40 protein-coding genes and 1 riboswitch (1 of these 41 cut by a window edge) are annotated in these 42247 nt (G+C 72.3%); of the genes, 27 read left to right on the top strand and 13 right to left on the bottom strand.

What is annotated here, in order from left to right; genetic code table 11:
• Positions 1 to 153: 153 nt before the first annotated feature.
• The 10 genes from clsA to LE181_RS11120 all read left to right on the top strand — a co-directional run bounded on the left by clsA (position 154) and on the right by LE181_RS11120 (position 10480).
• Positions 154 to 744, top strand: coding sequence for a cardiolipin synthase ClsA (gene clsA / locus LE181_RS11170; RefSeq protein ID WP_225661072.1), 591 nt, complete (start codon positions 154 to 156; stop codon positions 742 to 744).
• Positions 745 to 817: 73 nt separating this feature from the next.
• On the top strand, positions 818 to 3313 hold the full coding sequence (locus tag LE181_RS11165; RefSeq protein ID WP_225661071.1) for a mannose-1-phosphate guanyltransferase: 2496 nt from the start codon (positions 818 to 820) through the stop codon (positions 3311 to 3313).
• 169 nt (positions 3314 to 3482) lie between these two features.
• The gene (locus LE181_RS11160) at positions 3483 to 4364 is read left to right on the top strand and encodes a DUF881 domain-containing protein (RefSeq protein WP_225661070.1); all 882 of its coding nucleotides are present in this window, start codon (positions 3483 to 3485) and stop codon (positions 4362 to 4364) included.
• Positions 4361 to 4693 (top strand): small basic family protein, encoded by a 333-nt coding sequence (locus tag LE181_RS11155; protein ID WP_071964751.1) that lies wholly within the window; start codon positions 4361 to 4363, stop codon positions 4691 to 4693. Before LE181_RS11160 ends, LE181_RS11155 begins: the two co-directional genes overlap by 4 nt.
• Positions 4694 to 4698: 5 nt before the next feature.
• Entirely contained in the window at positions 4699 to 5754 is a 1056-nt protein-coding gene (locus tag LE181_RS11150) for a DUF881 domain-containing protein (RefSeq protein ID WP_225661069.1), read from the top strand.
• 130 nt (positions 5755 to 5884) lie between these two features.
• Complete coding sequence (locus LE181_RS32635) at positions 5885 to 6733, top strand: FHA domain-containing protein (RefSeq protein WP_372458314.1); 849 nt, start codon at positions 5885 to 5887, stop codon at positions 6731 to 6733.
• 42 nt (positions 6734 to 6775) lie between these two features.
• The gene (gene ftsR, locus LE181_RS11135; RefSeq protein WP_225661068.1) at positions 6776 to 7564 is read left to right on the top strand and encodes a transcriptional regulator FtsR; all 789 of its coding nucleotides are present in this window, start codon (positions 6776 to 6778) and stop codon (positions 7562 to 7564) included.
• Positions 7565 to 7615: 51 nt separating this feature from the next.
• A complete protein-coding gene (locus LE181_RS11130; RefSeq protein WP_099198755.1) occupies positions 7616 to 8089 on the top strand; it encodes a bifunctional nuclease family protein in 474 nt (157 codons plus the stop codon).
• Positions 8090 to 8299: 210 nt separating this feature from the next.
• Positions 8300 to 8947, top strand: a complete 648-nt coding sequence (locus LE181_RS11125) for a MerR family transcriptional regulator (RefSeq protein ID WP_225661067.1) — start codon at positions 8300 to 8302, stop codon at positions 8945 to 8947.
• Between the two features lie 90 nt (positions 8948 to 9037).
• On the top strand, positions 9038 to 10480 hold the full coding sequence (locus LE181_RS11120) for a DNA polymerase IV (RefSeq protein ID WP_225661066.1): 1443 nt from the start codon (positions 9038 to 9040) through the stop codon (positions 10478 to 10480).
• Here the strand turns inward: LE181_RS11120 and LE181_RS11115 are convergent.
• Positions 10384 to 10773: a PRC-barrel domain-containing protein gene (locus tag LE181_RS11115; protein ID WP_225661065.1), complete on the bottom strand. Its 390-nt coding sequence runs from the start codon at positions 10771 to 10773 to the stop codon at positions 10384 to 10386. The genes LE181_RS11120 and LE181_RS11115 overlap by 97 nt on opposite strands.
• A gap of 125 nt (positions 10774 to 10898) precedes the next feature.
• Positions 10899 to 11024, top strand: a riboswitch (glycine riboswitch).
• A 189-nt stretch (positions 11025 to 11213) separates the two neighbouring features.
• Between LE181_RS11115 and gcvP the strand changes: the two genes are divergently transcribed.
• Positions 11214 to 14099: an aminomethyl-transferring glycine dehydrogenase gene (gene gcvP / locus LE181_RS11110; protein ID WP_225661064.1), complete on the top strand. Its 2886-nt coding sequence runs from the start codon at positions 11214 to 11216 to the stop codon at positions 14097 to 14099.
• Between the two features lie 135 nt (positions 14100 to 14234).
• Here gcvP and LE181_RS11105 read toward each other — a convergent pair whose 3' ends face one another.
• Positions 14235 to 14441, bottom strand: coding sequence for a DUF5999 family protein (locus LE181_RS11105; protein ID WP_308103120.1), 207 nt, complete (start codon positions 14439 to 14441; stop codon positions 14235 to 14237).
• A gap of 314 nt (positions 14442 to 14755) precedes the next feature.
• Entirely contained in the window at positions 14756 to 15343 is a 588-nt protein-coding gene (locus LE181_RS11100; RefSeq protein WP_225661062.1) for a hypothetical protein, read from the bottom strand.
• 482 nt (positions 15344 to 15825) lie between these two features.
• Between LE181_RS11100 and LE181_RS11095 the strand changes: the two genes are divergently transcribed.
• Positions 15826 to 17328, top strand: a complete 1503-nt coding sequence (locus tag LE181_RS11095; protein ID WP_225661061.1) for a glutamate-cysteine ligase family protein — start codon at positions 15826 to 15828, stop codon at positions 17326 to 17328.
• A 221-nt stretch (positions 17329 to 17549) separates the two neighbouring features.
• Entirely contained in the window at positions 17550 to 18275 is a 726-nt protein-coding gene (locus LE181_RS11090; protein WP_225661077.1) for a CPBP family intramembrane glutamic endopeptidase, read from the top strand.
• Positions 18276 to 18320: 45 nt separating this feature from the next.
• On the opposite strand, the gene LE181_RS11085 is transcribed toward LE181_RS11090, so the two are convergent.
• The 3 genes from LE181_RS11085 to LE181_RS11075 form a co-directional block, all read right to left on the bottom strand.
• A complete protein-coding gene (locus tag LE181_RS11085) occupies positions 18321 to 19136 on the bottom strand; it encodes a PhzF family phenazine biosynthesis protein (RefSeq protein ID WP_225661060.1) in 816 nt (271 codons plus the stop codon).
• A gap of 228 nt (positions 19137 to 19364) precedes the next feature.
• Positions 19365 to 21767, bottom strand: coding sequence for an ATP-binding cassette domain-containing protein (locus tag LE181_RS11080; RefSeq protein WP_225661059.1), 2403 nt, complete (start codon positions 21765 to 21767; stop codon positions 19365 to 19367).
• A gap of 221 nt (positions 21768 to 21988) precedes the next feature.
• The gene (locus tag LE181_RS11075) at positions 21989 to 22600 is read right to left on the bottom strand and encodes a hypothetical protein (protein WP_225661058.1); all 612 of its coding nucleotides are present in this window, start codon (positions 22598 to 22600) and stop codon (positions 21989 to 21991) included.
• A gap of 93 nt (positions 22601 to 22693) precedes the next feature.
• Here LE181_RS11075 and LE181_RS11070 point away from each other — a divergent pair, with 93 nt between their 5' ends.
• The 5 genes from LE181_RS11070 (at position 22694) to LE181_RS11050 (ending at position 28864) form a co-directional block, all read left to right on the top strand.
• Positions 22694 to 23308 (top strand): PadR family transcriptional regulator, encoded by a 615-nt coding sequence (locus LE181_RS11070; protein ID WP_225661057.1) that lies wholly within the window; start codon positions 22694 to 22696, stop codon positions 23306 to 23308.
• A gap of 191 nt (positions 23309 to 23499) precedes the next feature.
• Positions 23500 to 25815, top strand: coding sequence for a glycoside hydrolase family 3 N-terminal domain-containing protein (locus LE181_RS11065; protein ID WP_225661056.1), 2316 nt, complete (start codon positions 23500 to 23502; stop codon positions 25813 to 25815).
• 125 nt (positions 25816 to 25940) lie between these two features.
• Positions 25941 to 26501, top strand: a complete 561-nt coding sequence (locus LE181_RS11060; protein ID WP_372458313.1) for a Clp protease N-terminal domain-containing protein — start codon at positions 25941 to 25943, stop codon at positions 26499 to 26501.
• Between the two features lie 38 nt (positions 26502 to 26539).
• Positions 26540 to 27541 carry an EamA family transporter gene (locus tag LE181_RS11055; RefSeq protein WP_225661055.1) on the top strand — a complete coding sequence of 334 codons (1002 nt, stop codon included), beginning with the start codon at positions 26540 to 26542 and terminating at the stop codon, positions 27539 to 27541.
• A gap of 363 nt (positions 27542 to 27904) precedes the next feature.
• On the top strand, positions 27905 to 28864 hold the full coding sequence (locus LE181_RS11050; protein ID WP_225661075.1) for a DMT family transporter: 960 nt from the start codon (positions 27905 to 27907) through the stop codon (positions 28862 to 28864).
• Here the strand turns inward: LE181_RS11050 and LE181_RS11045 are convergent.
• Positions 28851 to 29555, bottom strand: coding sequence for a pyridoxamine 5'-phosphate oxidase family protein (locus LE181_RS11045; protein WP_225661054.1), 705 nt, complete (start codon positions 29553 to 29555; stop codon positions 28851 to 28853). The two genes, LE181_RS11050 and LE181_RS11045, sit on opposite strands and share 14 nt — an antisense overlap.
• Positions 29556 to 29590: 35 nt before the next feature.
• On the opposite strand from LE181_RS11045, the gene LE181_RS11040 reads away from it, so the two are divergent.
• Positions 29591 to 30922: an aminotransferase class I/II-fold pyridoxal phosphate-dependent enzyme gene (locus LE181_RS11040; protein WP_225661053.1), complete on the top strand. Its 1332-nt coding sequence runs from the start codon at positions 29591 to 29593 to the stop codon at positions 30920 to 30922.
• On the opposite strand, the gene LE181_RS11035 is transcribed toward LE181_RS11040, so the two are convergent.
• Positions 30913 to 31980: a DMT family transporter gene (locus tag LE181_RS11035; RefSeq protein WP_225661052.1), complete on the bottom strand. Its 1068-nt coding sequence runs from the start codon at positions 31978 to 31980 to the stop codon at positions 30913 to 30915. The two genes, LE181_RS11040 and LE181_RS11035, sit on opposite strands and share 10 nt — an antisense overlap.
• 73 nt (positions 31981 to 32053) lie before the next feature.
• Here LE181_RS11035 and LE181_RS11030 point away from each other — a divergent pair, with 73 nt between their 5' ends.
• Together LE181_RS11030 and LE181_RS11025 are read left to right on the top strand one after the other, a co-directional pair.
• Positions 32054 to 32959 (top strand): LysR family transcriptional regulator, encoded by a 906-nt coding sequence (locus LE181_RS11030; protein WP_225661051.1) that lies wholly within the window; start codon positions 32054 to 32056, stop codon positions 32957 to 32959.
• Positions 32960 to 33052: 93 nt separating this feature from the next.
• Positions 33053 to 34012, top strand: a complete 960-nt coding sequence (locus LE181_RS11025; protein WP_225661050.1) for an NAD(P)-dependent oxidoreductase — start codon at positions 33053 to 33055, stop codon at positions 34010 to 34012.
• Positions 34013 to 34094: 82 nt separating this feature from the next.
• On the opposite strand, the gene LE181_RS11020 is transcribed toward LE181_RS11025, so the two are convergent.
• Entirely contained in the window at positions 34095 to 35129 is a 1035-nt protein-coding gene (locus LE181_RS11020; RefSeq protein WP_225661049.1) for a methyltransferase, read from the bottom strand.
• 87 nt (positions 35130 to 35216) lie between these two features.
• Positions 35217 to 35693, bottom strand: a complete 477-nt coding sequence (locus LE181_RS11015) for a pyridoxamine 5'-phosphate oxidase family protein (protein ID WP_225661048.1) — start codon at positions 35691 to 35693, stop codon at positions 35217 to 35219.
• Between the two features lie 139 nt (positions 35694 to 35832).
• On the opposite strand from LE181_RS11015, the gene LE181_RS11010 reads away from it, so the two are divergent.
• Positions 35833 to 36477, top strand: a complete 645-nt coding sequence (locus tag LE181_RS11010) for a cysteine hydrolase family protein (protein WP_225661047.1) — start codon at positions 35833 to 35835, stop codon at positions 36475 to 36477.
• Between the two features lie 23 nt (positions 36478 to 36500).
• Here the strand turns inward: LE181_RS11010 and LE181_RS11005 are convergent, their stop codons facing one another.
• On the bottom strand, positions 36501 to 37022 hold the full coding sequence (locus LE181_RS11005; RefSeq protein ID WP_225661046.1) for a Rieske (2Fe-2S) protein: 522 nt from the start codon (positions 37020 to 37022) through the stop codon (positions 36501 to 36503).
• A 163-nt stretch (positions 37023 to 37185) separates the two neighbouring features.
• On the opposite strand from LE181_RS11005, the gene LE181_RS11000 reads away from it, so the two are divergent.
• The 5 genes from LE181_RS11000 to LE181_RS10980 all read left to right on the top strand — a co-directional run bounded on the left by LE181_RS11000 (position 37186) and on the right by LE181_RS10980 (position 40955).
• A complete protein-coding gene (locus LE181_RS11000; RefSeq protein ID WP_225661045.1) occupies positions 37186 to 38010 on the top strand; it encodes a HipA family kinase in 825 nt (274 codons plus the stop codon).
• Positions 38007 to 38399 carry a DUF3037 domain-containing protein gene (locus LE181_RS10995; protein ID WP_225661044.1) on the top strand — a complete coding sequence of 131 codons (393 nt, stop codon included), beginning with the start codon at positions 38007 to 38009 and terminating at the stop codon, positions 38397 to 38399. Before LE181_RS11000 ends, LE181_RS10995 begins: the two co-directional genes overlap by 4 nt.
• Before the next feature lie 167 nt (positions 38400 to 38566).
• Complete coding sequence (fabG, locus tag LE181_RS10990) at positions 38567 to 39328, top strand: 3-oxoacyl-ACP reductase FabG (protein WP_225661043.1); 762 nt, start codon at positions 38567 to 38569, stop codon at positions 39326 to 39328.
• A 20-nt stretch (positions 39329 to 39348) separates the two neighbouring features.
• On the top strand, positions 39349 to 40170 hold the full coding sequence (locus tag LE181_RS10985; protein WP_225661042.1) for an SDR family oxidoreductase: 822 nt from the start codon (positions 39349 to 39351) through the stop codon (positions 40168 to 40170).
• Positions 40171 to 40268: 98 nt separating this feature from the next.
• On the top strand, positions 40269 to 40955 hold the full coding sequence (locus LE181_RS10980) for a uracil-DNA glycosylase (RefSeq protein ID WP_225661041.1): 687 nt from the start codon (positions 40269 to 40271) through the stop codon (positions 40953 to 40955).
• A gap of 318 nt (positions 40956 to 41273) precedes the next feature.
• Here the strand turns inward: LE181_RS10980 and LE181_RS10975 are convergent, their stop codons facing one another.
• On the bottom strand, positions 41274 to 41981 hold the full coding sequence (locus LE181_RS10975; protein ID WP_225661040.1) for a hypothetical protein: 708 nt from the start codon (positions 41979 to 41981) through the stop codon (positions 41274 to 41276).
• A 125-nt stretch (positions 41982 to 42106) separates the two neighbouring features.
• Positions 42107 to 42247 carry the final stretch of a DinB family protein gene (locus LE181_RS10970; protein ID WP_225661039.1) on the bottom strand. It continues 375 nt past the right edge of the window, so 141 of the gene's 516 nt are visible here — the last part of the coding sequence; the start codon falls outside the window, past its right edge; the stop codon is at positions 42107 to 42109.

Raw genomic sequence — 42247 nt, 5'->3', positions numbered from 1 at the left:
CCGGTTCCCGGCACCTTTACCGCCCCCACCGCCCCCAGCCAGCCCCCCAACCACCCCCGGCCGGGGCCCTTCGCCCCCTCCGCACCGGCCCAACCCGCCTGGGGGTAAAGTCGTGGGACATCGTTGGTACATATCCCCACAGGAGGCCCCCGGGTGGAGGTCCAGGAGACGCGCGTTCAGACCGACCGCGTCCTCACCATCCCGAACATCCTCAGCATGGCGCGCCTCGTCGGCGTACCCCTCTTCCTGTGGCTGATTCTCCAGAAGCACGACGGCTGGGCCCTCCTCGTCCTGGCGCTCAGCGGCGTCAGCGACTACCTCGACGGAAAGCTCGCCCGGCGCTGGAACCAGGTCAGCAGCCTCGGCCGGCTGCTCGACCCCGCCGCCGACCGGCTCTATGTCCTCTCCACCCTCTTCGGCCTGACGTGGCGTGAGATCCTCCCGCTCTGGATGACCCTCGCCCTCCTCGCCCGCGAGGCGATGCTGCTGGTCATGGTGTGGATCCTGAGGCGCCACGGCTATCCGCCGCCGCAGGTGAACTTCCTCGGCAAGGCCGCCACGTTCAACCTGATGTATGCCTTCCCGTTGCTGCTTCTCAGTGACGGTGAGGGCTGGTTGTCCTCACTCGCCGCGATTTTCGGATGGGCGTTCGCCGGATGGGGTACAACCCTGTATTGGTGGGCAGGGATCCTCTACGTGGTTCAGGTCCGCCGCCTGGTGAAGGCGGACGCCACGGCCGACTGACATCGCCCCGTCACAAGCCTTACCTGGCGTGAAGTCGGCATGACCGTCGTCTCTCAAGGAGGACGCTTCCGACATGAAGGCCGTCGTGATGGCCGGTGGTGAAGGCACCCGCCTTCGCCCCATGACCTCAAGCATGCCCAAGCCGCTCCTGCCGGTGGCCAATAGGCCGATCATGGAGCATGTGCTGCGCCTGCTCAAACGGCACGGGCTCACCGAAACCGTGGTGACTGTGCAGTTCCTCGCCTCACTCGTGAAGAACTACTTCGGTGACGGCGAGGAACTGGGCATGGAGCTGACCTATGCCAACGAGGAAAAGCCACTCGGCACGGCGGGCAGCGTCAAGAACGCCGAAGAGGCGCTCAAGGACGATGCCTTCCTGGTCATCTCCGGCGATGCCCTCACGGATTTCGACCTCACGGACCTGATCCGGTTCCACAAGGAGAAGGGCGCCCTCGTCACCGTCTGCCTCACCCGGGTACCCAATCCGCTGGAATTCGGCATCACCATCGTCGATGAGGAGGGCAGGGTCGAACGCTTCCTGGAGAAGCCGACATGGGGCCAGGTCTTCTCCGACACCGTCAATACGGGCATCTACGTCATGGAGCCCGAGGTCTTCAACTACGTGAAGGCCGATGTGCCCGTCGACTGGTCCGGCGACGTCTTCCCGCAGCTGATGAAGGAAGGCAAGCCGGTCTTCGGTTACGTCGCCGAGGGCTACTGGGAGGACGTCGGCACCCACGAGAGCTACGTCAAGGCCCAGGCGGACGTCCTCGACGGCAAGGTCGACGTCGACATAGACGGTTTCGAGATCTCGCCCGGTGTCTGGGTGGCCGAGGGCGCCGACGTGCACCCCGACGCGACCCTGCGGGGCCCGCTCTACATCGGTGACTACGCGAAGGTGGAGGCCGGCGCCGAAATCCGCGAGCACACGGTCGTCGGCTCGAACGTCGTGGTCAAGAGCGGCGCCTTCCTCCACAAGGCCGTGGTGCACGACAACGTCTATGTGGGGCAGCAGAGCAATCTGCGCGGCTGCGTCATCGGCAAGAACACCGACATCATGCGCGCCGCCAGGATCGAGGACGGAGCCGTCATCGGGGACGAGTGCCTCGTCGGCGAGGAATCGATTATTCAGGGGAACGTCCGGGTCTATCCCTTCAAGACCGTCGAGGCGGGCGCATTCGTCAACACCTCGGTCATCTGGGAGTCCCGCAGTCAGGCCCATCTCTTCGGTGCGCGCGGTGTGTCCGGCATCCTCAACGTGGAGATCACACCGGAGCTCGCGGTGCGGCTCGCCGGGGCGTACGCGACCACGCTGAAGAAGGGCGCGACCGTCACCACGGCGCGTGACCATTCGCGGGGTGCCCGTGCCCTGAAGCGCGCCGTGATCTCGGCCCTGCAGGCCAGTGCCATCGACGTCCGCGACCTGGAGAACGTGCCGCTGCCGGTGGCCCGCCAGCAGACCGCGCGGGGCAGCGCCGGCGGCATCATGATCCGCACGTCGCCGGGCGTGCCGGACTCGGTGGACATCATGTTCCTCGACGAGCGCGGGGCCGACCTCTCCCAGGCCGGACAGCGCAAGCTCGACCGGGTCTACGCCCGCCAGGAATACCGGCGCGCGTTCCCCGGCGAGATCGGGGACCTGTCCTTCCCGTCCAGCGTCTACGACTCCTACACGGGGTCGCTGCTGCGGTCCGTGGACACCACCGGTGTGGCCGAGGCCGGCCTCAAGGTCGTCGTCGACGCCTCCAACGGCAGCGCGGGTCTCGTCCTTCCCAGCCTCCTCGGGCGCCTGGGCGTGGACGCGCTCACCATCAACCCCGGTCTCGACGAGGCGCGCCCGACGGAGACCGCCGACGCCCGGCGCTCCGGGCTCGTACGGCTCGGCGAGATCGTGGCGTCGGCGCGGGCGGCGTTCGGCGTGCGGTTCGACCCGGTGGGCGAGCGCATCTCCCTCGTGGACGAGCGGGGGCGCATCGTCGAGGACGACCGGGCCCTGCTGGTGCTGCTGGACCTGGTCGCGGCCGAGCGGCGCAGTGGGCGCGTGGCGCTGCCGGTGACGACGACGCGCATCGCCGAGCAGGTGGCCGCGTACCACGGCACGCAGGTGGAGTGGACGACGACGTCACCGGACGACCTGACGCGGGTCGGCCGGGCCGAGTCGACCATCTTCGGCGGCGACGGCAGGGGCGGCTTCATCGTGCCGGAGTCCAGCAGCGTCTTCGACGGCACGGCCGCGTTCGTCCGGCTCATCGGGCTGGTGGCACGGACGCAGCTCACGCTCAGCCAGATAGACGCCCGTATTCCGCGCGCTCACGTCCTGCGGCGCGACCTGGCGACGCCGTGGGCGGTCAAGGGCCTGGTCATGCGGCACGTCGTGGAGGCCGCGGGCGACCGGTCGGTCGACACGACCGACGGGGTGCGCGTGGTGGAGGCCGACGGGCGCTGGGTGATGGTGCTGCCCGACCCGGCCGAAGCGGTGACGCACCTGTGGGCGGAGGGCCCTGACGACGCCTCGGCCCAGGCCCTGCTTGACGAGTGGTCGGCCGTCGTGGACGGCGCCGGGCGCTGACACCGTGCACGGGCCGCCCCGGACGTCGTCCTGATGTCCGAAGGGCGGCCCGTGCGGGGCGGGTGGGGCGTCGCTTTCCCGTTCCTGGATTGTCCCGGATCTGTCCCGGATCCGGCGCGCCGGTGGGGCCATTGGGAGACGACGGCCCCGACGTGCGACGATGTGCGGCATGTCGCAGCAGCCCCCCGTTCGGAGCACCTCATCGCCGCCTCCGCGTCCCGATGCCTCCATGTCGCTGCTGACCAATGTGATGGATCACAGCCTGGACGAGGGCTACGCGGAGGCCGCGGCACGGCGCGGCGAGGGCGGCAAGGGCCTTCCGAGTACGCTCCGTGCCAAGGTGGGGCTCGCCGCCGCGCTGCTGCTGTCAGCCGTGGTGGTGACCCTGGGGGCGGCTCAGGCGCGGATATCGGCACCGACGCTGGCCAAGGAGCGGGAGCAGCTCATCCAGCGGATCGAGGCGGAGACGTCGGCCGCCGACACGCTGCAGAAGAACGTCGACACACTGCGGGACGCGGTCGGCTCGAAGCAGCGTGACGTGCTGCAGAAACACGGTGGGGACAAGGCGGAGTTGGTGTCGCTGCTCGCCGGCGCCACGTCCGTGCAGGGCCCGGGGGTCAAAGTGGTCGTCGACGATGCCAAACAGGCCAAAACGGGTGGCGGTGGCCCCCGGGAGAGCAGTGGCTTCTCCGACACGGGGCGCGTGCGCGACCGCGACATGCAGCGCATCGTCAACGGACTGTGGCAGTCCGGTGCCGAGGCCATCGCCGTCAACGGGCAGCGGCTGACGTCGCTGTCGGCGATCAGGGCCGCGGGGGACGCCATACTGGTCGACAACAAGCCGCTGGTGCCGCCGTACACCGTGCTGGCGATCGGGAACGGTCAGCGGTTGAGCACCGCGTTCCAGGACAGTGCCGACGGCCAGTATCTGCACGTTCTGCAACAGAACTACGGGGTGCGCGCCAGCATTTCCGCCCAGGACGAGGTCCGGCTGCCTGCCGCGCCGAGTCTGATCGTACGTACTGCAAAGCCAGGGAAGGGCACATCGTGATCGCCGTATTGGGCCTCATCGTGGGAGTCGTGGTCGGGCTGGTCGTCCGCCCCGTGGTGCCGACGGCGGTCGAGCCCTACCTCCCCATCGCCGTCGTGGCGGCGCTGGACGCGGTGTTCGGCGGTCTGCGGGCGATGCTCGACGGGATCTTCGACGACAAGGTCTTCGTCGTGTCGTTCCTGTCCAACGTGGTGGTGGCCGCGCTGATCGTCTTCCTGGGCGACAAGCTCGGCGTCGGGGCGCAGTTGTCCACGGGTGTCGTGGTCGTCCTGGGTATCCGTATCTTCTCCAACGCGGCCGCCATCCGGCGGCACATCTTCCGGGCGTGAGACCGATGAGCACAGACGACACCCCGGAGATGTCCGGAGAGCCGGGCCGGCCGGAGCGGGCCGGGGAGCCGGAGAAGGCCGGACGGGCGGACGAGGCGCAGAAGCCGCAGGAGCCGCGAAAGCCGCAGAAGGGTGGCGATCCGCAGGAGTCCGGGGAGCCGCGGGAGAGCGGCGAGGCCGGCGCGGAGCCGGAACCCGGGGAGCCGAAGGGCCCGGACGGGCCGCCGCGGCCCGGGCCGCCGCCGGAGCCGGAGCCCGCAGCGGCACCCGGCGCCGGGGCCGGAGCGGCCCCGCAGGGCGGTGCCGTGCCCCGAAAGGAAAGCGCTCCGAAGGCCGCGCCGTTGACGGGACGTCAACGGCTGATGAACGGACTGTGGCCCCCGAGGCTGACACGGGCCCAGCTCACCGTGGCGGTGCTGCTGTGCGTGCTCGGGCTCGGGCTGGCCATCCAGGTCCGGTCGACGAGCGACAACAGCGCGCTGCGCGGGGCCCGCCAGGAGGACCTGGTGCGCATCCTGGACGAGCTCGACAACCGCACCAAGCGGCTGGAGGACGAGAAGCGCCGGCTGGACAACCAGCGGACGGAGCTGGAATCCAGCTCCAACCAGGCCGCCGAGGCCCGGAAGCAGACGGCGCAGAAGGAGGAACAGCTCGGCGTGCTCGCGGGTACGGTGGCGGCGCAGGGGCCCGGCATCGAGCTCACCGTGAGCGACGCGAAGGGTGCGGTCGAGGCGGACAAACTCCTCGACACCATCCAGGAGCTGCGGGCTGCGGGGGCGGAGGCGATCCAGATCAACGACGTCCGGGTCGTGGCCGACACCTATTTTTCCGGCTCTGCCGGAAAGGTGGAGATCGATGGGAAAAAGGTCTCCCAGCCCTATAAGTTCAAGGTCATCGGCAAGCCGCAGGACCTGGAGCCCGCGCTGAACATCCCCGGTGGTGTGGTGCAGACTCTGGAGAAGGAGCAGGCGGGAGTCAGTGTCTCCCGGTCTGAGAAGATCATTGTCGACGCCTTGCGCCCGGCGAAGCGGCCTGACTACGCTCGGTCGTCATCGCAGTGAGAGTGGCGCGCAGACGGGGCCCGCGGGGAGGGCGGGAGGTTGCGGGGGGTCGGCGCACCGGGTTCGTGGTGCGTGATGGAAACTGTCTGTTGACTGCGGACGTTGTGAGGATGTCCAGGTCGGACGGTGTGTGCAGCAAGGGTTTGTCCTGCCCCACGGGCGGGTCTGTTTCGGTCAAGGGGAATCGCCCGTGAAGTTGTTTGCGAAGTTGTTCGGCAAGAGCGCACGCCAGGAGGGCAGCACTGCCCGGCACCGGGCGTCGCGTCCGGTGGACGGCGGCGAGGGGGGCCACGAGGGCCGTCCGCTGTTCCGTGACCAGATGGACGTCGCGGGGACGCCGGGAGGCGACATTCCGGGCAGTCAGGGCGCGTCCTCTGTTGACCCTGCCCAGGCGGGGCGCATAGGTTTCGAGGCACCAGCGACCTCAAGTGCGGGTGGAGGGTTTGCCTTGCCGGTATGTACGAGGTGTGGCCACCGGAACGCCGAGGCCAGCCGGTTCTGTTCCAACTGCGGTGCGCCGCTGCGGCCGGGAGCCGTCGCCGAGCGCGCCTCGGAGACGACCTCGACCATCTCCATCTCCGGTCTTGAGGCGTACGACTCGGAGACGACCGGTCAGACGGCGATCCCGGCCCTGTCGCCCGAGGCGCAGGCCGCCGTCGACGCGCTGCCGTTGGGCTCGGCGCTGCTGGTGGTCCGCCGTGGCCCCAACTCCGGCAGCCGCTTCCTGCTCGACGCCGACGTCACCACGGCGGGACGGCACCCGCAGAGCGACATCTTCCTCGACGACGTCACCGTCTCGCGCCGGCACGTGGAGTTCCGCCGGGAGCAGGACGGCAGCTTCACCGTCAGCGACGTCGGCAGCCTCAACGGCACGTACGTCAACCGGGAGCCCATCGACTCCGTCGCGCTGTCCAACGGCGACGAGGTGCAGATCGGCAAGTACCGGCTGGTCTTCTTCGGCAGCCAGCGGGGCATCTGACCCTCTCCCGGACGCCGTCCGGGTGCACTCCAGGGAAGGGCCATGCTTCGAACACCGTCGGGCGGTACCGGATCTTCCGGTGCCGCCGCTGCGGAAGGCCGGCTGGTGAGCATCGGCACGGTGCTCAACCTGCTGCGCGAGGAGTTCCCCGAGGTCACCATCTCCAAGATCAGGTTCCTGGAGGCGGAGGGTCTGGTCGAGCCGCAGCGCACGCCCTCCGGATACCGCAAGTTCAGCACGGACGACGTGGAGCGGCTCGGGCACGTCCTGCGGATGCAGCGCGACCACTACCTGCCGCTCAAGGTCATCCGCGAGCAGCTGGACGCCCTGGCCCGGGGTGAGCGGGTCCAGCTCCCCGCCCCCGCCCAGCCCCGCGACGCGCTCGACGCGCTCGGCCTCCTGGAGGCCCCTGAGGGCCCGCAGGAGGCCGACGGGGTCCCGAGCGGCCAGGAGGGCCGCACGACCGCCCGCATCGGCAGGACGGAGCTCCTGGCCACCGCGGGCGTCACGGAGGGCGAGCTGGCCGAGTGGGAGTCCTACGGCCTGCTCTGTGCCCACCCGGACGGCGGATTCGACGCCGATTCCGTCACGATCGCGCGGCTGGTCGCGGACCTGGGCGGATACGGTCTGGAACCGCGCCACCTGCGCGCCGTGAAGGCCGCCGCCGACCGCGAGGCCGGACTTATCGAACAGGTGATCGCGCCGCTGCGCAGGCACCGCAACCCGCAGACCAGGGCGCATGCCGAGGCCACCGCGAAGGAGCTGGCCACCCTGGCCGTGCGGCTCCACGCCGCCCTCGTGCGGGCCGCCCTGCACCCCCGGGGACAGTGACGCACAGTGCCCGACTACCCAAACCTGCCGGGCACGTCCTAGGGTTGCTGTGTGAACGAGCTCGATGTCGTGGGTGTCCGGGTGGAAATGCCCTCCAACCAGCCGATCGTGCTCCTGCGTGAAGTGGGAGGCGACCGTTACCTCCCGATCTGGATCGGGCCGGGGGAGGCGACGGCGATCGCCTTCGCCCAGCAGGGCATGGCCCCTGCCCGCCCGCTGACCCACGACCTGTTCAAGGACGTGCTGGAGGCGGTGGGGCAGCAGCTCGCGGAGGTCCGCATCACGGACCTGCGCGAGGGCGTGTTCTACGCGGAGCTCGTCTTCGCCAGCGGGGTGGAGGTCAGCGCGAGGCCGTCCGACGCCATAGCGCTTGCGCTGCGCACCGGTACGCCGATCTACGGCAGCGACGGTGTGCTGGACGACGCGGGGATCGCCATCCCGGACGAGCAGGAGGACGAAGTGGAGAAGTTCCGCGAGTTCCTCGACCAGATCTCGCCCGAGGACTTCGGCAGCAGCAACCAGTGAGCGCGTCCGCTGCCGGAGGGCGCCGTGAGGGCGGTACCCGGCCGTGCCACGGGGGCGCCCGGGGGGCCATTCGAGTAGCCTTTCCCGCTACCTGGACACGTAAAACCACTCTCAGGGTGATTATCACTCGGCGTGCCGAGTGTGGCGATCGTTGACGCACCCCGAGCGACTGCCTACCGTCGAGAAGGCAGGTCAAGGACGGAGGTCGGCGTGAGAAGCACGGGCGACGGTACGGCGGTTGGCGGTCCGTATCCGCTGCATGGGGGAGCGGTCGAACCAGTGCCCCGCTATTCCGCTACGGCGGCGGTCACCACTCCGCGGGGGAGCGATTCCGACGGTCCCGACGGCTCCGGCTCCCGGGGCTCGGACGGCATCGGATACCGGGGGCCGACGGCATGCGCGGCGGCGGGCATCACTTACCGGCAGCTGGACTACTGGGCGCGCACGGGCCTCGTGGAGCCCAGCGTCCGGCCCGCGTACGGCTCGGGCAGCCAGCGGCTCTACAGCTTCCGGGACGTCGTCGTCCTGAAGATCGTCAAGCGGCTGCTGGACACCGGGGTCTCCCTGCAGAACATCCGCACGGCCGTGCAGCACCTGAGCACGCGCGGCATGGCCGACCTGGCGCAGATGACGCTCATGAGCGACGGCGCCACGGTCTACGAGTGCACGTCGCCCGACGAGGTCGTCGACCTCCTCCAGGGCGGACAGGGCGTCTTCGGGATCGCGGTCGGCGTCGTCTGGCGCGACGTCGAGAGCGCCCTGGCGCAGCTGCACGGCGAGCGCGTGGACACCGGTGAGACGCTCATCGGCCACAACCCCGCCGACGAGCTCGCGCGGCGCCGCAACCGCGCCGGCTGACCCCGCGCCCCCTCCGGCAGCACCGCGCCGGGCGGGGCGCTCCATCGCTGGTCAGTGCGATTGTCAGTGGTGTGCGGCAGCATCTGTCGTGTGAGAGGTGCACCGACGATTCTGCATCTGGACATGGACGCCTTCTACGCTTCGGTGGAGCAGGCGGCCAAGCCCAGCCTGCGCGGGAAGCCCGTGGTGGTCGGCGGGGTCGGCCCGCGGGGCGTCGTGGCCACGGCCTCGTACGAGGCGCGCGTCTTCGGCGTCCACTCCGCCATGGCGACCGCCCAGGCCCGGCGGCTGTGCCCCAACGCCGCCTACCTCACCCCCCGGTTCAGCCTGTACCAGCAGATCAGCCAGGTGGTCATGGGGCTGCTGGGGCAGCTGTCGCCGCTGGTGGAGCCCCTGAGCCTCGACGAGGCGTTCGTCGACCTCGAAGCGGGTGGCGTCGAGCCCTCGTCGGCGGCCGTCAGGGCCGTGGGGGAGCGGCTGCGGCGGGACATCACGGCGGTCACGGGGCTCACGGCCTCGGTGGGGCTGGCGGGCTCCAAGATGCTCGCCAAGATCGCTTCGGAGGGCGCCAAGCCCGACGGTCTCCTGCTCATCGAGCCCGGCACCGAGCTGGACCTGCTCGGCCCGATGTCGGTGCGCGCCATCCCCGGCGTCGGCCCCGCCACCGCCGAGACCCTGCGCCGGGCCGGGATCACCACCGTGGCGGAGACGGCCGGCGCCGGCGAGGACGAGCTGGTGCGGCTGCTCGGCAGGGCCCACGGCGCGGGCCTGTACGCGCTGGCCACCGGCCACGACGACCGCCCCGTCGTCGCCGAGCGCGACGCCAAGTCCGTCTCGGTCGAGGACACCTTCGCCGAGGACGTCACCGACCGCACCCGCGTCCAGCTGGAGCTCGCCCGCCTCGCCGACCGGTGCGTCCAGCGGCTGCGCGGCGCCGGGCGCTCCGGGCGCACGGTCGTCATCAAGGTCCGGCGCTACGACTTCTCGACGCTGACCCGCTCCGAGACGCTGCGCGGGCCCACGGACGACCCGGCGGTCGTCCGCGAGGCGGCCGCCCGGCTGCTCGACGGCGTCGACACCACCGCAGGCGTGAGGCTGCTCGGCGTGGGTGTCTCCGGCCTCGCCGACTACACCCAGGAGGACCTCTTCGCCCAGGCGGCCGGCGAGGCCGCACAGGGCACCGGGAGCGAGCTGCAGGAGGCCGCCGAGCCGCAGGAGCCGGCCGGCGCCGCCGGGCAGCCCCGGCGGTGGCTGCCCGGGGCGGACGTCCTGCACGCCGAGTACGGGGCGGGCTGGGTCCAGGGCAGCGGCGTCGGCCGGGTCACCGTCCGCTTCGAGCAGCCCTGGTCCGCGCCCGGCCGGGTCCGCACGTTCAGCGTCGACGACCCCGACCTCACCCCGGGCGAGCCCCTGCCGCTCGTGCGCGACGAAGCCGCTCAGCCCCCGGCCTTACCGGGCTCCTTCGCCGACGGCGGGGCGGGCGTTCCCGGCGGTGAGCCGGTGGCGTCCGGTGCCGGGAGGGCGAGCCCGTAGTGGTGGTAGAGCTGCATCTCCTGCTCGGGCGAGAGGTGCCGGCCCACCCCGAAGCCCGGCGCCTGCCGGATCAACGACCGCTCGTAGGGGATGCGCAGCACGTCGTCCTCCACGCGGCTCGGCTCCAGCGGCACGAAGGCGTCCCGGCCGAAGAGGCCGGTGCGCACGGCCGCCCACTCCGGTTCCCCGGTCACGTCGTCGAGGTACACCTCGTCCACGGTGCCGATCTTGATGCCGTTGCGGTCGAGGGCCTTGCGGCCGATCAGGCTCCGGGGATCGATGTCGGTCTGCACGTTTCCTCCCGTGGGTCGTCCTGGTCGCCCGAGCCGCCCCGGGAACCACGAAAGTGCACAAACCGGGAACCGGCCACTCGGGAGATCCGCCCGGAAAGGCACGCTGGTAGGCTGGCGATTGGCCGCAGACCCGTGCGGGAGAGTCCTCCACCAAGACCCAGTCCGGACACCGGACGCAGGGCCCTGGCGGGAGGCGCCGAAGGAGCAAATCCTCCCCGGAATCTCTCAGGCACATGTACCGCACAGGCGAGGTCACTCTGGAAAGCAGGGCGGGCCCCGGTCAGGCACGAACGCCGAGCCCTTCCTCACCGACGGTGAAAGCCGGGCCGTAGTGCGTGGCCCGGTGAAGCTCTCAGGTTGAGATGACAGAGGGGGAGGCCGTCCGGGTACCCGCGCCGTGGTACCCCTCGCAGGTCGTGACGACCAGGAGGCCCCCGCAGATGTCAGCCCACCGCAGCTCCCTTTCCGACCTGGAACGTGGCACGCCCTTCGAGGCCCGCCACATCGGCCCCGACGGCGAGGCCCAGGCGAAGATGCTCGCCCAGGTCGGCTTCGGCTCGCTCGACGAACTCACCGCCGCCGCCGTGCCGGCCGTGATCAGCAGCACCGAGGCCCTGGCCCTGCCCGACGCCCGCACCGAGGCCGAGGTCCTCGCCGAGCTGCGCACCCTCGCAGACCGCAACCAGGTCCTCGCCCCCATGATCGGCCTCGGCTACCACGGCACGTTCACCCCGCCGGTGATCCTGCGCAACGTCATGGAGAACCCCGCCTGGTACACGGCCTACACGCCGTACCAGCCCGAGATCTCCCAGGGCCGGCTGGAGGCGCTCCTCAACTTCCAGACCGTCGTCGCCGAGCTGACCGGACTGCCGACCTCCGGCGCCTCCCTCCTCGACGAGGGCACCGCGGCGGCCGAGGCGATGTCGCTCTCCCGCCGCGTCGGCAAGGTCAAGAACGGCGTCTTCCTCGTCGACGCCGACGCCCTGCCGCAGACGGTAGCCGTCATACAGACGCGGGCCGAGCCCACCGGCGTCGAGGTCGTCGTCGCCGACCTCTCCGCGGGCATCCCCGCCGACATCGCCGAGCGCGGCGTCTTCGGCGTCCTGCTGCAGTACCCCGGCGCCTCCGGCGCCGTGCGTGACCTGCGCCCGGTCATCGAGCAGGCCCACGGCCTCGGCGCGATCGTCACCGTCGCCGCCGACCTGCTCGCCCTGACGCTGCTCACCCCGCCCGGCGAGCTCGGCGCCGACATCGCCGTCGGCACCAGCCAGCGCTTCGGCGTCCCCATGGGCTTCGGCGGCCCGCACGCCGGCTACATGGCCGTCCGCGACCAGTACGCCCGCAGCCTCCCCGGCCGCCTCGTCGGCGTCTCCGTCGACGCCGACGGCAACAAGGCGTACCGCCTCGCCCTGCAGACCCGCGAGCAGCACATCCGCCGCGAGAAGGCCACCAGCAACATCTGCACCGCGCAGGTGCTCCTCGCCGTCATGGCCGGCATGTACGCCGTCTACCACGGCCCCGAGGGCCTCGCCGCGATCGCCCGCCGCACCCACCGCTACGCCACCCTCCTCGCCGAGGGCCTGCGCGGCGCCGGAGTCGAGATCGTCCACGGCGCGTACTTCGACACCCTCACCGCGCGCGTCCCCGGCCGCGCCGCCGAGGTCGTCGCCGCCGCCCGCGAGCTGGGCGTCAACCTGCGGCTGACCGACGCCGACCACGTCGGCATCGCCTGCGACGAGACCACCACCCGGGCCCAGGTGGCGTCGGTGTGGTCGGCCTTCGGCGCCGAGGCCGACATCGAGGCGCTCGACGCGGTGGTCGAGGACGCCCTCCCCGAGGGCCTGCTGCGCTCCGGCGAGTACCTCACGCACCCGGTCTTCCACCAGCACCGCTCCGAGACCGCCATGCTGCGCTACCTGCGCCGCCTCGCCGACCGGGACTACGCGCTGGACCGCGGCATGATCCCCCTCGGCTCCTGCACCATGAAGCTCAACGCCACCACCGAGATGGAGCCGGTCACCTGGCCCGAGTTCGGCGCGCTGCACCCCTTCGCGCCGGTCGAGCAGGCCGCGGGCTACCGCACGCTCATCACGGAGCTGGAGGAGCGCCTCGCCGAGGTCACCGGGTACGACAAGGTCTCCCTCCAGCCGAACGCCGGCTCGCAGGGCGAGCTCGCGGGCCTGCTGGCCGTCCGCGCCTACCACCGCGCCAACGGCGACGACCAGCGCACCGTCTGCCTCATCCCGTCCTCCGCGCACGGCACCAACGCCGCCAGCGCCGTGATGGCCGGCATGAAGGTCGTCGTGGTCAAGACCGCGGACGACGGCGAGGTCGACGCCGACGACCTGCGCGCCAAGATCGAGCAGTACCGCGACGAGCTGTCCGTGCTGATGATCACCTACCCGTCGACGCACGGCGTCTTCGAGGAGCACGTCGCCGACATCTGCGCGGCCGTCCACGAGGCCGGCGGTCAGGTCTACGTCGACGGCGCGAACCTCAACGCGCTGGTGGGCGTGGCCAAGCCGGGCCACTTCGGCGGCGACGTCTCGCACCTGAACCTGCACAAGACCTTCTGCATCCCGCACGGCGGCGGTGGCCCCGGCGTCGGCCCGGTCGCCGTCCGCGCCCACCTCGCCCCGTACCTGCCCAACCACCCGCTGCAGCCCACCGCCGGGCCGGCCACGGGCGTCGGGCCGATCTCGGCCGCGCCGTGGGGCTCCGCCGGCATCCTGCCGATCTCCTGGGCCTACGTGCGCCTGATGGGTGGCGAGGGCCTCAAGCGCGCCACCCAGGTCGCCGTCCTCGGCGCCAACTACATCGCCAAGCGCCTGGAGCCGCACTACCCGGTGCTCTACACCGGCCCCAACGGCCTGGTCGCCCACGAGTGCATCGTGGACCTGCGGCCGCTGACCAAGGCGACCGGGGTGAGCGTCGACGACGTCGCCAAGCGCCTGATCGACTACGGCTTCCACGCGCCGACCATGTCCTTCCCCGTCGCCGGCACGCTGATGATCGAGCCGACGGAGAGCGAGGACCTCGCCGAGCTGGACCGTTTCTGCGAGGCGATGATCGCCATCCGCGCCGAGATCGACAAGGTCGGCTCGGGGGAGTGGGACAAGGACGACAACGCGCTGCGGAACGCCCCGCACACCGCCGCCTCGGTGGCCGGCGTCTGGGAGCACCCCTACAGCCGTGAGGAGGCCGTCTTCCCGGCCGGGGTGTCGGCCGCCGACAAGTACTGGCCGCCGGTGCGCCGTGTCGACGGTGCCTTCGGCGACCGCAACCTCGTCTGCTCCTGCCCGCCGCTGGAGGATTACGACGGCTGACGCGCCTGACGCGTGGCCCCCTGACAGGGGTCGGGGCCGGTTCGGCGTTCGCGCCGGGCCGGCCCCTTCATGTGTGCGTGTTCGTGTGCGCGTGCTCAGGTGTCCGTGTGCGTCCTGTGCAGGACGTGCGCCGCACTAGGCGGCGGTCACCACATGGTCGGTGCCGAGCGACCGGTGCGGGGCGATGATCTGCCCGTCCGGCAGCAGCTCACCGGTGTCCTCGAAGCAGAGGACGCCGTTGCACAGCAGGCTCCATCCCTGCTCCGGGTAGGTGGCCACCAAGTGGGCCGCCTCCCGGTCGCTGGAGTCGGCTGACGGGCACGTGGGCTGGTGCTGGCACATGGAAGGGATCTTTCGCTCTGATGTGGTGGCTGTCCTGCGGCTCGATGCGGTGGTCATGCCGCCCCCCGTTTGAATACGTCGTCGGTCCCAGTGTTGCCCTACGGGCCTGATTCCGCAGGGATTTACCGGTGACGCTCCTCACAGGAGGATGACGCATCACCCGTGCGGGCGGTTGCCTCCAACTCGCCGGTCCCTTTGGGGGGTTCGGGATGGCCGTAACGGGCTAGTCCGTAGGGGTGAGGGGTGGGGACAGCGGTGCGCCCCGCGACTCCCCTGGCTCCAGGGGGCGCGGGGCGCATGACCGTGCGCGTGACTCAGGCGGTCGCCTTGAGCTGCGGGCCGGGGGTCAGCCGGAGGGTGATCACGGGCAGCAGATCGCTGACGCGGTGCGGGCGGTGGGCGGCGATGCCCGGCGGCGCGGGGGCCAGTGGTACGAGGAGGTCGCCCGGAGCGAACAGTTCTGACGAGGCGTCGGCCGTGATGTCGGCGTGCAGCCACAGGGTGAGCATGTAGAGCTCCGGCACCGACAACAGGCGCGGCTGGTACGGCGTCGGCAGCGCCTCGGCCTGGTGCAGGGCCCGCTCGGTGGACGCCAGGTAGGGGCCTTCGAAGAAGTGCGAGAAGGCCCAGCCGTCGGGCGTGAGCATCGCCTCGCCGGCGGCCACCGCCCGGCCGCCTCCCCGGATGAGGAAACGCCAGCCCGTCAGGCGGGTGCGCGGTGCCCCGCCCCGCGGACCGACCCGCTCCAGGACGTGCACCGGCAAGGGGAGTTCGGGGGTGAGTGGCGTCCCGGCGGACCTCAGGGACGGCGTGCGGGCCTCACGGACGGCGGTGGGGGAACCGAGGGCCGTGCGGACGCTGCGGAGGGCAGGCGCGGGGGCAGGGGGGACATGCAGGGGCATGGTGGGTCGCCTCTCGCTTCGGAGACACGGTGGAGCTGGGCAGGTGCGACGACGCTGTCGGCGTGCGGGGGTCAGAGGGGGGCCGGGACCGACTCCGGGGCGCCTACTCTCTGCCTCATTCCGGAGTTTATACGACACGTGTTCACATGGTGTTTCGTCTAGCTGTCGCCGGTATTTCCGACAAGGGGAAATCAGGGCCCGCCCACGAGGGGGATTTCGGTGTTTTTGTGACAGGGTCATACCCATGACCTCGGCCTCTGCAACACAAACGGTAGGCCGGATCTGATCGATGTTTATGCCCAGCGCATTGTCCCGCGCCCCGGTTCTCACTTCATGCCGATGGAATGTGCCGGAGTGCGCTCGGCGAGAGCCTAGCGGGTATGCGGGCGCCGTGATGCGTTATCGATCGCGTCGTCTGGGCATCATCGACCGTGACAAGGCGGTCGGCGCCGTGGGCGACCCGCATGAGGAGGGACGCTTGAATGGGTGAGAAGGTCGTGGCCGTGGGGTTCGACCTCGCCGACCGGCAGCACCACCGGAACAAGCTCCGGCAGTGTCTGGAAGGGCTGGCGAGGCTGCTGGAGGAGAAGCGGTTCGACCGCCCGCGGAATCTCATGGGGCTGGAGATCGAGCTGAATCTCGCGGGCTCGGACGGCATGCCGAGCATGGTGAATGCAGAGGTGCTCGAACGCATCGCGAGTCATGATTTCCAGACCGAACTCGGGCAGTTCAACCTGGAAGTGAACATTGTCCCCCACCGGCTCGCGGGAAGGGTTCTCGACCAGCTCGCCGAGGAGCTTCGGACCGGCCTGTCCTACGCCGACCGCAGGGCCATGGAAGTCGATTCGGGAATCGTCATGATCGGCATTCTGCCGACACTCACGAGTGGCGACCTGGTGTCCGCCAACCTCTCCGACGCCGACCGTTACTTCCTGCTCAACGACCAGGTCGTGGCCGCCCGCGGCGAGGAATTCACCATCGACATCGCCGGCGTCGAACGGCTCACCTGCACCGCCCGGTCGATCACCCCCGAGGCCGCCTGCACCTCCGTACAGCTGCACCTCCAGGTCACTCCGGGCCGGTTCGCGGCCGTATGGAACGCAGCCCAGGCCGTCGCGGGCGTCCAGATAGCCGTCGGCGCCAACTCGCCGTTCCTCTTCGGCCGCGAGCTGTGGCGCGAGTCCCGGCCACCGCTGTTCGTCCAGTCCACCGACACCCGGCCGCCCGAGCTCCAGGTCCAGGGCGTCCGGCCGCGCACCTGGTTCGGGGAGCGCTGGATCAGCTCCGCCTACGAGCTGTTCGAGGAGAACCTGCGCTTCTTCCCGCCCCTGCTGCCCATCTCCAGCGACGAGGACCCCCTGCGCGTCCTGGACGAGGGCGGCGTGCCGATGCTGCACGAGCTCACCCTGCACAACGGCACCGTCTACCGCTGGAACCGCCCCGTCTACGGAGTCGCCGACGGCGTCCCCCACCTGCGGGTGGAGAACCGGGTGCTGCCGGCCGGGCCGACCGTCACCGACGTCATCGCCAACACCGCCTTCTACTACGGGCTGATCAGGGCGCTGGCCGAGGAGCCACGGCCGGTGTGGACCCGCATGCCGTTCGCCGTCGCGGCCGACAACTTCGACACCGCCTGCCGCCACGGCATCGAAGCCTTCCTGCGCTGGCCCCGGGCCGGCCGCAGTGGCGCCCCGGCGCGGGTGCCGGCCGTGCGGCTCGTCCTGGAGGAGCTCCTTCCGCTGGCCGCCGCCGGGCTCGACGCCTGGGGCGTCGAACCCGCCGACCGCGACCACTACCTGGGCGTGATCGAGGAACGCTGCCGGCGCCGGGTCAACGGGGCCTCGTGGCAGGCCGCCACGTACCACCGGGCGCGCGAGCAGGGGCTGGACCGGGAGGCCGCACTCGCCGCCACCACCCGGCGCTACTGCGAGCTGATGCGCACCGGCGAGCCCGTGCACGCCTGGCCCGCCGGCCCCGCCGCCTGACACCGCCGCGCCCCGCCTCCGCACCGGCTCGAAGCCGCCGGGCAGGCTGTGACAGCATGACTGGTCGCGATCACCGGTCGTGCTGCGCGGCCGAGGTGACGGCCAGACGGGAGACGACAGTGCGGCAGAACGCTCGGAACGGCGACGCGGGCACCCGGCCGGAAGCCCTCCCGGGGCCGGCCGGCGACGGGCCGCTCGCGCGGCACGCGCTGCGCACCGAAATGCTGATCGTCCTGGCCCTGTCGCTCGGTGCGAGCGCGGTCTCGTCCCTGATCAGTTTCATCGGCGCGGCGACCCGGCCGGGCGGGCTGAAGGACCAGGCGGCCACCCTCAACCCCTCCCACGCACCCGGCCGGCCCTGGCTCGACCTCGCCTGGCAGCTCTTCGGCATCGCCACGGCCCTGGTGCCCGTCCTGCTCGTGGTCCACCTGCTGACGCGCGAGGGCACGGGGCCGCGGGCGATCGGCTTCGACCGCACGCGACCGGGCTCCGACCTGGCGCGGGGCGCACTGGTCGCCGCCGCCATCGGCGGCACGGGACTGGCCTTCTACCTCGCCGCGCAGGCGGCGGGCTTCAACCTCACGGTGGTGCCGGAGCACCTGCCCGACGTGTGGTGGAAGATCCCGGTGCTGATCGGCTCCGCCGTGCAGAACGCGGTGGTGGAGGAGGTCATCGTCGTCGGCTACCTGCTGCGCCGGCTCGGGCAGCTGGGCTGGACGCCGGCGGCGGCGCTGGCGGCCAGCGCGGTGCTGCGCGGCTCGTACCACCTCTACCAGGGGATCGGTGGGTTCGTCGGCAACATGGTGATGGGCGTGGTCTTCGTCCTGCTCTACCGGCGGTGGGGGCGGGTCGGGCCGCTGGTGGCCGCGCACGCGCTGATCGACGTCGTGGCGTTCGTCGGGTACGCGCTGCTGGCGGGCAAGGTGCCCTGGCTGCCCACGGCCTGAGACCCCCCGGCGTGGGCCGCCCCGAACGCCGGTGGGCGGTCCCGCCTACCCCAGCAGTTCGCCGTCGATGGTGGTGACGGCGGAGCCCGTCAGCAGCGTGCGGTCGCCGCGCAGCGTGGTGCGGACCAGGCCGGTGCGCGCGGACGCCTGCAGGCCCGTGAGCTCCTCGCGGCCCAGGCGCGCGGACCAGAAGGGCGCCAGCGCGGTGTGCGCGCTGCCGGTGACGGGGTCCTCGTCGATGCCGACGTTCGGGAAGAAGCAGCGCGAGACGTAGTCGTAGCCGCGCGTCGGGTCCTCGGCCGGGGCGGTGGCGATGATGCCGCGCCGGGAGTGCCGGCCGAGCGCGGCGACGTCCGGGGCGAGGCCCCGTACGGTCTTCTCGTCGGGCAGCTCGACCAGGAGGTCGCCGATGTGCGGGCCGGTGTCGTACGCGCCGAGCGGTGTGACGCCGAGGGCCTCGGCCACCCCCTCGGGCACGGCGAGCGGGGTGAGCGGCGAGGTCGGGAAGTCCAGGGTGATCGAGCCGTCGTCGTGCGCGGTCGCGGTGAGGATGCCGCAACGGGCGGCGAAACGCACGGTTCCGGTGGCGGCGCCGGTGGTGTGCAGGACGTGGGCCGTGGCGAGCGTGGCGTGCCCGCACATGTCGACCTCGGTGGCGGGGGTGAACCAGCGCAGCGCCCAGTCGGCCTCACCGCCGGCCGGCAGACGGTGGGCGAAGGCGGTCTCGGCGTGGTTGACCTCCATGGCGACGTGCTGCAGCCAGGCGTCGTCGGGGAAGCCGTCGGAGTCGAGCAGCAGGACCCCCGCGGGGTTGCCGGCGAAGGGGCGGTCGGTGAAGGCGTCGACGATTCGTATCCGCATGGCAGCACCGTAGGAGGTCGAAAGAACCGCAGGCCAGGGCCAATTGGCGGAGAGTGGACCGGAAGGGGGGCGCCCACCGGGTGGTTCGTGACCCGGTGGGCGCCGGTCCCGTAGGGGGACGACACCTGGCGGTGCGAGGGTGCGAGGTGCGACGGTGCGACGCGGCGGAGGCGGTCCGGCCGGCGGGCCGTCGGGGCCGGCTCGGGCGGGGCCCGGCCGGCGTTCCGGTCAGGCGCCGACGTAGGCCGCGAGGTGCTCGCCGGTGAGGGTGGAGCGGGCGGCGACGAGGTCGGCGGGTGTGCCCTCGAAGACGATCCGGCCGCCGTCGTGGCCGGCGCCCGGGCCGAGGTCGATGATCCAGTCGGCGTGGGCCATGACCGCCTGGTGGTGCTCGACGACGATGATCGACTTGCCGGAGTCGACGAGCCGGTCGAGCAGGCCCAGCAGCTGCTCCACGTCGGCCAGGTGGAGCCCGGTGGTCGGCTCGTCGAGGACGTAGACGCCGCCCTTCTCGGCCATGTGGGTGGCCAGCTTGAGCCGCTGCCGTTCGCCGCCGGACAGCGTGGTGAGCGGCTGGCCCAGGCTGAGGTAGCCGAGACCGACGTCGGCGAGCCGGTCCAGGATGCGGTGTGCGGCGGGCGTGCGCGCCTCGCCGGCGCCGAAGAACTCACCGGCCTCGGTCACCGACATCGCCAGCACCTCGCTGATGTCGCGGCCGCCGAGGTGGTACTCCAGCACCGACGCCTGGTACCGCTTCCCCTCGCACTCCTCGCAGGGGGCGGAGACGCCGGCCATCATCGCGAGGTCGGTGTAGACGACGCCGGCGCCGTTGCAGGTGGGGCAGGCGCCCTCGGAGTTGGCGCTGAACAGCGCCGGCTTCACGCCGTTGGCCTTCGCGAACGCCTTGCGGATCGGATCGAGGAGCCCGGTGTACGTCGCCGGGTTGCTCCGTCGGGAGCCGCGGATCGCGCCCTGGTCGACCGACACCACGCCCATCTCGGCGGCCCCCGGCTGTCCCGGCAACGACCCGTGCACGAGCGAGCTCTTGCCGGAACCGGCGACGCCGGTGACGACGCAGAGCACCCCGAGCGGGATGTCGACGTCGACGCCGCGCAGGTTGTTCGCCGTCGCACCGCGGACCGGAAGCCGGCCGGTGGGCGTCCGCACCGTCTTCTTGAGGGCGGCCCGGTCGTCGAAGTGGCGGCCGGTGACGGTGCCGCCGGCCCGCAGCCCCTCCACGGTGCCCTCGAAGCAGACGGTGCCGCCCGCCGTCCCGGCGCCGGGGCCGAGGTCGACGACGTGGTCGGCGATCGCGATCGTCTCCGGCTTGTGCTCCACGACGAGCACCGTGTTGCCCTTGTCCCGCAGGCGCAGCAGCAGGCCGTTCATCCGCTGGATGTCATGGGGGTGCAGGCCGATGGTGGGCTCGTCGAAGACATACGTGACGTCGGTGAGCGAGGAACCGAGGTGACGGATCATCTTGACGCGCTGCGCCTCGCCGCCCGACAGCGTGCCCGCCGGCCGGTCGAGCGCGAGGTAGCCCAGCCCGATTTCCACGAACGAGTCGAGGGTCTGCTGCAGTGCGGTGAGCAGCGGTGCCACGGACGGCTCGTCGAGGCCGCGGACCCACTCGGCCAGGTCGCTGATCTGCATCGCGCATGCATCGGCGATGCTGATCTTCTTGATCTTCGACGACCGGGCCCCCTCGCTGAGCCGGGTCCCCTCGCACTCGGGACAGACGCTGAAGGTCGTCGCCCGCTCCACGAAGGCGCGGACGTGCGGTTGCAGCGCGTCGACGTCCTTGGACAGCATCGACTTCTGGATCTTCGGGATCAGCCCTTCGTACGTCAGGTTGATGCCCTCGACCTTGATCTTGGTCGGCTCCTTGTGGAGGAGGTCGTGGAGCTCCCGCTCGGTGTAGTTGCGGATCGGCTTGTCCGGGTCGAAGAAGCCGCAGCCCTTGAAGATGCGGCCGTACCACCCGTCCATGCTGTAGCCGGGGATCGTGAGCGCACCCTCGTCGAGCGACTTGGAGTCGTCGTAGAGCTGGGTGAGGTCGATGTCGGACACCGTGCCCCGGCCTTCGCAGCGCGGACACATGCCGCCGGTGCGGGTGAAGGTCGCCTTGACCGCCTTCTTGGCTCCGCGCTCGACGGTGATCGCACCGGCCGCCCGGACCGAGGGGACGTTGAAGGCGTACGCGCCGGGCGGGCCGATGTGCGGCTTCCCGAGCCGGCTGAAGAGGATGCGCAGCATCGCGTTGGCGTCGGTGGCGGTGCCGACCGTGGAGCGGGGGTCGGCGCCCATGCGCTGCTGGTCGACGATGATGGCGGTCGTCAGGCCGTCGAGCACGTCGACCTCGGGCCGCGCCAGCGTGGGCATGAAGCCCTGGACGAAGGCGCTGTAGGTCTCATTGATCAGCCGCTGCGACTCGGCGGCGATCGTGTCGAACACCAGCGAGCTCTTGCCCGACCCGGAGACGCCGGTGAACACCGTGAGGCGGCGCTTCGGGATCTCGATGCTGACGTCCTTGAGGTTGTTCTCGCGCGCGCCGTGGACGCGGATCAGATCGTGGCTGTCGGCGGCGTGGGCGGCGGGCACGTGCGTGTCCGTCCTCGTGGCCTTGCTCATCGTCTCTCCCTCCGTCGGGCCCCTGTCGGGGCGGGACCGCCCTCGCCGTCTGCGCCGGCGACCCTGGCTCGATCCGATCGGATCCGAGCGTACGTCTGCCGGCTTCCGCCCCGGCCCTCGGCGAAGGCGAAGTGATCGGCCTTCGATGAGAGAGGGCCAGTGGCCCGTGACGGCGAAGGGTGATCCCTCGCGAGCGAACTCCGGTCCGGGGACGGCTTCGGTCAGTGGCCGCCGCTGGGGGTCTCGCAGCCGGAGTGGTCGGGGTAGCCGCCGAAGGAGTCGGCTCGGGTGGAGTCGCGGTTCATCGTGCCCTCCACGCACAGGGGAGAGGAGTCGACCTCGATGAGGAAACCGACCCCGGTGGGGCCGTTCTCGTACGCTCGCACCTTCCCGGCGGGGTAGCCGAGGCCGGTGAGCGCGTTGCGGGTGTGTTCCGGGGCGAAGTCGCCGCGCTTGCGCAGAGGTTCGAGCGCGGCCTCGATGCGCCCGACGGCCGCGAGCCCGTCGCAGCGGCGGCGGCCGTGCAGCGGGAAGGGGACCCTGAAGCCGTGGTTCTCGGCATAGCGGTCACCGGGCGCGGCCGGGCCCGGTGTGTCCGCAGTCGGCGGTGGTGTCGGCGTGGGGCTCTCGCCGGGGCACGGGAAGTCCACCGGTGCACTCGGCGTCGATGGTCCGGTCGGCGTGGGGTGCGTACGCCGGGACGCGTCGGCGGTATCCCCTGACTGCTGTGTTCCGCATCCCGTCGCCAGTACGGCCAGCACCGCCGCCGGCACGGCCAGCACCGCCACCGGCAGCGTCCCGCGCCGGACCCGTGTTCTCTTGATGATCGCCATTCCCCGATCCTCTCCTGGCCAGGCTTGTCGTTCAATCGTTTCCGATATATCGTTGAGTTATCGCGACCGATCAACGATTGGGAGGACGTCATCATGCGTTTTCACGGACACGGTCATGAGCACTGCGGACCGGGCGCCGGTGCGGGACCCCAGGGGTCTCAGGGGCGCGGCGGTCCCGGTGGGCGGCGGGCCGCCTTCGGGCCCTTCGGTCCGCCGTTCGGCGGCCCGCCCTTCGGCGGGCGCGGGCGCGGCGGCCGGGGTGGTGGCCGGGCGCGGCGCGGCGACGTGCGCGCCTCGATCCTGGCGCTCCTCAAGGACCGCCCCATGCACGGCTACGAGATGATCCAGGAGATCGCCGAGCGCAGTGGCGGCACCTGGAAGCCGAGCCCCGGTTCCGTCTACCCCACGCTGCAGATGCTGGAGGACGAAGGGCTGATCACCAGCGAGAGCGAGGGCGGCAAGAAGCTGTTCACGCTCACCGCGGCCGGCCGCAAGGAGGCCGATGCGGGCCCGCAGACGCCCTGGGAGGACGTCGGGCGCGGCATCGACAGGGAGGCCGCCCAGGAGATCCGCCAGGCCGGCTTCGGCCTGATGGAGGCGCTGGGGCAGGTCTGGAAGACCGGCACCCCCGAGCAGCAGGAGAAGGCCCTGGCCGTCCTCAACGACGCCCGCAAGAAGATGTACCTGATCCTCGCCGACGAGGGCTGACCCGGGCACGGGGGTGTTCGCGGGATCCGCATTCGCGAACACCCCCGTTCTCGCGTTCCCGACGGGCGCGCACCGCCCCCCGGAGGACGGCAAACGCCTGCTGTTCTCCTCCGGCCGCGCGTGTTCCTTGACGATGCGTCAGGGCGGTACGAGACTCCGGTTCCGGATCCGATCAGGAACGGAGCCCCGCCATGGCCCCGCGTACGCTCCGGCGCCGGCCCGCGCTCGTCCTTGCCGCCACCGCGCTCTGCGCGGCCCTCCTCGCCGGCAGCGCCCCCGCCGCGGCCGGCCGGGACGCGCCGCCCGGCCGGGCCGCCCGCGACGCCGCGGGCGAACGGGTGCGCGACCTGCTGCGCCGCATGACGCTCGACGAGAAGATCGGGCAGATGACCCAGATCGCCGTCGTCAGGCTGCAGGGCGACTGCCGCGAGAGCGGCGGCGAGCTCCGTGACGCATGCCTGCGCACCGTGCTCCGCGACCACGCCGTCGGCTCCGTGCTCTCCGGCGGAGGCATGGGCCCGCCCCGCAACACCCCGGCCGACTGGGCCCGGATGGTCAACGCCGTGCAGAAGTACGCCCTGGAGCACAGCAGGCTGCACATTCCCGTGCTCTACGGGACCGACGCCGTCCACGGCCACAACAACGTCCTGGGCGCCACCGTCTTCCCCCACCAGATCGGCCTCGCCGCCACCTGGGACCCCGCGCTCGTCCGCAGCGTCGCCGACGCCACCGCCCGGGCCGTCGCGGCCACCGGCATCGACTGGAACTTCGCCCCCGTCGCCGACCTCGCCCGCGACCGGCGCTGGGGGCGCTACTACGAGACCTACGGCGAGGACCCGCTGCTCGCTGGCGCGCTCGCCGCCGCCGCGGTACGCGGGACCGAGGGCGCGCGGGGCGCCAAGAAGGTCGCGGCCACCGTCAAGCACCTCGGCGGCTACTCCGAACCCGCCAACGGGCACGACCGGGTACCCGCCGACGTCTCCCCGCGCTACCTCCAGGACACCCTCCTCGCCCCCTACCGCACGGCGATCCGGGCGGGCGCGCAGAGCGTGATGGTCAACTCGGGGGCACTCAACGGCGTGCCCGCGACCGCCTCGCGCCACCTGCTGACGGACGTGCTGCGCCGGCAGTGGGGGTTCAGCGGCGTCACCGTCTCCGACTGGCAGGACGTACGCGCCCTGTGGACGAAGTACAAGGTGGCCGCCGACTACCCGCACGCGATCGCGCTCGCGGTCAACGCGGGCGTCGACATGACGATGGAGCCCTACGAGGCGGGGGAGTTCACCGACGGGCTCAGAGCGGCGGTCCGTTCCGGGCTGGTCTCCCGCGCACGCATCGACGAGGCCGCAGGGCGGGTCCTGCGGATGAAAGAGAGGCTGGGGCTCTTCGAGCGGCCCTTTGTCGACGCCGGGCGCGCAAACATCGACGTTCTTGGCGCGGACCGCGATCTGGCCCGACGCGCGGCCGCCGCGTCCCAGGTGCTGCTCCGCAACGACAGGGGCGTCCTGCCGATCCCACCGTCCGCCAGGAAGATCGTGGTGGCCGGCGCCCATGCCGACGACATGGTGGACCAGGTGGGTGGGTGGACCGTCGGCTGGCAGCGGGTTCCCGACGGGGTGAGGCTGCCCGGCACGACCGTCCTGGAGGGCATCGAGGAGGCGGCGCCCGCCGGAACCCGGGTCGTCCACGCACCGGATGCCCGCCGTGCGGCGGAGGAGGCCCGCACCGCCGATGTGACGGTCGTCGTGGTCGGGGAGAAAGCAGCCGCCGAGGGGGAGGCCGACAGCCCGAGGCCCGAACTCGCCGCGGACCAGCAGGCCCTGGTGTCGTCCCTGAAGGCGAGCGGGAGGCCGGTCGTGGTCGTCGTGCTCGCCGGGCGCCCCCTGGTGCTCGGTGAGGCGGCCGGCACGGAAGGGCTGCTGATGTCCTGGCTGCCGGGCACCGAGGGCGGGCACGCCGTGGCGGACGTGCTCTTCGGCAGGACCGACCCCGCCGGACGGCTGCCGGTGTCCTGGCCGCGCCGGACCGGCAACGAACCGCTGTACTACCAGCAGTTGCCCGGCACCAACGCGGGAGCGGAGTCCGCGCACGACGTGGCGTACGACTTCGGCGACGGGCTCTCCTACACCACCTACCGCGTCGACTCCCTCGCGCTCGACACGTCGTCCGTGCCGGCCGGCCGTGCGGTGGGGATGACGGTGCGGGTCAGCAACACCGGGGCGCGGGACGGCGGCCTCGTGCTCCCGGTGTACGCCTCCCGGCCGGTGAGCGGCGTCCTGGCGCCCCCGCGGAAGCTGGTGGCCTTCACCACGGTCCGCCTTGGAGCCGGGCAGTCGCGCACGGTGCGGCTCACCGTTCCACCGAGCGCGCTCGCGGTGACGCCCGGCGACCTGGACGGAGCGGGGCCGCCGCACGTCGAACAGGGGGCGTACGTCCTCACTGCCGGGGAGCGCACGGCCGCACTGGACGTCAGCCGGGGCGTACCGGCGGGAAACGCGCGCCCCTGAGACAGAATCCGACACCCCTCCTTCTCAAGGAGGAGAACCGGCCCCTGCGCACCCGACCGGCGTCGGATGCGCGAATGCAACCCTCCGGGGATGCTCTCATCACACGGGACTGATGGGGTGGGAGGGTGCAAAACCGTACACCTGACACCGGATGGGCCGAGGCCGCGGACGGGACGCCGCTGAGCACGGATCTGGCCTCGGCGGTCATGGGTGCCCGCAGGCGGGCCGCGCGCGACGGCGACCGGCAGATCGACACCGCCCACCTCCTGCACACACTGCTGGAAACCGACCCCGGGGCCCGGCAGTCCTTCCCGGGCGGCCCGGCACAGGTCGCCCGGCTGCTCGGCTACCTGGTGCAGCGCACCATCGGCTACGGACTGCGCTGGACCGGCACGGTCGAGGACTCCGGTGCCCTGCCCGTCCTGGCCGCCGCGGTGCCCGGCTGGTCGCCCGCCGCCGCCGGCGCCATGCGGGAGGCGTGCGCGCGGGCCCGCGCACGGGGCGCGGAGCGGGTGGACGGCACGGACCTGCTGGCCGCCCTGCTGCGCGATCCCCGCTGCCGGGCCGTCGACGTCCTGCTCCGGGCCGGCGTCGACACCGCCCTGCTGGCCGCGCACCTGGACGGGCTGCCGGACCGCTCCGTGTGCCCGGGGAAGACGATCTGCCAGGAGGTGCCAGGACCATAAGGGGTGACGGTCCTGTCGAATGCTGTCATGATGCAGCGATGCATGCGTCTCAAGGGAGAAGCGTGGGGCTGGGCCTTGCCCTGGTGTCCGCGCTCGCGTTCGGTGGATCGGGTGTCGCGGCCAAGCCGCTGATCGAGGCGGGTCTGGACCCCCTCCACGTGGTGTGGCTGCGGGTGACGGGCGCGGCCCTGGTGCTGCTGCCCGTCGCCTGGCGCCACCGCGCCCTGGTGACGCGCCGTCCGGCGCTGCTGGCCGGCTTCGGCCTGCTGGCGGTGGCGGGCGTGCAGGCCTGCTACTTCGCGGCGATATCCCGGATCCCGGTCGGGGTCGCCCTGCTCGTCGAATACCTCGCCCCGGCCCTCGTCCTGGGCTGGGTGCGGTTCGTCCAGCGGCGGCCGGTGAGCCGGTCCGCGGCCGTGGGCGTCGTACTCGCCGTGGCCGGACTCGCGTGCGTCGTGCAGGTGTGGTCGGGCCTGAGCTTCGACGCCCTGGGCCTGCTGCTCGCGCTGGGTGCGGCCTGCTGCCAGGTCGGCTACTTCATCCTGTCCGACCACGGCGGCAACGACGACGACGCGGCCGACCCGGTCGGGGTCATCGCGTACGGGCTGCTCGGCGGCGCCGTCCTGCTGACCGCCGTGGCACGCCCCTGGGACATGGACTGGTCGGTGCTCTCCGCGAACGCGGACATGAACGGCGCGGCCGTGCCGGCCGTGCTGCTGCTGGCCTGGATCGTCCTCGTGGCGACGGTGGCCGCCTACCTCACCGGCGTGCTGTCCGTACGCCGGCTCTCGCCGCAGGTCGCGGGCGTCGTCGCCTGCCTGGAGGCGGTCGTCGCCACCGTCCTGGCCTGGGTGCTGCTCGGCGAGCACCTGTCCGCACCGCAGATGGCGGGCGGCGCCGTGGTGCTCGTCGGCGCCTTCATCGCCCAGCGCTCCACACCCAAGGAGGCGCCCGCCGTGCCCGTGGCCGGGGGAGACGGCGGAAGGGCCCGGGAGACGGATGCCGAGAGGGAGTTGTCGGGCGGAGTCCGTCCGGCCTAAGGTGACGATCATGCCGATGACTGTTCTTCCGCCTCCCGCCGCGTAGCGCGGGCGGCCGCTTCCCGGAGGACCGGGCCCGGGACGAGCTCCCGGGCTGATCGCCGCTGCCCGCAGACGGACTACGCGATCATCCATGTCTTCCGCGGGAGAACAGTCGTGCACCATTCCTCTCTTCCGGCCTGCCCTTCTTCGGGCGGGCCGTCCACCGGCGCGTCGTCGTCCACGGGCGGTTCGTCCGTGACGGTGCAGCCCGTCACTCCGTCCCTGGCCCAGCCCGTCGCCTCGCTCCCGGCGGGGTCCGTCGTCCCGTCCCCGGCCGTCCTCTCGGCGACGCCGCGAGCGGTTGCGTCCGTCGGCCGGGGCCTGGCCTGCGTCGTTTTCGCAGCCGTCGCATGGGGCACCACCGGACCGGTGGCCTCCCTGGCCTTCGACTCCAGCGGTCTCGGGCCCGTGGCCCTCACGTTCTGGCGCACCGCCGGCGGTCTCGCCCTCCTGCTCGTCCTCCAGGCCGTCCGTGCGCGACGCCCCCGTCCGGCGCGACCGCTCCCGGCGGGCCCCCGCCGGCCGAACGGGCGGCGGGTGGCGCGCGTCCTGATGACGGGTGCGGGGTTCACCGTCTTCCAGGCCGCGTACTTCGCGGCGGTCGACGGCACGGGGATAGCGGTCGCGACCGTCGTCACCCTGGGCGCCGCGCCCGTCCTCGTGGCTCTGGGCGGCAGGCTGCTCCTGGGCGAGCGGCTGGGCGCGGGCGGTCGGCTGGCCGTGGCCGGGGCCCTGACCGGTCTCGCGGTGCTCGTGCTCGGCGGCGACGGAGCCGGGGCGGTGCGCCCGGTGGGCGTCTCCATGGGGCTGCTGTCGGCAGCCGGTTATGCGGTGATGACCCTCTCGCCCCGGCTGCTCGGCGGAGCGGACAGGGGGTCGGACCCGTTCATGACGACGCTGACGTCGTTCGCCGTCAGCACGGTGGGCCTGCTGCCGCTCGCACTGGCCGAAGGGCTCTGGCCGCGGGCGCACGAACTGGGGCGGACGCTGTGGCTGATGGGGTACCTGGTGACGGTGCCGACGGCGCTGGCGTACGTGTTGTTCTTCGCGGGGCTCGCCGCGGTCCGGGCCATGACGGTCACGGTGATCACCTTGCTGGAGCCGGTGACGGCGGCGGCCATCGCGGTGGCGCTGCTCGGTGAGCGCCTGACCGTCGCCACCGCGGCCGGCACGGCCGTCCTGCTCGGGGCGGTGACCGCGCTGGCCTGCGCGGAGGCGCGCGGCTCGGCGGCCTCCGCGTCGGCGGCCCCCGCCCCGGCGGAGGGGCTCAGCGGCCGGTGAGGTAGTCCGGGACGGCGATGCCCGGGGCCAGGTCGTCGGCCGGGACCGGGGTGCCGTAGGCGGTGGCCACGGGGACGACTCCGCTCCAGTACGGCAGGGCGAGGTCCTCGGGATCGTCGTTGGGGCCGCCCGTGCGGACCTTGGCCGACACCTCCTCCAGATCGACGCGCAGCACGGCCGTGGCGGCCAGCTCCTTGGCCGACGCCGGCCGGGAGTCGGCCGCCCGGCCTGCCACGACCTGATCGACCAGGGCGTCGAGGGCGGCGGACAGCTCGGCCGGGTCCGTGACCCGGCGCGCGGTGCCGTGCACCACCACCGACCGGTAGTTGAGGGAGTGGTGGAAGGCGGAACGGGCCAGGACCAGGCCGTCGACGTGGGTGACCGTGATGCAGACGGGCATCCCCGGCTCCTCCGCCTCCCCGGCGGCGCGCAGCGGCCGCGAGCCGGTCGAGCCGTGCACGTAGAGGCGCTCCCCGATGCGCCCGTAGAGCGTCGGGAGGACGACGGGAGCGCCGTCGCGGACGAAGCCGAGGTGGCAGACGTAGCCCGCGTCGAGTATCGCGTGGATGTGCGCGCGGTCGTAGGAGGCGCGGTCGCGGCTGCGGGTGGGGACGGTGCGCTCGGTCCGCTCGTACTGCCCCGCCCCGGAGCTCTGCTCGACGACGCCGGGGGAGACCGTGGAAGAAGGCATTGCGCTCCTCATTGCACTAGTGCATACTTGGCTTTGTGCTAGGAGAGTATCGGATCGAGGGTCGTCGCGCAGCGGACATCTCCGCGAGCGTGGAGCGTGCTGTCGGCGCGGGCAAGCTCGCGCCGGGCGAACTGCTGCCGCCGATGCGCGAGTTGGCGGTGGAGCTCGGTGTCAATCCCAACACCGTCGCGGCCGCCTACCGGACGTTGCGCGACCGCGGAGTGATCGAGACGGCGGGCCGGCGGGGGAGCCGGGTGCGCGAGCGCCCGGCCAGTACCCCGCGTGAGCTGATCCGCGTGGACGCACCGGAGGGGGTCCGGGACGTCTCCACGGGCAACCCCGATCCGGCGTTGCTGCCCCCGCTCGGCGAGGCGCTCGCCGCCGCGGCCGAGCGGGCCCGGCGCGACCCCGTGTTGTACGGCACGCCGGCGGTCGACACCGATCTGGAGCGCATGGCCAGGGAGATGTTCGCGCGGGACGGGGTGCCGGGCGGCCCGATGACGGTCACCTCGGGGGCGCTCGACGGCATCGAGCGGGTGCTGGCGGCACATCTGCGGCCGGGTGACGCGGTGGCGGTGGAGGATCCGGGCTGGGGCAGCCTGCTGGATCTCGTCCCCGCGCTCGGGTTGCGCGTGGTGCCCGTGGGCGTGGACGACGACGGTCCTCTGCCCGAGGACACCGAGCGGGCGCTGAGGCAGGGCGCGCGGGCGCTGATCGTCACCGCCCGGGCGCAGAATCCGACGGGAGCGGCCGTCGGAGAGGAGCGGGCCCGGGCGTTGCGGGCCGTTCTCGCCCGCCACCCCCAGGTCCTGCTCGTCGAGGACGACCACGGCCACGGCATCGTCGACCTGCCACTGCACTCCCTCGTGGGAGGGACGGACCACTGGGTGTTCGTCCGCTCCGTCGCCAAGGCGTACGGGCCCGATCTGCGGCTCGCGGTGCTCACCGGTGACGCGGTCACGGTGGACCGGGTGCGCGGGCGGCAGCGGCTGGGGCACGGGTGGGTGAGCCATGTGCTGCAGGACGCCGTGCTCCACCTGTGGCGGAACGGTGCCGTGGACACGGCGGAGGTGGCGGGCGCCTACGGGCGTCGGCGCGACGCGCTGGTGCGGGCGCTGCGCGAGCGGGGCGTCGAGGCACACGGGCGCAGCGGGATGAACGTATGGCTGCCGGTGCCGGACGAGACGGGAGCGGTGGCGCGGCTGCTGCACGCGGGGTGGGCCGTGGCGCCGGGTGCGCGCTTCCGGGTCGCCTCGCGGCCGGCGGTGCGGCTGACCGTGTCGACGCTCGCGATGGAGGAGATAGGAACGGTCGCGGACGCCCTGGCGGCCGCGACCGTTGCGATGTCGGTGGGGCGCTACGACTGAGCGGAGCCGGCGCGGTCCCGGCCGGCGCGGCGGAAGCGAGCCCGTTCGGGCCGGGCGGGCTTCGGGGTGCTGCCGGGCCTGCTCTGGGTGAGCGCCGCACCGGCCAGCACGATCACCGCGCCGACCGGGGTGTTCCAGGCGAGGTCCTCACCGAGGAACACCACACCCGCCGTGGTCGCGACGACCGGGATGAAGTACGTCGAGAGGGTCGCGGTCGTCGGGCCGACCTCGGCGACGAGGCCGTACTGCAGGAGGAAGGCGAGGCCGGTGCCCAGAGCACCCAGGGTGAACACGGCCAGCAGCGGTCCCACGGGGAAGGAGGACGGCAGGGGGCTGAGCAGCGGGGCGGTGACGGCCATCTGCACCGTGCCCATGAGCAGTTGGCCACCGGAGAGCGAGAGGTTGGAGTCGCCCGTGTGCGACAGGGTGCGCCGGACGTAGACCCAGCCGACGGCGTAGCTGGCCGAGGCGATCAGTGCCATGGCGGTGCCGGCCGGGTCCTGGCCCGAGAAGCCCTGCCAGGCGCCGAGCACGGTGAGCACGCCGGCGAAGCCGAGCCCCAGCCCGGCGATCCGGCGTCGGGTGGGGCGGTCGTCGGACAGGGCCACGAGGGAGAGCAGCATGCCCCACAGCGGGGTGGTGGCGTTGCAGATGCCGGCCAGGGTGGAGGGGATGGTGGTCTCGGCGTAGGCGAAGAGCGTGAACGGCAGGGCGTTCAGGAGGACGGCCGCCACGAAGAGGTGGGCCCAGGTGCGCGGGGCGCGCGGCAGCCGCTCCCGCTTGATCATCAGGGCTGCGACGAGCACCGCCGTTCCGAAGAGCATCCGTCCGAGCGTCACGAAGGCCGGGGGGAAGCCATCGGTGCCGACCTTGATGAACAGATAGCTGCACCCCCAGATGAGGCACAGAGCACCGAAGCGGATCCGCCAGTCCACGGCGGAACGCCCCTGGCCGTTCGGGGCGGCAGGGGCGACGGAGGAGTCGGAGGAAAGAGGTGGTGTGGGGGCTGTTCTGACTGAAGGGGCAGAAGGTTGCTCGGGGGTGGTGGCGGTGCTCATGTGACTACGATGACGGGTCGTACTCATTAGAACAAGCGAATTAATCTGGTGTGTACCCCGTAGCATTGCTTACATGTTGAACCTGGAGCGCCTGCGCACCCTTCATGCCGTCGCCCGCCACGGTTCCGTCAGCGCCGCCGCCGACGGGCTCCATGTGACGACGTCCGCCGTGTCCCAGCAGCTGTCCAAGCTGGAGCGGGAGACCGGACAGCAGCTGCTGGCCAAGAACGGCCGTGGAGTGCGGCTGACCGACGCCGGACGGCTGCTCGTCGAGCACGCCTCGCGCATCCTCTCCCAGGTGGAGCTGGCCCAGGCCGACCTGGAGGCCCAGCACGGCCATGCCGTCGGCGACCTCCTGATGGGCGCCTTCGCCACGGCGGCCCGCGGCCTGTTCCCGGCCGCCCTCGTCGCCCTGCGCCGCGAGCACCCCCAGCTGCGCGCCCGGCTGGAGGAGATGGAGCAGGACGAGGCCGTCGCCCGCGTGGTGCGCGGGGACATCGACCTCGCCGTCGTCCTCGACTGGTACAACAAGCCGCTGCCGGTGCCGGAGGAGCTCGCCAAGGCCCCGCTCCTCGACGACCGCGTCGACGTCGCCGTGCCCGTCGGCCACCCGCTCGCCGGCCGGGAGCAGGTCGCCCTGGAGGACTTCGCCGAGGACGAGTGGATCTCCTGGCCCAAGGGCGAGTTCTGCCACGACTGGCTGCTGTTCACCCTGCGCGGCAAGGGGGTGGAGCCCCGCATCGGGCACAAGGCCGACGAACACCCCACCCAGCTCGCCCTCGTCGCCGCCGGCCTCGGCATCGCCGTCGCACCGCGCCTGGGCCGTGGCCCGGTGCCGGAGGGGGTCTGTATCGTGCCCGTGCGCCCTACGATGTGCCGTCGGGTCTTCGCGATCTGGCGCGTGGACGCCGACCGCAGGCCCTCGGTCCGCGCCGCCGTCGACGCGCTGCGCACCGCCGGAGCGGCCATCGGTTCCTGAGTGGAATGAGTGGAAGAGTCCCTTGAGGGAAGAACCTACAGAGACGCCGACTAGCTGGTGGTTGGCTCACTTATAGGGGACTCTGGGGGAAAAATGAGCACCGACGGGAGCACCGACGCGAGTGCCAGAGTGACCGTCCTCGGCCTGGGGGCGATGGGGGCGGCATTGGCCGGCGCGTTCGTGGACGCGGGCCACCGCACGACCGTATGGAACCGCACGTCCGGCAAGGCCGACGCCCTCGTCGCGCGCGGCGCCGTGGCGACGGCAACGGCCGCCGAGGCCGTGACCGCGAGCCCGCTGGTGGTGGTCTGTCTGTCGTCCTACGACGGAGTCCACGAGGTGGCCGGCCCCCTGGCCGGCGAGTTCGCGGGCCGGACGCTGGTCAACCTCACCTCGGGCTCGCCGGTCCACGCGCAGGAGACGGCCGCGTGGGCGGAGCGCAGCGGGGCCGGCTATCTCGACGGGGTGATCATGACGACCCCCTCCGGCATCGGCAACCGCGACTTCCTGCAGCTCTACGCCGGCTCGCAGGCCGTTTTCGAGGAGCATCGCGGGACGCTCGCCGCCCTGGGCGAGCCGCTGCACGTGGGTGCCGACACCGCCCTGTCCTCGGTCTACGACACGGCGCTGCTGGGCCTGATGTGGTCCACCCTGACCGGCTGGCTGCACACGGTGGCGCTCATCGGCGCCGACGGCCCCGGCGGCAACGTATCGGCGACGGCGTACACCGAGGTGGCCGACCGGTGGATGCGGACCGTGCGTTTCTTCATGAGCGCGTACGCGCCACAGATCGACTCGGGACGCTATCCGAGCGGGGAGTTCCCCCTCGAACTCCACCGGATGACGATGGACGTCCTCCTGCACGCGAGCCGGCTCCGGGGGGTCGACGCGCGCATGGCGGAGCTGTTCCGGGAGCTGACCGAGCGGGCGGTCGCGGCCGGCCACGCCGGCGACAGCTACGCCCGCCTGATCGAGTACGTGCGCACGGACGGCCGCCCGGACGGTCCCGCAGCCGGCCGCCCGGACGGCCGCCCGGGAGCGGCCCCGGCCTGACCCCGGTTCCAGCGCCGGATCCGCGGATTCCGGTGCCGGACCCGCCGGTCGGACCGGGGCGGGTGCCGGACCGGGACGGGTCTCACTTGCTCCCGATCACCATCGACTCGGGCCCGGCCAGGTGCTGCACCCGGCTCTCCCGGAAGCCGGCCTCCGCCAGCCAGGCCCGGCAGTCGGCACCGGTGTACTCGAAGCCGCCGGGCGTCTCCAGGAGCATGGTCAGGCTCATGAGCAGCCCCGGTACGTTCTCCCGGCGCTCGTCGTCGAGCAGCGTCTCGTAGATGATGACGCTGCCGCCCTCCGGCAGTGCCTCGTATGCCTTGTGCAGGAGGGCCTTGGCCTTGGGGAGCGCCCAGTTGCTCAGGATGTGCCCGAAGATCAGCACATCGGCGCGGGGCAGGGGACCGGCGAAGAAGTCGCCCGCGAGGAACGAGAGGCGGTCGCCGAGGCCGGAGCGTTCGAGCCCGCGCCGGAACGTGGGCTCCACGGCGGCCAGGTCGAAGCCGGTGCCCCGCAGATGGGGCCGGCGCCGGAGCAGGTGGGTGAGCAGGGCGCCCTCGGCGCAGCCGACGTCGACGACCGTGGCGTAGGGGGACCAGTCGACCGCTTCGGTCAGGGCGTGCACCGAGCGCATGGACAGACCGGTCATGGCCTGCTGGAAGACGGCGAGGCGCTCGGGGTCGTCGTAGAGGGAGGCGTAGATCCCCTCCTCGCCGGTCTTGATCTCGTTCTGCGGGGCGCCCGTGCGCAGGCCCTCGGCGAGGTTGCCCCACAGGTCGTACATCCGCGTGTCGCTCATCTCCAGGAGGCCGCCCACGTAGGCGGGCTTGCCGCGCACGAGGTAGTGGGCGGTGGCGGGGGTGTTGGCGTAGGTGCCGTCCGTGCGCTGCAGGGCGCCGAGGCCGACGAGGGCGTCGAAGAAGTCGCGGGCGGCGCGGGGGTGCAGCTTCAGCCGGACCCGCAGGGCGTCGCCGTCCAGGGGGCCCTCGGCCAGCTCCGTGAAGAGGCCGATGCTGACCGCGACGAGCAGGACCTTCGATGCCATGAAGCCGGTGGCGATCTGCAGGAGCTGGTCGAGGGCCGGGCCGTGTTCGGTATCGGGAAGGGTGTCGCTCATGGGTTCCTCGCAGGGCGCATACATGGCCATTTGACGGACATTTCTGTACTGCCCACTCCGCGCCCCGTTCAGGCGCCTCGCCGGTGCTCAGCGACCGCCCGCCGCAGGGAGCTTGCGGAAGTCCCAGGAGACGACGGTCTCGGGGGCCAGGCGGAGCCAGGCGTGCCGGCCGTCGTGCGGCATGGCCTCCAGGCCGAAGTACTTGGCGGCGAACAGTCGCTCGGGTCCGGCGAGCTCGGGGCAGGCGGCGCCCCGGCGCGGCGCCTCGCCGACGGGGACGGCGGTGCCGGAGAGCTCGGCCCCGCGCAGCTCTCCGTACTCCCGGCCGTCGTCGACCACCGCCGCGAGGCGCGGGTCGCGCCGCAGGTCGGCCCACCGCCGGCTGCGGGTGAGCGAGTACAGCCACAGGGCCTGCCCGTCCCACACGTACCACAGGGCACTCACGTGCGGCCGGCCGTCCGGGCCGGTCGTCGCCACCCGGCAGGTGTGCGCCGCGGTGAGGAAGGCGTCGAGCTCCGCCGGCGTCATCATGATCCGGCGGCCCCGCCGCTGTGTGACGGCCATCGTCCACCACCCGCCCTCTCGTATCCGCGTCACTACCTGACTGACTGTCAGAAAGAGTGGGCCCTCTTCCGCCGCCGCGCAATGCCCGTTACCCTCACGCGCCCCGACCCACCCGTGCACGACTCGACGAGGGAGCGCCATGGCGCCGCAGGACCGGCTCGCCGACGGGCTCGACCCGGCCACCACCGTGCTGCTGACCGTCGAGTGCCAGCGCGGTGTCGTCGGCCCCGACAGCGCCCTGCCCGAGCTCGCCGCCGTCGCCCGTTCCTCCGGGGCGCTGGTCAACGTCGCCCGCCTCGTCGCCGCGGCCCACGAGGCGGGCGTGCAGGTCGTGCACGCCGTCGCCGAGCGCCGCCCCGACGGCCGCGGCGCCAGCCGCAACGCCCACCTCTTCCGCATCGCCGAACGCCTGCCCGTGCAACAGCTGACCGGCACCCTGGCCGTACGGATAGCCGACCCGGTCCCGGTCGGCGACGGCGACCTCGTCGTACGGCGCCTGCACGGGCTCTCACCGCTGGCCGGCACCGGCGTGGACGCCCTGCTGCGCAACCTCGGCTGCCGCAGCCTGGTCGTCACCGGCGTCTCGGCCAACGTCGCGATACCCAACGCCGTCTTCGACGCCGTCAACCTCGGCTACACCGCCGTCGTCCCCGCGGACGCCATCGCCGGAGTGCCCGCCGACTACACGGCGGCGATGGTCCGCCACACGCTCGCCCTCGTCGCCACCGTCACCACCACCGAAGCGCTCCTGCGCGACTGGCGGCACCCCCGACGGCAGCGCTGAGGGCTCGTACCGACCGCGAGGGGTCACTCCACGGTGAGCGAGTTCCCGCTCACCGAGACGCGCTCCGGAGGCAGCGGCTTGCGGGCCGGGCCGGTGCGGACGCTGCCGTCGGCGACGGAGAACCTGCTGCCGTGGCACGGGCAGTCGATGGTCCCGTTCGCCACCTCCGTCACCAGGCACCCCTGGTGCGTGCAGACCGCCGAGAACGCCTTGAACTCTCCCTTCGTCGGCTGGGTGACCACCACTTTGCGGTCGGCGAACACCTTCCCGCCCCCCACCGGGATCTCCGCCGTCGTGGCCAGTGCCTCGCCCTTGCCGGGCTTCCCGGTCGCCTCGGACGTCGTCCCGGACGAGCCGCCGGACGCGCCCTCGGTGCGGGGGGCCGGCTGCGAGGTGTCCGGCGACTTCTTGCCGTCCGAACCGCCGCAGGCGGCGAGCACGGCCGCCAGGCCGGCGGCCCCGGCCGTCGCGACGACGGTGCGCCGGGTCGTGCCGGCCGGGGCGGGACACGAAGCGGAAGACGAAACGGGGGACGGATGCGTCATGATCGTTCCTTCGCTGTTCCGGAAGTGCAGGTGCAGGTGCAGGGCCGCCGTCGGGAGGAGGGCCCAGGGGCCCGCTGCGGGAGGCAGCCCGGTTCGAGGAGGCATACGGTTCGCCCCCGCCCGGTGTTCAACGGCCGAGTGACCTGCCGAGTAACCTGGGGCGATGCTCCCCGAAGTCACGGCGACCCGCTACGTCACGCCCCTGCGGGAGGGCGGCTCGCTCCCCGGGATCGTCGAGGCCGACGATCTCGGCACGTACGTCATGAAATTCACCGGCGCCGGCCAGGGCCGCAAGACGCTGGTCGCCGAGGTCATCTGCGGGCAGCTGGCCCGCCGCCTCGGACTGCGGGTCCCGGAGCTGGCGCGGATCCAGCTGGACCCCGTCATCGGCCGGGGCGAGCCGGACCAGGAGGTGCAGGCGCTCCTCAAGGCCAGCGGCGGACTCAACCTCGGGATGGACTTCCTCCCCGGCGCCCTCGGCTTCGACCCGCTCGCCTTCGAGACCGACGCGGCCGAGGCCGGGCGCGTGGTGTGGTTCGACGCCCTGATCAACAACGTCGACCGGTCCTGGCGCAACCCCAACCTGCTGGTCTGGCACGGCCGCCTCTGGCTGATCGACCACGGCGCCACCATGATCTGGCACCACAACTGGCCGAGCGCGGCGACCGCGGCCGGCAAGGCGTACGACGCCTCCGACCATGTGCTCGCCTCCTTCGACCCGGACGTCGCCACCGCCGCCTCCGAACTCGCGCCCCGCATCACCGCGGAGTTGCTGACCGAGGTCGCCGCCGACGTCCCCGACGAGTGGCTCGTGGACGAGCCGGGCTTCGACGGCCCGGACGCCCTGCGCCGCGCCTACGTCGAGGTCCTGCTCGAACGCGCGGTGACCATCGGCGACCGCATCACCGTCGGCGAGCGCAGCGCCGACAAACCCTCGCAGGCGCCGGAATGGGTGCGTGTCAGGCTGGACGGAAAGGCCGGGAAATGACGCGCCACAACGGACGCGACGTCTTCGAGTACGCGCTGCTGCGCGTCGTACCGCGCATCGAGCGCGGGGAGCAGATCAACGCGGGGGTCGTCGTCTACTGCCAGGCACGGTCCTACGTCGCCGCCCGCGTCCACCTGGACGAGGCACGGCTGCTGGCGCTCGACCCCACGGCGGACGTGGCCGGCGTGCGGGCCGCGCTGCACGCCGTCGAAGGGGTCTGTGCCGGCGGCGAACGGGCCGGACAGGCGGCCTGTGACGACGCCGGCCGGCGCTTCCGCTGGCTGATCGCGCCCCGCAGCACGATCGTCCAGCCCGGACCGGTGCACACGGGCCTGACCACCGATCCCGAGAGCGAGTCCGCGCGCCTGCTGGACCTGCTGGTGAGGTGAGCGCGGGCGGCGGCGCGGGCGGCGGCGTCATCGGCGTCGCCGGCGCCGTATCACGGGGCGTTGACAGCGGGTGGCACGGCTTCTAGCGTCTGATCGTCGACGCTACTGAGCGGTTGCTCACCTGCTGCTCCGTGCGGGGAGCGGCCTTCGAGGTGAGGAGAACCCGCATGTCCACCACCGAGCAGCGCGTAGCCCTCGTCACGGGCGCGGCCCGTGGCATCGGGGCGGCGACCGCCGTGCGCCTGGCCGCCGAGGGCCGTGCTGTCGCCGTCCTCGACCTCGACGAGGCGGCCTGCGCGGACACCGTGGAGAAGATCACCGCGGCGGGCGGCCGGGCCCTCGCCATCGGCTGTGACGTCTCCGACTCCGCCCAGGTGGACACCGCCGTGGCCCGCGTCGCCGCGGAGCTGGGCGCTCCCGTCATCCTCGTCAACAACGCGGGCGTGCTCCGCGACAACCTGTTGTTCAAGATGAGCGAGAACGACTGGGACACCGTCATGAACGTGCACCTGCGAGGCGCGTTCCTGATGTCCCGTGCCTGTCAGAAGCACATGGTGGACGCCGGATTCGGCCGCATCGTCAACCTCTCCAGCAGCTCGGCCCTCGGCAACCGCGGCCAGGCCAACTACGCCGCCGCCAAGGCCGGTATGCAGGGCTTCACCAAGACGCTCGCCAAGGAGCTCGGCAAGTTCGGCATCACCGCCAACTCCGTGGCGCCCGGTTTCATCGCCACCGACATGACGGCCGCCACCGCGGCCCGCGTCGGCATGAGCTTCGACGACTTCAAGACCGCCGCGGCGAGCCAGATCCCCGTGCAGCGCGTCGGCGAGCCGGAGGACATCGCCCACGCCGTCGCCTTCTTCACCGGCGAGCAGGCCGGCTTCGTCTCCGGTCAGGTCCTGTACGTGGCCGGCGGCCCGCTCAACTGACGACAGAGGGGACGGACACCATGACCGCACAGGACGTGACCGCAGGGGACTCGACCGCAGGGGACGTGACCGCACAGGAGACGACCGAACGGGAGCGGGAGCTCACCGGGAGAGTCGCCCTCGTCACCGGCGCCAGCCGGGGCATCGGCTACGGCATCGCCGAGGCGCTCGTGGCCCGCGGCGACCGCGTCGTCATCACCGGCCGCAACGAGGACGCCCTGAAGGAGGCCGTCGAACGGCTCGGCCCCGGCCGGGCGATCGGCGTGCCGGGCAAGGCGCACGACGAGGCCCACCAGGCCGTGGCCGTCGAGCGTGCCATGGAGGCGTTCGGACGGGTGGACTACCTCGTCAACAACGCCGGCACCAACCCGGTCTTCGGCCCCATCGCCGACCTCAGCCTCTCCGTCGCCCGCAAGGTCTTCGAGACCAACGTCATCTCGGCGCTCGGCTTCGCCCAGCAGACGTGGAAGGCATGGCAGAAGGACAACGGCGGGGCGATCGTCAACATCGCCTCCGTCGCTGGGCTCGGCTCGTCCCCCTTCGTCGGCGCGTACGGCATCAGCAAGGCCGCCATGATCAACCTCACCCTGCAGCTCGCCCACGAGCTGGCGCCGGGCGTACGGGTCAACGCCATCGCCCCGGCCCTCGTGAAGACCCAGTTCGCCGCCGTCCTCTACGAAGGGCGCGAGCAGGAGGCCGTGGCCTCCTACCCGCTCGGGCGGCTGGGCGTGCCGGAGGACATCGGCGGCGCGGCGGCGTTCCTGCTGTCGGACGCGGCGGGCTGGGTCACGGGGCAGACCCTCGTCGTGGACGGGGGGCTCTTCCTCAACGCGGGGGTGTGAGGGCGCCCCTGTCGGGCCGCCCGCACCTCGCGGCGGGCGTTGTCAGTGGTCGCCGGTAAGTTCTTCCGCGAGAACGGATCGAACCCCGGAGGTTGTGCGTGACCGTCACCGACATGCTGCCCGAGTCCTGGCGCGGTGTCCTCGGCGAGGAGCTGGACAAGCCCTACTTCAAGGAGCTCATCGACTTCGTGGAGGACGAGCGGACGAAGGCGCCGGTGTACCCGCCGCGCGGAGAGGTCTTCGCCGCCCTGGAGGCGACCCCGTACGAGCAGGTGAAGGTCCTCGTCCTCGGCCAGGACCCGTACCACGGCGCGGGCCAGGGCCACGGCCTGTGCTTCTCGGTGCGGCCCGGCGTCAAGACGCCGCCCTCGCTGCGCAACATCTACAAGGAGATGCGGGAGGAGCTCGGCTACGACGTGCCGGACAACGGCTACCTCATGCCGTGGGCCCAGCAGGGCGTCCTGCTGCTCAACGCCGTGCTGACGGTCCGCGGCGGGGAGCCCAACTCCCACAAGGGCAAGGGCTGGGAGAAGTTCACCGACGCGGTCATCCGCGCGGTGGCCTCCCGGCCCGACCCGGCCGTCTTCGTGCTCTGGGGCAACTACGCACAGAAGAAGCTGCCCCTCATCGACGAGGAGCGGCACATCGTCGTCAAGGGCGCGCACCCGTCGCCGCTGTCGGCGAAGAAGTTCTTCGGCAGCCGCCCGTTCACGCAGATCAACGAGGCCATCGCCGCCCAGGGCCACCAGCCCGTCGACTGGCGCATCCCGGACCTCGCGGTCTGAGCCGGAGCGGCCGGCCGATCCGGGCTCCGCTGATCGGGCCTCTGCTGGTCCGGCCTCCGCTGAGCCGGAGCGGCCCGTGGCCGGGCCGGATGGTCCGGCCGCTCGCCGAGCCGTATCACTGAGGCGTAGCCGTCCGGGTCGGCCGGGGGCCGGTCGACCCGACGGACCGGTGCGCGGCCCGGTGCCGTCGGCCGCACGGCGGCCGCGGCGGCACCGGAATGCGCCGCCGTGCGGCCGACGGGTGCGGACACCGGGCCCTCGCAGCGCCCCCCGCGACCCCCGGGCCTCATGGCGCCGCTCCCCGGGCCCTGCCTCCGGTCAGTTCCCGTACACCTGGTGGCAGATCCGCGAGGCGTCGCCGCCCTTCTGCCACTTGCCGTAGGTGTCGCCCATGGCGCAGACGCCGTTGCCCTTGCGGCCTCCTGGTGCCGGGGCGGCGGGTGCGGGCGCCGGGGCCTCGTGGCGCGCCTCGGGCTCGTGCCGGGGCCGTGACTCGTGCTCCGCCTGCCGCTCGGCCGGCCGGGACGGGGCCTCGCGCCGGGGCCCGGCCGCCTCATGTGCCCCCTCCTGGGAGGGGGGCGCGGCGGCGGGTGGCGGGGGACCGGCGGACCGGGCGGAGCCCGCCGGCCGGTCCGCCTCCCGCGGCGGCTCCCCGGACTCCCGGTCGTGGGAGCCGGTCGAGCCCCGGGCCTGATCGTGCTCTCGGCCCCAGAGCGGCCATCCCGGGGGCCAGGACGGGCGCGGCCCCCACGACGGCGCCCAGGAAGGCTCCCCCGTCAGGACCAGAGGCGGATCGGTCAGGTCCGCAGAGGTGTCCGCGGACCGCCCCAACGTCGCCGCCCTGCCGCGCTCCGGCCCGTCGCCGGTGGTGGTCAGGGACTCGCGGGCCGGGCCCGGCGCGGCCTCCGGCTCCGCGGCCCGGGTCAGCCGGGGCGGGCGCGCGGACCGGTCGTCATGCGGAGAGACGGAGACGCAACCGGCGGCGGCCGACATCGCCACCGCCACCAGGGCAGCCGCAGCAGGCATTCGATGCACCCGCCCAACCTGCTGCCACGACACGGCGGTTGGGAACTCCCCGCAAGGGTGACAAGGGATCACACCCGCCACCGCGCGCCGCCCGTTCGCGCCGCACCCCCGGGATCACTCCTCGGTCATTCCCCCGTCGCACCGTCGATGCGCTCGCGTATGAGGTCCGCGTGGCCGTTGTGGCGCGCGTACTCCTCGATCATGTGCAGGAGGATCCAGCGCAGGTCGAAGCGGTCCCCGTTCTTACGGGTGCCGACGCTCAGGTC

Origin of the sequence: Streptomyces sichuanensis, from assembly GCF_020328095.1 — a bacterium.
Lineage (GTDB): Bacteria > Actinomycetota > Actinomycetes > Streptomycetales > Streptomycetaceae > Streptomyces > Streptomyces cinnamoneus.
This window is presented reverse-complemented; position numbering and strand designations above follow the sequence as displayed.

Excerpts from the sequence above, each read along its gene's own strand:
- LE181_RS11165 (WP_225661071.1), top strand. The coding sequence starts at position 818 with ATGAAGGCCGTCGTGATGGCCGGTGGTGAAGGCACCCGCCTTCGCCCC.
- LE181_RS11160 (WP_225661070.1), top strand. The coding sequence starts at position 3,483 with ATGTCGCAGCAGCCCCCCGTTCGGAGCACCTCATCGCCGCCTCCGCGT.
- LE181_RS11150 (WP_225661069.1), top strand. The coding sequence starts at position 4,699 with ATGAGCACAGACGACACCCCGGAGATGTCCGGAGAGCCGGGCCGGCCG.
- ftsR (WP_225661068.1), top strand. The coding sequence starts at position 6,776 with ATGCTTCGAACACCGTCGGGCGGTACCGGATCTTCCGGTGCCGCCGCT.
- gcvP (WP_225661064.1), top strand. The coding sequence starts at position 11,214 with ATGTCAGCCCACCGCAGCTCCCTTTCCGACCTGGAACGTGGCACGCCC.
- LE181_RS11105 (WP_308103120.1), bottom strand. The coding sequence starts at position 14,441 with ATGTGCCAGCACCAGCCCACGTGCCCGTCAGCCGACTCCAGCGACCGG.
- LE181_RS11100 (WP_225661062.1), bottom strand. The coding sequence starts at position 15,343 with ATGCCCCTGCATGTCCCCCCTGCCCCCGCGCCTGCCCTCCGCAGCGTC.
- LE181_RS11095 (WP_225661061.1), top strand. The coding sequence starts at position 15,826 with ATGGGTGAGAAGGTCGTGGCCGTGGGGTTCGACCTCGCCGACCGGCAG.
- LE181_RS11090 (WP_225661077.1), top strand. The coding sequence starts at position 17,550 with ATGCTGATCGTCCTGGCCCTGTCGCTCGGTGCGAGCGCGGTCTCGTCC.
- LE181_RS11085 (WP_225661060.1), bottom strand. The coding sequence starts at position 19,136 with ATGCGGATACGAATCGTCGACGCCTTCACCGACCGCCCCTTCGCCGGC.
- LE181_RS11080 (WP_225661059.1), bottom strand. The coding sequence starts at position 21,767 with ATGAGCAAGGCCACGAGGACGGACACGCACGTGCCCGCCGCCCACGCC.
- LE181_RS11075 (WP_225661058.1), bottom strand. The coding sequence starts at position 22,600 with ATGGCGATCATCAAGAGAACACGGGTCCGGCGCGGGACGCTGCCGGTG.
- LE181_RS11070 (WP_225661057.1), top strand. The coding sequence starts at position 22,694 with ATGCGTTTTCACGGACACGGTCATGAGCACTGCGGACCGGGCGCCGGT.
- LE181_RS11065 (WP_225661056.1), top strand. The coding sequence starts at position 23,500 with ATGGCCCCGCGTACGCTCCGGCGCCGGCCCGCGCTCGTCCTTGCCGCC.
- LE181_RS11055 (WP_225661055.1), top strand. The coding sequence starts at position 26,540 with ATGCATGCGTCTCAAGGGAGAAGCGTGGGGCTGGGCCTTGCCCTGGTG.
- LE181_RS11045 (WP_225661054.1), bottom strand. The coding sequence starts at position 29,555 with ATGCCTTCTTCCACGGTCTCCCCCGGCGTCGTCGAGCAGAGCTCCGGG.
- LE181_RS11035 (WP_225661052.1), bottom strand. The coding sequence starts at position 31,980 with ATGAGCACCGCCACCACCCCCGAGCAACCTTCTGCCCCTTCAGTCAGA.
- LE181_RS11030 (WP_225661051.1), top strand. The coding sequence starts at position 32,054 with ATGTTGAACCTGGAGCGCCTGCGCACCCTTCATGCCGTCGCCCGCCAC.
- LE181_RS11025 (WP_225661050.1), top strand. The coding sequence starts at position 33,053 with ATGAGCACCGACGGGAGCACCGACGCGAGTGCCAGAGTGACCGTCCTC.
- LE181_RS11020 (WP_225661049.1), bottom strand. The coding sequence starts at position 35,129 with ATGAGCGACACCCTTCCCGATACCGAACACGGCCCGGCCCTCGACCAG.
- LE181_RS11015 (WP_225661048.1), bottom strand. The coding sequence starts at position 35,693 with ATGGCCGTCACACAGCGGCGGGGCCGCCGGATCATGATGACGCCGGCG.
- LE181_RS11010 (WP_225661047.1), top strand. The coding sequence starts at position 35,833 with ATGGCGCCGCAGGACCGGCTCGCCGACGGGCTCGACCCGGCCACCACC.
- LE181_RS11005 (WP_225661046.1), bottom strand. The coding sequence starts at position 37,022 with ATGACGCATCCGTCCCCCGTTTCGTCTTCCGCTTCGTGTCCCGCCCCG.
- LE181_RS11000 (WP_225661045.1), top strand. The coding sequence starts at position 37,186 with ATGCTCCCCGAAGTCACGGCGACCCGCTACGTCACGCCCCTGCGGGAG.
- LE181_RS10995 (WP_225661044.1), top strand. The coding sequence starts at position 38,007 with ATGACGCGCCACAACGGACGCGACGTCTTCGAGTACGCGCTGCTGCGC.
- fabG (WP_225661043.1), top strand. The coding sequence starts at position 38,567 with ATGTCCACCACCGAGCAGCGCGTAGCCCTCGTCACGGGCGCGGCCCGT.
- LE181_RS10985 (WP_225661042.1), top strand. The coding sequence starts at position 39,349 with ATGACCGCACAGGACGTGACCGCAGGGGACTCGACCGCAGGGGACGTG.
- LE181_RS10975 (WP_225661040.1), bottom strand. The coding sequence starts at position 41,981 with ATGCCTGCTGCGGCTGCCCTGGTGGCGGTGGCGATGTCGGCCGCCGCC.